Source organism: Streptomyces sp. NBC_01077, assembly GCF_045162855.1.
Classification (GTDB): Bacteria; Actinomycetota; Actinomycetes; order Streptomycetales; family Streptomycetaceae; genus Streptomyces.
On the sequence record NZ_CP108669.1, the window covers coordinates 2697501 to 2752732 of the forward strand.

A 55232-nucleotide genomic window follows, 5' to 3' on the forward strand; every position below is an offset into this window, starting at 1 on the left:
GGACGTCCTGAGTCAAGTGTGCTCCTCCGGGACGTGTGAGGACGATACGGACTCACCGTCGGGTCCTCGTCGATCCAGAAGCGCCAGGGGTGCGGGGCGCCGTCGCCGCCGACACCCGTGCGGGGGCCGCTGCGGATGTGGGCGGGGGCCGGCGGAGTACCGGTGAGGAGGGAGAGAGGGGCGTCCGGGCCGGCGCAGGTGTCGGTGCCGTTCAAGGAGAGGCCGATGTCGAGGGCCGTGGCCAGACGGGCTGGGCCCTTGGCCAGCTCGTGGTCGTTCCGGGCCGAGCGGCGGCGGGGGCGGGCCCGGTCGGCGCCCTTCAGGATCTCCCCCGCGCGCAGCAGCACCCCGCTCGCCTCGCCCTCGGGGCCGCACACCAGGTTGAGGCAGTGCCACATGCCGTAGGTGAAGTAGACGTACGCGTGTCCGGGCGGGCCGAACATGACGGCGTTGCGTGCGGTCCGGCCCCGGAAGGCGTGCGAGCCGGGGTCGATGGCGCCGGCGTACGCCTCCACCTCCGTGAGGCGCAGTTCCATCAGTCCTTCCGGTGAACGGCGGACGAGTGTGCGGCCGAGGAGGTCGGGGGCGACCTCGAGGACCGGGCGGTCGAAGAAGGTCCGTGGGAGCGGCGTACGGTCGGGGCTCTCGCTCATGGCGCCCGAGCGTAGTAGGGGTCCGGTGGGGAACCGACTACGGTCGTCGCGCGTATGTAGGGGTCAGGACTGAGAAGGAGTGAAGGTCATGGGATTCAAGAAGCTGCTCGCGAGCCTGGGTGCCGGTGGGGCCACCGTGGAGACGGTGCTCACCGAGGAGAACGTGGTCCCGGGCGGTGTCGTCCAGGGCGAGGTGCGTATCCAGGGCGGCAGTGTCGACCAGCAGATCGAGGGTCTCTCCGTCGGCCTGCAGGCACGGGTCGAGGTGGAGGGCGGCGACCAGGAGCAGAAGCAGGACATCGAGTTCGTCAGGGTTCGTCTGGGCGGTGCCTTCGAGGTGAAGGCCGGCGCGGTGCACGTGGTGCCGTTCGGTCTGGAGATTCCTTGGGAGACGCCGGTGACCTCCGTCTCCGGGCAGCAGCTGCGCGGGATGAACATCGGTGTGACCACCGAGCTGGAGATCGCCCGCGCGGTGGACTCCGGTGACCTGGACCCGGTCAACGTGCACCCGCTGCCGGCGCAGCAGGCGATCCTCGACGCGTTCCTCCAGCTGGGCTTCCGCTTCAAGAGCGCGGACATGGAGCGCGGGCACATCCGGGGGACGCGGCAGAAGCTGCCCTTCTACCAGGAGATCGAGTTCTTCGCGCCGCAGCAGTACCGGGGTCTGAACCAGGTCGAGGTCAGCTTCGTCGCGGACGACCGTGAGATGGACGTCGTCCTGGAGATGGACAAGAAGCCGGGTCTGTTCGGTGAGGGCAGCGACTCCTTCCGTGCCTTCAAGGTGGGTCTGAACGACTTCCACGCCACCGACTGGGCGGCTTACCTGAACCAGTGGCTCGCCGAGGTCGGCGGCCGTCGCAACTGGCTCTAGGCTCGGGCCCGTAAAGGCTGCTGAGGCAGTACGGGCGATACGGAGGTTTCGACGTGTCCGAGGGCAAGAGGGCGCCGCTCCCGCATGACTTCCATCCGCCGGTGGCGGCGTTCACCGTGGTGAGCGACGACATCGCGCCGGGCGGGGTCCTGAAGGACGCGCAGGTGTACGCGGCGGGGAACACCTCGCCGCAGCTGCGCTGGGAGGGGTTCCCGGCGGAGACGAAGAGCTTCGCCGTCACCTGCTTCGACCCGGACGCCCCGACGGGCAGCGGGTTCTGGCACTGGGTGCTGTTCGACATCCCTGTGTCGGTGACCGAGCTGCCCGCCGGTGCCGGGTCGGGCTCGTTCGAGGGGCTGCCGGCCGGGGCCGTGCACGTCCGGAACGACTACGGCTCGAAGGACTTCGGTGGTGCCGCTCCCCCGGCGGGAGAAGAGCACCGCTATGTGTTCACGGTGTACGCGGTGGACAGCGAGAAGCTCGGTCCGGACGGCGATGTGTCGCCGGCGGCGGTCGGGTTCAACCTGCGCTTCCACACGCTGGGGCGTGCCCAGTTGATCGGTGAGTACGCGGCTCCCGCGGCGGTCTGATCGTTCGTTTGTTGTTTGCCCGCTTCTGGTCTTGGAGAGATCAGAAGCGGGCATCTTTTGTTGCGCGGGAAATATTGCGTTGTCCGACCCCGGCCGGCCCGGCCATCGTTGATCCAGGCCCCACCGCCCCGCTCCGGGGCCGGGCCTGCACACGGGAGGTGGGCACAATGCGGGACACGCTGGTACTCAACGCGAGCTTCGAGCCGCTGTCGACGGTCTCTCTCAACCGTGCGGTGGTGCTTGTCCTGACGGACAAGGCCGTCGTCGAGCACGCCCATCCCGATCTGCGAGTGCGAGGTGCGGCCGTCGATCTTCCGGTACCGCGGGTGATCAGGCTCTGCCGGTACGTCCGGGTGCCGTTCCGAAGACAGGCACCGTGGTCGAGGAGGGGGGTGCTGGTGCGGGACCAGCACCGGTGCGCGTACTGCGGGCGGCGGGCGACGACCGTCGACCACGTGGTGCCGCGTGCCCAGGGCGGTGGGGACAGCTGGCTGAACACGGTCGCTTCCTGCGCCGAGGACAACCACCGCAAGGCGGCCAGGACGCCGGAGCAGGCGGGGATGCCGCTGCTGTTCCAGCCGTTCGAGCCGACGCCCGCGGACGCGATGCTGCTGGCGATGCGGGCGAGCGAGCGGTCGGAGCTGCCGGAGTGGCTGGCGAAGGCTGCCGCGTAACCCTGTCTCGTACGGAAGGGCCCGCCTCCCCCGGTGTGGGGAGGCGGGCCCTTCCGCCGTCCTGGCTAACGGAGCGTCAGCTGGATGATGGCGATGACGCCGACGGCGATGATCACTCCGCGCAGGACAGTGGGCGGCAGCTTGCGGCCGACCTTGGCGCCGATCTGGCCGCCGATGGTGGAGCCGACGGCGATGAGCAGGACGGCCGTCCAGTCGAACTCGGCGACGAAGAGGAAGAAGACGGCGGCGACGCCGTTGACGAGGGCGCCGAGGATGTTCTTGACGGCGTTGATCCGCTGCAGGGTGTCGTGGAGCAGCAGGCCCATCAGCGAGAGGTAGAGCACGCCCTGGGCGGCACCGAAGTATCCGCCGTACATGCTGGCGAGGAAGAGGCCGAGCAGGAGGACGGGGCCGCCGTCGGGGTGGGCCTCGGTGCCGGTCTGTTCGCGGCGGCGCTTGACGGCGGCGGCGATGCGGGGCTGGAGGATCACCAGGACGAGCGCGAGGCCGATGAGGACCGGGACGATCGCGTCGAAGGCGTCGGACGGCAGCGCAAGGAGCAGGATGGCGCCGATCAGACCGCCGAGGAGGGCGGCGCCTCCGAGGCGGAGGATGCGGCGCTTCTGGCCCTTGAGTTCGGCCCGGTAGCCGATGGCTCCGCTGATGGAGCCGGGGACGAGGCCGAGGGCGTTGGAGACGTTCGCGGTGATCGGAGGGAGTCCGGTCGCGAGCAGGACCGGGAACGTGATCAGCGTTCCCGATCCGACGATGGTGTTGATGGTGCCGGCGCCGATGCCGGCGGCGAAGACTGCCAGGGCTTCCCAGATGGACAACGCCATCTCCTTACATGGTCAGTTGAGTCGCCTCCCCGCCCCGAGTTCGTCGGGGTCGAGGGGCTCGCACCGATCATGCACGAGAATTACGTGTACGTGTCAGTCAACCGGCGGTTCGTCTCGCCTTTCGGTCCCGCCGCCCTTGGTGTTGAAGCCGGGGACGCTGCCGTCCTTGTTGCCGAAGGCGCCCGAGAGGCCCTTGAGGGCGTCGCCGATCTCGCTGGGCACGATCCAGAGCTTGTTGGCATCGCCCTCGGCGATCTTCGGCAGCATCTGGAGGTACTGGTACGAGAGCAGCTTCTGGTCCGGGTCGCCGGCGTGGATGGCCTCGAAGACCGTGCGGACGGCCTGGGCCTCGCCCTCGGCGCGCAGCGCGGCGGCCTTGGACTCACCCTCGGCGCGCAGGATCGCGGACTGCTTCTCGCCCTCCGCGGTGAGGATCGCGGACTGGCGGGTGCCCTCCGCGGTGAGGATCGCGGCGCGCTTGTCACGCTCGGCGCGCATCTGCTTCTCCATCGAGTCCTGGATGGAGGTCGGCGGCTCGATCGCCTTGAGCTCGACGCGGTTGACGCGGATGCCCCACTTGCCGGTGGCCTCGTCCAGGACACCGCGCAGGGCCGCGTTGATCTCCTCGCGGGAGGTCAGGGTCCGCTCCAGGTCCATGCCACCGATGATGTTGCGCAGGGTGGTGACGGTGAGCTGCTCGATCGCCTGGATGTAGCTGGCGACCTCGTAGGTCGCGGCCCTCGCGTCGGTCACCTGGTAGTAGATGACCGTGTCGATGTTGACGACGAGGTTGTCCTGAGTGATCACCGGCTGCGGCGGGAAGGGGACGACCTGCTCGCGCAGGTCGATCCGGTTGCGGATCGAGTCGATGAACGGGACGACGATGTTCAGGCCGGCGTTGAGCGTGCGGGTGTAGCGGCCGAAGCGCTCCACGATCGCCGCGCTCGCCTGCGGAATGACCTGGATCGTCTTGATCAGGGCGATGAAGACGAGCACCACCAGAATGATCAGGACGATGATGACTGCTGACATCGTGTTCCCCGTGCCCTTCGCTACCGGTTGACTGCCGGGTTGCTTTCGATGATCGAGTTTCCCAGATGGCGGAGCGTCATGGGCGAGGTTCGGTCACATGACCACGGCGGTCGCCCCGTCGATGTCCACCACGTCGACCTGTTCGCCCGGTTCGAAGCTCTGTCCGATGTCGAGCGTGCGGGCGGACCAGACCTCCCCGGCGAGCTTGATGCGGCCTCCGTTGCTGTCGACCCGTTCCAGGACGACGGCCTGACGGCCCTTCAGGGCGTCGATGCCGGAGGCGTGTTGGGGCCTGCCGTCGCGCTGCCGGGCCGCGATCGGGCGTACCACCGCCACCAGCGCGACCGAGACGACGACGAAGACGAGCACCTGGGGGACGACGCCGAAACCGAGAGCGGCGGTCACCGCCCCCGCGACCGCCCCGACGGAGAACATGCCGAATTCGGGCATCGCGGTCAGGACCAGCGGAATGCCGAGCCCCACCGCGCCGATCAGCCACCAGACCCATGCGTCGATGTCCACATGGTCATGGTAGGGGCGGTGGGGTCCTCCGGGACAGGGCGCGGGCGGCTGTGCGGGACGCCGGCGCTTCGTCCGCTACTTCAGGGGCAGACCGTGGGCGGTCCAGCGGTCGCCGACGCGCTCGACGACGAGCGGCAGGCCGAAGCAGTGGGAGAGGTTGCGGGAGGTCAGCTCGGTCTCCACGGGGCCGGCGGCGAGCACCTTGCCCTGACGGATCATCAGGACGTGGGTGAAGCCGGGCGCGATCTCCTCGACATGGTGGGTGACCATGATCATGGAGGGGGCGTACGGGTCGCGGGCGAGGCGGCCGAGACGGCGGACGAGGTCCTCGCGGCCGCCGAGGTCGAGGCCGGCGGCGGGCTCGTCGAGGAGGAGGAGCTCGGGGTCGGTCATCATCGCGCGGGCGATCAGGGTGCGCTTGCGCTCGCCCTCGGAGAGGGTGCCGAACTTCCGGTCCAGGTACTCGTTCATGCCCAGGCGGTCGAGGAAGGCCTTGGCGCGCTGCTCGTCGACCGGGTCGTAGTCCTCGTGCCAGGTGGCGGTCATGCCGTACGCGGCGGTGAGGACGGTCTCCAGAACGGTCTGGCGCTTGGGGAGCTTCTCCGCCATGGCGATGCCGGCCATGCCGATGCGGGGACGGAGCTCGAAGACGTCGGTGCCGACGCCGCCGAGCTGCTCGCCCAGGATGTGGGCGCTGCCCTTGGTGGGGAAGAGGTAGCTGGAGGCGATGTTCAGAAGGGTGGTCTTGCCGGCGCCGTTGGGTCCGAGGATCACCCAGCGCTCGCCCTCCTTGACCGACCAGGAGACCTCGTCCACCAGAGCCCGTCCGTCGCGGACCACGGATACGTCCACCAGCTCCAGTACATCGCTCATGAGCGCGTTGTCTCCCCTTGCGGTCGAGTCGTGTCGTCGCCTTGCGCCGATGGGCGCGGCGTCCAGGGGAAAACCTACGTTATCGACGGAGCGGGCCGGTCCCTAGGGCTTCCTTTGAGTCCCCCGGTGCGCCCAGGACTCCCCCTAGTCTTGGGGGATGCTTTCGGAACCACGCTCAGGACGCCTGGCGGCATGGGGCAATGCCCTGCTGGCCGGGGCGGTGTCGCCGGACGAGGCGGCGCTGGCCATTGTCGGGGAGGACGCGGTGCACCGCGTGGAGGGGCTGCCGGGTGAGGCACGGCCGGTGGGGCTGACGCTGGCGCTGGGCCGGCTGCGGCGGCTCGGGGTGACCGGGTGGCGGGTGGCGCTGCCCGCGCCGGGGCATCCGCTGGGGCTGAGCGGACCGCCGGACTTCAACGCGCGCGCGTTGGAGGCGGAGGAGGCGGTGGTGGGCTACGGCGCGCCGTACGGCCTCGTGCCGGAGGTCTCGGAGGCGGGGCCGGTGGGTGACGTCCATGTGGAGGTGGTCTGGCGCTGTCTCTCGGTGCGGGAGGCGCCGCCGGCGGACGTGCCGTCGCTCGGCGAGGCGGAGCGGGAGCTGGCGGAGGCCCTCCGGGACGCGACGGCGGTACTGACCCGGCTGGACGTGGCGGGCTCGGGCCCGACGGCGGACGCGGCCCGGGAGGCGTACCGGGCGCGGGCGGAGGTGGGGCGGGAGGTCCTCGCTCCGGGGTACCCGCCGCGGGCGGTGCGGGTCCTGGAGCTGGCGCAGCGGGTGGGCCTGCTGGTGGACCTGGCGTACGACCACGGGCACGGGGGCGCGGTGAGCGCCTCGGAAATGGCGGCGCGGGGTGCTGCGCTGCGGCCGGTGGAGCGGGTGGCGCGACGGGCCCAGGTGGCGGCGTACAACGCGTACGTGGAGGAACGGGAGCGGGACCGGGGGTTCTGACCGCTGGTACGACGGGTCTGACCGATCTCCTTCGACGGGGGTCTGCCCTCTCCTACAACAGTGGGTACATGCGAAACCGGCCCCCGGGGGATCGTCCGGGGGCCGGTCGTTCTCGGGTGGTCAGCCGTTGAGGGCGTGGTTGCCGAAGGCCGGGTTGAGCAGGCCGATCACGTTGACCGTGTTGCCGGAGACGTTCACGGGGACGTGGACCGGGACCTGCACCAGGTTGCCGGAGGCGACGCCCGGCGACTCGACGGCCTTGCCCGTGGCCTCGGCACCGTGGGCGGAGGCGACACCCGCACCGGCGGCGACGATGCCACCGGCGACCATGGTGAGGGCAGCGGCCTTCTTGAGGTTCTTCACTTGGTACATCCTCCTGGTCATCGCTGCGGCCGATCAGCCGCAGCACGCCATGGAGAACGCCGCACCCCCCGGCAGGTTGCGCCGAACGGGGGACATACACACGACGGTATGAAGGACTGAACGGTCGTGCGCCCCGGCGTGCGAGGGGGCGCCCAGGGGGTGTCAGTTGGTGAGGCCGTGCCGGACCGCCCAGAGCGCCGCCTGGGTGCGGTCCGCGAGGTCGAGCTTCATGAGGATGTTCGAGACGTGCGTCTTGACCGTCTTCTCGGAGAGGACGAGCGCGCGGGCGATCTCGCGGTTGGACCGGCCGTCCGCGATCAGGCCGAGGACCTCGCGCTCCCGCTCCGTGAGGGTCGAGCCGCGTCCCGTGCCCCCGTGGGAGTCGTCCTGGGCGAGGAGCGCGCCCGCGACCTCGGGCTGGAGCAGGATGTGCCCCGCGTGGACGGAGCGGATCGCGCCGGCCAGCGCGTCGGGGTCGATGTCCTTGTAGACGTATCCGGAGGCGCCGGCGCGGAGCGCGGGGACCACCGTCCGCTGCTCGGTGAAGCTCGTGACGATGAGGACCCTCGCGGGGTTGTCGAGCTCGCGGAGCTGCTTCAGCGCCTCGATGCCGTCGGTCCCGGGCATCTTCACGTCCATGAGGACCACGTCGGGGCGGAGCTCCTCGGCGCTGGCGACGCCCTCGGCGCCGTCGGAGGCCTCCCCCACCACCTCTATGTCGTCCTGCACCTCCAGAAAGGTGCGCAGGCCTCTGCGGACGACCTGGTGGTCGTCGACCAGCAGGACACGGATCTGCTTGTCAGCCACCGGGAACCTCCATCTCGATCGTGGTGCCCTCGCCCGGGGCCGAGGTCACGGTGAGCGATCCGCCGACGCCGCTCGCCCGGTCCCGCATGGAGACCAGACCGAGGTGGCGCCCCGCACTGCGGACCGTACGCGGGTCGAAGCCCGTGCCGTCGTCGGTGACGGTGAGCCGCGCGCCCTGGCCCGCGCGGGTGAGGGAGACGGCGACGAGCTCCGCGTCAGCGTGCCGCAGGGCGTTGTGCAGGGCCTCCTGGGCGACCCGGAGCACGGCCTCCTCCTGTGCGGCGGGCAGCGCGCGCGTCCCGGGGCTCTCGAAGGTGACCCGGGCGGTGTGGGCGCGGTCCAGGACCTGGATGTGGGTACGGAGGGTGTGGACGAGTCCGTCCTCGTCCAGTGCGGCGGGGCGGAGCTCGACGACGGCGGCGCGCAGCTCGTCGGCTGCCTCGGCGGCCAGCGCGGCGACCTGCTGGAGTTCGCCCTTGGCGCGGGCGGGGTCACGGTCGACGAGCGCGGCGGCGGCCTGGGCGGTCAGCCGGAGCGAGAAGAGCTTCTGGCTGACGGCGTCGTGCAGCTCGTGGGCGAGGCGGGAGCGCTCCTCGGCGATGGTGAGCTCGCGGCTGCGCTCGTACAGACGTGCGTTGGTGAGGGCGATGGCCGCGTGCTGGGCCAGGATCGACAGCAGTTCCTCGTCCTCCGCGGTGAAGCCGCAGCCGCCGTTCTCCTTCGGGCAGCGCTTGTTGGCGAGGAAGAGCGCGCCGAGGGTCTCGTCGCCGTCCCTGACGGGGAGGCCGAGGAAGTCGGACATCTCGGGGTGGGCGGCCGGCCAGCCCTCGAAGCGGGGGTCCTCGCGGACGTCGGCGAGCCGCTCGGGCTCGGCCTTGTGGAGCATCGCGGCGAGGATGCCGTGCTGCCGGGGCAGCGGGCCGATCGCCTTCCACTGCTCGTCGCTGACGCCGTCGACCACGAACTGGGCGAAGCCGCCGTGGTCGTCGGGGACGCCCAGGGCCGCGTACTCGGCGTCGAGCAGCTCGCGGGCGGAGGCGACGATCGTCTTGAGGACGTCGCGGACCTCCAGATGGCGGCTCATCGCCAGGAGGGCGGTGCTCACGGCGGCCAGGCCGGAGCTCGGTCGATGGCTCATGTGTTCACCGTACCGGCGGGTGGTGACGGTCCGTATCCGTCCGAAGACCGCGAAGGAGGGGGACCGGGGACCTAGGTCGTAGTGCCCGGACGCCCTTGTCCTCCCCCAGGAGGAGGGGACTCACTGTGCGCATTGCTCACGCAACGCCTGGTGAGTTCGTTACGTGGCCGATGTGAGCCCGCGCATAGGACCCACGTCACTTACGAAGTCCCCTAGTGGACATCTGGAGGGCGGGGCAGGGTGGGGTGAGCCCGACATAAGGGCGCTTCTGTGGTCCGTGCACGGGCCCCTGATCCACTACCCGGGATCGTACGTCACACCTTTGCCACGGGATTTTGCTGCCGCTAAGAATTGCCCTCGTCGCCGCCGAAGAAGGCGCAGCGCCGCCCCGGCCGAGCGACCCCCAGCGATTCGAAGAGGTAGTCCGTTATGTCTGCGAACACCCCTGGCCACATTCGTGGTCTGAAGAAGACCCACAAGGCCACGATCGCCGGCGTCGCCGCTCTGGGCGCCGCCGCGCTCACCCTCTCCCTCGTACCCGGCAACGGCAGCACCGAGACCGAGCCGCAGGCTCTCTCCGGTACGCAGCAGGTGGCCTGGTCGTACAACGCGAACAGCCCGCAGGCGAAGGCCCTGGCCGCCAGCGTGACCGAGCAGCACACCACCATCGGCCTCAAGGCCAAGCAGGAGGCCGACGCGAAGGCCAAGGCCGACGCGAAGGCCAAGGCCGCTGCCGCCGCCAAGGCGAAGGCGGAAGCCAAGGCCAAGGCGGAAGCCGAGGCGAAGGCCAAGGCGAAGGCGAAGGCTCAGGCCCAGGCGAAGAAGCGCGCCGCGGAGAAGGCGGCCGCGAGCCGTTCCGTCGCCCGTACCCCCGTCTTCGCGAACAACCTCGACGGCTGGATCCGCGAGGCCCTGTTCATCATGGACAAGCACAACATCCCGGGCAGCTACAACGGTCTGCACAAGAACATCATGCGCGAGTCCAGCGGCAACCCGCGTGCCATCAACAACTGGGACATCAACGCCATCAACGGCGTCCCGTCCAAGGGTCTGCTCCAGGTCATCTACCCGACCTTCAAGACCTACCACGTGGCCGGCACGCCGTTCGACCAGTACGACCCGGTCGCCAACATCGTCGCCGCCGCCAACTACGCGGCCGACCGCTACGGCTCGATCGACAACGTCAACAGCGCGTACTGATCGCACTCGGTCCGCTGTCGTACGCCGAAGGGCGGCACCCCCTGCGCGGGGGTGCCGCCCTTCGGCGTACCGGTACCTCAGCCGATCACTTGCGCATGACCTCGGGCTCGTGGCGGCGCAGCAGCCGCGCCACGGCGACGCAGCAGACGGCCGCCATGAACAGCTGGATGCCGAGGTCGAGGCTCCACTGGCCGACCGTGTGCTCCCAGAGCGGGTCGGTGTTGGTGGGGTTCTTGTGGTCCCACGGCGGCATGAGGCGGGCCAGGTCGAGGGTGGTGCCGGCGCCGGCGATGCCCCAGCGGGAGGGCATGAGCCAGGCGAACTGCTCCAGGCCGGGCGAGCCGTACACCTGGAAGAGGATGCCGGTGAACACGACCTGGATGATCGCGAACATGACCAGGAGCGGCATGGTCTTCTCGGCGGTCTTCACCAGCGCGGAGATGACCAGGCCGAACATCATCGAGGTGAGGCCCAGGGCGATGACCTGGATGCACAGCTCGACGGCCGGCGGCATGAACAGGCCCTCTTCGGGCAGCGCCCGGGTGGAGAAGCCGATGCCGCAGATGATGACGCCCTGGAAGGCCGTGATCACGCCGAGCACGATGACCTTGGACATCAGGTACGCCGAGCGGGACAGGCCGGTGGCCCGCTCCCGCTCGTAGATGACCCGCTCCTTGATCAGCTCTCGTACGGAGTTGGCCGCGCCGCTGAAGCACATGCCGACCGCGAGGATCAGCATGATCGTGCCGGCGTCGCCGTTGAAGCGGGACGGCGGCTTCGGCGAACCGAGGCCGAAGTCGGCCGGGATGACGACCGAGACCGCGCCGAGGACGGCGGGCAGGATCACCATCAGGCCCAGGAAGCCCTTGTCGGACGCGATCACGGAGACGTAGCGCCGGATCAGGGTCCACAGCTGGGAGCCCCAGCCCTGCGGCTTCGGCGGCCTGGACATCGCCTGCTGCGGCACCTGGACGGGCTGCGCGGCGACGGCGTCGATGTCCGCGGCGTACATCTGGTAGTGCTGCGAGCCCTTCCAGCGGCCCGCCCAGTCGTAGTCGCGGTAGTTCTCGAAGGCGGAGAAGACATCCGCCCAGGTGGAGTAGCCGAAGAAGTTCAGCGCCTCCTCCGGCGGGCCGAAGTACGCCACCGAGCCGCCGGGGGCCATGACGAGGAGCTTGTCGCAGAGGCCCAGCTCGGCCACCGAGTGGGTGACGACGAGGACCGTGCGGCCGTCGTCGGCGAGGCCGCGGAGCAGCTGCATGACATCGCGGTCCATGCCCGGGTCGAGGCCGGAGGTCGGCTCGTCCAGGAAGATCAGCGAGGGCTTGGTGAGGAGCTCCAGGGCGACCGAGACGCGCTTGCGCTGACCACCGGAGAGGGAGGTGACCTTCTTCTCCTTGTGGATGTCGAGCTTGAGCTCGCGCAGCACCTCGCCGATGCGGGCCTCGCGCTCGGACTCGGCGGTGTCGCCGGGGAAGCGGAGCTTGGCGGCGTAGCGCAGCGCCTTCTGGACGGTCAGCTCCTTGTGGAGGATGTCGTCCTGCGGGACCAGACCGATGCGCTGGCGCAGCTCGGCGAACTGCTTGTAGAGGCTTCGGTTGTCGTAGAGGACGTCGCCCTCGTTGGCCGGGCGGTAGCCGGTCAGCGCCTTGAGCAGCGTCGACTTTCCGGAGCCGGAGGGGCCGATGACGCCGATCAGCGACTTCTCCGGGACGCCGAAGGAGACGTCCTTGAGGATCTGCTTGCCGCCGTCGACCGTGACCGTGAGGTGGCGGGCCGAGAAGGAGACCGAGCCGGTGTCGACGAACTCCTCGAGCTGGCCGCCGACGAGCCGGAAGGTCGAGTGACCGACGCCGACGATGTCCTGGGGGCCGAGGAGGGCGGTGCCGCCCTTGGGGATCGGCTGACCGTTGACGTACGTGCCGTTGTGCGAGCCGAGGTCGCGGATCTCGAAGCGGCCGTCGGGCGTCGCGTGGAACTCGGCGTGGTTCCGCGAGACCTGGAGGTCGGAGACGACCAGTTCGTTCTCGAGGGCACGGCCGATACGCATGACGTGGCCGAGCGCCAGCTGGTGGAACGTGGTGGGGCTGCGGTCGGCGTAGGCCGACGACGCCCCTCCGGCGGCGCCGGGCCCGCCGTGTCCCTGCTGGTGCGGGGCCTGCTGCTGCGGAACGTGCGGCTGCACGGGCGGCGGGCCCTGCTGCTGCCAGTTCTGCTGCGGTGCCTGCTGCTGCGGCGGGGCCTGGTGCGTGACCCACTCGGCCTGGGCGGCCTGCTCCGCGGCCTGGTGGGCGGGGACCTGGTGGGCCGGAGCCTGCTGGTGGGCAGGGGCCTGCTGGTGGGCCGGGGCGCCGGCGGCGGCGAGATTCAGCCGCGGGCCGTCGGTGGCGTTGCCGAGGTGGACCGCCGAGCCGGGGCCGATCTCCACCTGGTGGATCCGCTGCCCCTGCAAGAACGTTCCATTGGTCGAGCCGTGGTCCTCGATGACCCAACTCCGGCCGCCCCAGCTGATGGTGGCGTGCCGCCACGAGACCCTGGCGTCGTCGATCACCAGGTCGCCCTGCGGGTCGCGGCCCAGGGTGTACGACCTGGACGGATCGAGCGTCCAGGTCCTGCCGTTCAATTCCAGTACGAGTTCTGGCACTCCATGCCCCACTACTTGTCCCCCGATGTACCCCCGTCGCTGGGAGTCCAGGGATGGCGAATCATCCTGAGGAACTATTTCAGGCCCAGTCCCGTATCGGAAAGTCGGGCCGTGTGAAGACCCGGCATGCAAGCCCGGGGATCCGCTTCCGGGCCGCTTCCGGGCGGCTTCGGGGCCGCTTCCGGGTCACTGGGGGCCGCTGCGGCGCAAGGGTGCGACCACTCGGGTGTCCGCTGGGCGGGACGGGGGGTCGGGTGGCACGCGGTGCCCGATACGGTGGAAGCACCATGAGCGCATCGCAGACCTCAGACGTTCCCACCCTTCTCGTCAAGATCTTCGGGAAGGACCGTCCCGGGATCACCGCGGGACTCTTCGACACCCTCGCCGCCTACTCCGTCGACGTCGTGGACATCGAGCAGGTCGTCTCCCGCGGCCGACTCGTCCTGTGCGCGCTCGTCACCCAGCCGACCGTCGCCTCGCAGGGCGAGCTCCGCGCGACCGTGCACAGCTGGGCCGAGTCGCTGAAGCTCCAGGCCGAGATCATCTCCGGTACGGGCGACAACCGTCCCCGTGGTGAGGGGCGCTCGCACGTCACCGTGCTGGGCAACCCGCTGACCGCGGAGCAGACAGCGGCCATAGCGGCCAGGATCGCGGAGGCCGGCGGCAATATCGACCGTATCTTCCGGCTGGCGAAGTACCCGGTCACCGCCGTCGAGTTCGCCGTCTCCGGCTGCGCGACCGAGCCGCTGCGGACCGCCCTCGCCACCGAGGCGCACACCATCGGGGTCGACGTGGCCGTGGTCTCCGCAGGACTGCACCGGCGGGCCCAACGACTCGTCGTCATGGACGTCGACTCGACCCTGATCCAGGACGAGGTGATCGAGCTCTTCGCGGCGCACGCCGGCTGCGAGGACAAGGTCGCCGAGGTGACGGCCGCCGCGATGCGCGGAGAGCTGGACTTCGAGCAGTCCCTGCACGCGCGCGTGGCGCTGCTCGCCGGGCTCGACGCCTCGGTGGTCGACAAGGTCCGTTCCGAGGTGCGGATGACGCCCGGGGCCCGGACCCTGATCCGTACGCTCAAGCGGCTCGGCTATCAGGTGGGCGTGGTCTCCGGCGGGTTCACGCAGGTCACGGACGATCTCAAGGACCGCCTCGGGCTGGACTTCGCCTCCGCCAACACCCTGGAGATCGTGGACGGCAAGCTGACCGGGCGGGTGACCGGCGAGATCGTGGACCGGGCGGGCAAGGCGCGGCTGCTGCGCCGGTTCGCGGCGGAGGCGGGTGTGCCGCTGGCGCAGACCGTGGCGATCGGCGACGGGGCGAACGATCTGGACATGCTGAACGCGGCCGGTCTCGGCGTGGCGTTCAACGCGAAGCCGGTGGTGCGCGAGGCCGCGCACACGGCGGTGAACGTGCCGTTCCTGGACACCGTGCTGTACCTGCTGGGGATCACCCGCGAAGAGGTCGAGGCCGCGGACGGCGGCGCGGAGGACCTGCTGCACTGAGCCCGGTACGAAAGGGCCCGGCCGTCGTTCGACGGCCGGGCCCTTTCCCGTACATCTGAGGCGTACGGCTGAGGCGACGGCTGAGAGGTACGGCTGAGGCGTACGCATCAGCCGTACGGGTCAGGCGATCACGCGTACGGGTCAGGCGTGCGGGGTCCAGAACTCGACGAGGTGTCCGACGCCGTGCTCCAGGGACTTCCACGAGCCGTTGAAGGTGAGGACGGCGAAGGCGGAGGTCGGGAAGCCGCTGCGGTTCATCCGGGCCAGGAGGTCGCCGTCGGCCTCGCTCGCGAGGGCGTCGGCGAGGGCGTGCATTCCGGGGTTGTGGCCGATGACCAGGATGTCGGAGACCTCGTCCGAGGTCTCGTTGAGCAGGGCGATGAGCTCGCCGAGCGAGGCCTCGTACAGCCGGTCCTCGTACACGGTCTTGGGGCGCTGCGGCAGTTCCTGTACGGCCAGCTTCCAGGTCTCGCGGGTCCTGGTGGCGGTGGAGCAGAGGGCCAGGTCGAAGGTGAGGCCGCTCGCGGCGAGCCTGCGGCCGGCGACGGGGGCGTCCGCGCGTCCTCGCTCGGCGAGGGGGCGCTCGTGGTCGGACTCCTCGTTCCAGTCCGCCTTCGCGTGTCGAAGCAGCACGATCCTGCGGGGTGTGTCGACGCTCATGGTCCTCAGCTTCGCACGAAACGGCTCGCGCCGACTCAGAGAGAGAGCGTTTGCTGGATCCGCTCCAGAACCCCGCCGACCCCTGGGTCACCCAGTGCCGCGTGGGCCTCACCGGGCCCGCTCATCAGCAGCAGAAGGGCGACGAACGCGGCCGCCGGAAGGGCGAGGGCCCACCAGGGCAGCCGGGTGTCGACGCCGGTCGTGTCCGGTCGGACGCGGGTGTACGTACGGGCCGTCATGACCGCCTCCGTGGGTGGGTGCTCCGCTTTCCCTGTTGTCTCCAACGTAGGGTTCGCGGGCCCCTCGGCCCATCCGGTGATCCACCCACTTCACCCTGACACCCGCCCCCTAGGGGATGCGGGGGTTATCCCTACCGAGGGCCGTGGTGACCGCGCCTCACGGGGAGGCGATCGAGGCGATGACGGCGATGACGACCGTGATCCCGATCATCGCGCCGAACACGAGGAGCAGCTTCTTCTGGCCGTTCGGGGGACTGGGTTCGAGGACTGGCATGGCAACAGTCTCGCATCTCAGGATTCGTCCTCGACCGTCCGGTCCCGGCCCGCCAGGGTTCCGACGATCATCTGCGGCACCATGAGCCCGCCCATCAGGACGACCGGCAGTCCCCAGCCACCGCTGTGCTGGTAGAGCACGCCGACGAGGAGGGGGCCGGGGATGGAGATGAGGTACCCGACGCTCTGCGCGAAGGCGGAGAGCCGGACGACTCCGGCGCCGGTGCGCGAGCGCATGCCGATCATCGTGAGGGCGAGCGGGAAGGAGCAGTTGGAGACGCCGAGCAGCAGGGCCCAGACCCAGGCGCCGGCGGCCGGGGCGAGGAAGAGGCCGGTGTAGCCGGCGAGGCCGCAGAGGCCGAGGGCGACGACGATCGGGCCCTGGTTCTTCATCCGGGTGGCGAGCCGGGGGATCACGAAGGCGAGCGGGACGCCCATGACCATGGTGACGGCGAGGAGCACGCCCGCGGTGGAGGCGGGGACGCCCGCGTCGCGGAAGATCTGCGGCATCCAGCCCATGGTGATGTAGGCGCCGGTGGCCTGGAGGCCGAAGTAGCAGCCGAGGGCCCAGGCGGTGCGGCTGCGGGTGATGCGCGGGGCGGCGGTCTCCGTGGCGGCGGCGGTGGCACGGCTCTTCGCGGCGGCGCGGTCCCGGTCGCGTACGAGCGGGATCCAGGGCAGGACGGCCAGCGCGGCGATGGCCGCCCAGACACCGAGGCCGATGCGCCAGTCGCCGCCGAGGGCGGCGGTCATCGGGACGGTCGCGGCCGCTGCCATGGAGGTGCCGAGGGCTAGGGCCATGGAGTAGAGGCCGGTCATGCTGCCGATGCGGTCGGGGAAGTACCGCTTGACGATGACCGGCATCAGGACGTTGCTGACGGCGATGCCCATGAGGGCGAGCGCGCTGGCGGCGAGGAAGCCGACGGTGCCGCCGGCGAAGGGGCGCAGGACGAGGCCCGTGAAGATCGCGGCCATGCCCGCGCAGACGACGGCGGCGGGCCCGAAGCGCCGGGCGAGGCGCGGGGCCGTGATGCCGAAGATCGCGAAGCAGAGCGGGGGTACTGAGGTGAGGACGCCGGCGACGGTGCCGCTCATGTGGAGGTCGGCGGTGACCTCTTCGAGGAGGGCGCCGAGGCTGGTGATGGCGGGGCGCAGGTTCAGTGCGGCCAGGACGAGTCCGACGGTGACGAGGCCGAGGGTCCAGCGCTGTGCCCGTCCCGGTGCGGGAGAATCTCCGGCGACGGCGGCTCCGGGCGGGGCCGTGGTGGCCGCCGGAACGGTGGTCATGGCCGGTCGTGCGGCGGGGTCGAGGGTCTTCGGCTCGTCAGGCATGGAGCCATCATAGAATCATGGGATGATTGGTTGTCCAATCTCGAACGACTTGGGCGACTCGAACGAATGGGAAGGTGCTCCATGGCCCTCGGCCACCCCCGGCGCGCAGGCCTCTCCGATCAGGTGATCGCCGAGCTCCGGAACCAGATCACCTCCGGCGAGTGGCCGGTCGGTTCACGCATCCCGACCGAACCCGAGCTCGTCGAGCAGCTGGGAGTGGCCCGTAACACCGTGCGCGAAGCGGTACGGGCGCTCGCGCACAACGGACTGCTCGACATCCGCCAGGGCTCCGGCACCTACGTCATCGCCACCAGCGAGCTGGCGGGCGTCATGCACCGGCGCTTCGCGGGATCCGACCCCCGGCACGTCGCCGAGCTGCGCTCGACCCTGGAGTCCGCCGCGGCGCGGCTCGCGGCCGGGCGGCGCACCGAGCGGGACCTGAAGCAGCTCGACACCCTGCTCGTACGGCGGGAGGAGGCGTGGGAGTCCGGCGACGCGGAGCGGTTCGTGACCGCCGACGCGACCTTCCACCACGCGGTCGTCGCCGCCTCGGGCAACGAGGTGCTCACCGAGCTCTACGCGGACCTGGGCGATCTGCTGCGGGAGTGGCTGCGCGACGACGTCGGGCAGGTGCTGCGGCCGGAGAACTGGATGGACCACGCGCGCCTGGTGGACGCGATCCGGGACGGTGACGCCGAGCGGGCCGGCGCGGAAGCGGCCGGCTACCCCTACATGTGCCTCAGGAGCCCCGTACCGGAGCCGGGTCGGGAGCCTGGTCCGCCGGCTGGTGAGTGACCCAGGCGGCCCCGACCTCCTTCCAGCAGCGGCCGGTGATCTTGCCGTAGTCGGCGGGCCCCACGTCCACGGGGGCGCTGTCGGAGTCGATGTCCCACCAGCGCTCGCACTCGACGTGGAGGCGGACCCGGTCGGTACGCGGGTACGGGTTCTGGCAGTGGGCGGTGACGCGGGAGCCCTGGACGACGGTGCGGCAGGAGGCCCCGAAGTTCTCCGGCTCCTCGGCCGCCGGGGCGGTGGCGGGGACCTCCTCGGCCGGAGCGGGGGCGGCCCGCACCTCGGCGGCGACGGCGATCCCGGTGAGCAGTACGGCGACGGAGACGAACGCGCCGAACCCGTGACGTATCGCGCGCATGCCCGTACCTCCTCCCCGTCAGCAGCAGGAACCTCACGCTCTGCCCCAGTCTGGGGTGGTTCGCTCGACTTTTCGAGTCGGGCAGGAGTTGCGGAACGGCGAGGGCCGTGTGTCCGCCCCTGGGGGCGGGCACACGGCCCTGATGCTCCGACGAGAAGCGGTTACGCGCCGATGGCGTGCAGGCCGCCGTCCACGTGGATGATCTCGCCCGTGGTCTTCGGGAACCAGTCCGAGAGCAGCGCGACGATGCCGCGGCCGGCCGGCTCCGGGTCCGAGAGCTCCCACGCCAGCGGGGAGCGGCTGTCCCACACGGACGCCAGCTCTCCGAAGCCCGGGATGGACTTGGCGGCCATCGAGCCGAGCGGGCCCGCCGAGATCAGGTTGCACCGGATGTTCTGCTTACCCAGGTCACGCGCCATGTAGCGGCTGGTGGCCTCCAGGGCGGCCTTGGCAGGGCCCATCCAGTCGTACTGCGGCCACGCGAACTTCGCGTCGAAGGTGAGGCCGACGACCGAGCCGCCCTCGCTCATCAGCGGCAGCAGCGCCATCGTCAGCGACTTCAGGGAGAAGGCGGAGACGTGCATGGCGGTGGCCACGGACTCGAACGGCGTGTTGAGGAAGTTGCCGCCGAGCGCGTCCTGTGGGGCGAAGCCGATGGAGTGGACGATGCCGTCGAGGCGGTCGCCCAGGTGCTCACGGACCTGACCCTCCAGGCGGGCGAGGTGCTCGTCGTTCGAGACGTCGAGCTCCAGGACCTTGACCTTGTCGGGGTGGGGCAGCTTCTTGGCGATGCGCTCGGTCAGCGTCGGCCGCGGCCAGGCGGTGAGGATGATCTCCGCGCCCTGCTCCTGGGCCAGCTTCGCGGCGTGGAAGGCGATGGAGGACTCCATCAGCACACCGGTGATGAGGATGCGCTTGCCCTCGAGAATTCCGCTCATGGTGATCAGTGACCCATGCCCAATCCGCCGTCAACCGGGATGACGGCTCCAGTGATGTACGAGGCGTCGTCGGAGGCGAGGAACTTCACCGCGGCGGCGATCTCCTCCGGCTGGGCGTAGCGGCCCAGCGGCACCTGGGACACGATGCCCGCGCGCTGCTCGTCGGTGAGCACGGCGGTCATGGCGGTGTCGACGAAACCAGGGGCGACGACGTTGAAGGTGATGTTGCGGGAGCCGAGCTCACGCGCGAGGGAGCGGGCGAAGCCCACCAGGCCCGCCTTGGAGGCGGCGTAGTTGGCCTGGCCCGCGGAGCCCAGCAGACCGACGACCGAGGAGATCAGGACGACGCGGCCCTTCTTGGCGCGCAGCATCGCGCGGTTGGAGCGCTTGACGACCCGGAAGGTGCCCGTGAGGTTGGTGTCGACGACGGAGGTGAAGTCCTCCTCGGACATGCGCATGAGGAGCTGGTCCTTCGTCACGCCGGCGTTGGCCACGAGGACCTCCACCGGACCGTGCTTCTCCTCGATCTCCTTGTACGCCTGCTCCACCTGCTCGCCGTCGGTGATGTCGCACTTGACGGCCAGGCAGCCCAGTTCGATGAGTTCCGCCGGCGGCTCGCCGGAGCGGTACGTGATCGCGACCTTGTCGCCGGACTCGGCGAACGCGCGGGCGATGGCGAGGCCGATGCCCCGGTTTCCTCCGGTGACGAGAACCGAGCGGCTCAACGGATCACCCTTTCGATAGCGGTCTGGTAGCCGAAAACCTATCGGTTTCGCCCCCGACATGAGGAATCGACCTCCGACAGTGGCGCCCGGGTGTCACTGTCGGGTCTCTACAGCTCGGAGGCTCCGCGTCGGTAATGCGCCGACTCGACGGTCCGTCCCGTGATTGACTTCCGGGGCAGATCAACCGTCGCCTTCCGATCACCGAGAGCGAGGCCGCTCGTGGTCCATCAGATCGACCCTTCGTTCGTCGCGCTGCCCCTGCGGGCGCTCGCCGACGCGGCGCTCGCCCGAGCGCGTGCGCTCGGCGCCGAGCACGCGGACTTCCGCCTGGAGCGGGTGCGCAGCGCCTCGTGGCGCCTGCGCGACGCCAAACCGTCCGGTTCCTCGGACACCACGGACCTCGGCTACGCGGTGCGGGTGGTGCACGGCGGGGCCTGGGGCTTCGCGTCCGGGGTCGACCTGACCATGGACGGGGCCGCGCGGGTCGCCTCACAGGCGGTCGCGATGGCGAAGCTGTCGGCCAAGGTGATCGCGGCGGCGGGTTCGGACGAGCGGGTGGAGCTCGCGGCGGAGCCGGTGCACGAGGAGCGCACCTGGGTCTCCTCGTACGAGATCGACCCCTTCTCCGTCCCCGGCGAGGAGAAGAGCGCGCTGCTCGCCGACTGGAGCTCCCGGCTGCTCGGGGCGGAGGGCGTGGCGCATGTGGACGCCTCGCTGCTCACCGTTCACGAGAACAAGTTCTACGCGGACACGGCCGGCACCGTGACCACCCAGCAGCGTGTCCGGCTGCACCCGCAGCTCACGGCGGTCGCCGTCGACGAGACGACCGGTGAGTTCGACTCGATGCGGACGATCGCGCCGCCGGTCGGGCGGGGCTGGGAGTACCTGACGGGCACCGGCTGGGACTGGGACAAGGAGCTGGACGAGATTCCGGCGCTGCTCGCGGAGAAGATGCGGGCGCCGAGCGTCGAGGCGGGCCGGTACGACCTGGTCGTCGACCCGTCGAACCTCTGGCTGACCATCCACGAGTCGATCGGGCACGCCACCGAGCTGGACCGGGCCCTCGGCTACGAGGCGGCCTACGCGGGCACCTCATTCGCCACCTTCGACCAGCTGGGCAAGCTGGCGTACGGCTCCTCGATCATGAACGTGACGGGTGACCGGACCGCCGAGCACGGGCTCGCGACCGTCGGGTTCGACGACGAGGGCGTCGAGGCGCAGAGCTGGGACCTGGTGAAGGACGGCACGCTCGTCGGCTACCAGCTGGACCGGCGGATCGCGAAGCTCACGGGCCTCGGCCGGTCGAACGGCTGCGCCTTCGCCGACTCCCCCGCGCACGTGCCGGTGCAGCGGATGGCGAACGTCTCGCTCCAGCCGGACCCGGGCGGTCTGTCGACCGAGGACCTCATCGGGGGCGTGGAGCGCGGCATCTACGTGGTCGGTGACCGGTCCTGGTCGATCGACATGCAGCGCTACAACTTCCAGTTCACCGGGCAGCGTTTCTTCCGCATCGAGAACGGTCGGCTCGCCGGCCAGCTGCGGGACGTGGCCTACCAGGCGACGACCACCGACTTCTGGGGCTCGATGGAGCAGGTCGGCGGCCCGCAGACGTACGTGCTCGGCGGCGCCTTCAACTGCGGCAAGGCCCAGCCGGGCCAGGTCGCCGCGGTCTCCCACGGCTGCCCCTCCGCCCTCTTCCGGGGCGTCAACATCCTGAACACGACGCAGGAGGCCGGTCGATGAGCGCGAGCCACGGAATCTGCCGGGGGTCCGGGGGGCGTCCCCCGGGCAAGCACAGTCTGAACACGACGCAGGAGGCCGGTCGATGAGCCGCGTCAGCAAGCCGTACGAGATCGTCGAGCGGGCCCTTGAGCTGTCCCGTGCCGACGGGTGTGTCGTCATCGCCGACGAGGAGTCCTCGGCCAATCTGCGCTGGGCGGGCAACGCGCTCACGACGAACGGCGTGACCCGCGGCCGTACGCTCACCGTGATCGCGACCGTCGACGGCGCGCAGGGCACCGCCTCCGGTGTCGTCTCGCGGTCCGCCGTGACCGTCGACGACCTGGAGCCCCTGGTGCGGGCCGCCGAGGCCGCCGCCCGCGCCGCCGGGCCCGCCGAGGACGCCCAGCCGCTGGTGACGGACGTGCCCTCGTCGCCCGACTTCACGGACGCCCCGGCGGAGACCTCCTCCGCCGTGTTCGCCGACTTCGCCCCGGCGCTCGGCGAGGCCTTCGCCCGCGCCCGGGCCGGCGGCCGGGAGCTGTACGGCTTCGCCAACCACGAGCTGACCTCCACCTACCTGGGTACGTCCACGGGCCTGCGGCTCCGCCACGACCAGCCCAAGGGGACCCTGGAGCTCAACGCCAAGTCCCCCGACCGCTCGCGCTCCGCCTGGGCCGGCCGCTCGACCCGGGACTTCAAGGACGTCGACCCGGCCGCGCTCGACGCCGAGCTCGCGACCCGCCTCGGCTGGGCGGAGCGCCGGATCGAGCTGCCCGCCGGACGGTACGAGACCCTGCTGCCGCCGACGGCCGTGGCCGACCTGCTGATCTACCAGCTGTGGTCCTCCACGGCCCGGGACGCGGTCGAGGGCCGTACGGTCTTCTCCAAGCCCGGCGGCGGCACCCGGCTCGGCGAGACCCTCTCCCCGCTGCCGCTGACCCTGCGCAGCGACCCGAACGAACCGGGCCTGGAGTCCGCGCCGTTCGTGATCGCGCACTCCTCGGGCGACGACTCCTCCGTCTTCGACAACGGTCTGCCGATCGCGCCGACGAACTGGGTACGGGACGGGAAGCTGGACCGCCTGATCACCACCCGGCACACGGCGGAACTTACTCGGTTGCCCGTGGCTCCCGGAGCGGGGAACCTGATCCTGGACGGCGGTGGCGAGCGCTCCCTGGAGGACATGGTCGCCGCGACGGAGCGCGGCCTGCTCCTCACCTGCCTCTGGTACATCCGCGAGGTCGACCCGGCGACACTGCTGCTCACCGGTCTGACCCGGGACGGTGTCTACCTCGTCGAGAACGGCGAGGTGGTCGGCGAGGTGAACAACTTCCGGTTCAACGAGTCGCCGGTGGACCTGCTGTCGCGGGCCTCCGAGGCGGGCCGTACGGAGAAGACGCTGCCGCGCGAGTGGAGCGACTGGTTCACCCGGGCCGCGATGCCCGCCCTGCGGATCCCCGACTTCAACATGAGCTCGGTCAGCAAGGGAGTCTGACCCACCTAGACTGAGACAACTATTTCCCACCAGCATCACAAGGAGACGGACGACGTGACCGACATCGTCGACGAGCTGAAGTGGCGTGGGCTCTTCGCCCAGTCCACCGATGAGGACGCACTGCGCAAGGCTCTCGCGGACGGTCCCGTCACCTTCTATTGCGGTTTCGACCCGACCGCGGCCAGTCTCCACGTCGGCCACCTGGTCCAGGTCCTCACCGTCCGCCGGCTCCAGCAGGCCGGGCACCGGCCGCTGGCGCTGGTCGGCGGGGCCACCGGCCAGATCGGTGACCCGCGGCCGACGGCCGAGCGCACCCTGAACGACCCCGAGACGGTCGCGAACTGGGTGAACCGGCTGCGGACGCAGATCGAGCCGTTCCTCTCCTTCGAGGGGGAGAACGCGGCGGTCATGGTGAACAACCTGGACTGGACCGCCGGCATGTCGGCGATCGAGTTCCTGCGGGACATCGGCAAGCACTTCCGGGTCAACAAGATGCTGACCAAGGACTCCGTCGCCCGGCGCCTGGAGTCCGAGCAGGGCATCAGCTACACCGAGTTCAGCTACCAGCTGCTGCAGGCCATGGACTTCCTGGAGCTGTACCGCCGCTACGGCTGCACGCTCCAGCAGGGCGGCTCGGACCAGTGGGGCAACCTGGTGGCCGGCCTCGACCTGATCCACCGTCTGGAGCCGGGTGTCGAGGCGCACGCGCTCGCGACCCCGCTGATGGTCAAGGCGGACGGCACCAAGTTCGGCAAGACCGAGGGCGGCGCCGTCTGGCTCGACCCGGAGATGACGACGCCGTACGCGTTCTACCAGTTCTGGCTGAACGTGGACGACCGGGACATCTCGACGTACATGCGGATCCTGTCCTTCAAGTCCCGCGAGGAGCTGGAGGAGCTGGAGCAGCAGACCGCCGAGCGTCCGCAGGCCCGCGCCGCCCAGCGTGCGCTGGCCGAGGAGCTCACCGCTCTGGTGCACGGCGCGGACCAGTGCGCGGCCGTCATCAACGCCTCCAAGGCGCTGTTCGGCCAGGGCGACCTGGCGGAGCTGGACGAGGCGACGCTGGCCGCCGCCCTGTCCGAGCTGCCGCACGCGCGCGTGACGGAGCTGGGTCAGGTCGTCGACCTGTTCACCGAGGTCGGTCTCGCCCCGAGCAGGTCGGGAGCGCGCCGCACGGTGAAGGAGGGCGGGGCGTACGTGAACAACGTGAAGGTCACCGCCGAGGACGCCGAGGTGGCGGCGGACGAACTGCTGCACGGCCGCTGGCTGGTGCTGCGGCGCGGCAAGAAGAACCTGGCGGCGATCGAGTTCGCCGGCGCGTGACGCGGGGCTCGTACCCCGCGGAACCGAGCATGCCGGGAGGCCCGGTACGGCACGTGATGTGCCGTACCGGGCCTCCCGGTTTTCGGTTCTCAGGGTGCTCGGTGCGCCGCTAGGCCCGCTGTTTGTTGCCCCTGATCGAGGCCCACAGCATGTCGCCCACACCGACCACGGCGATGGCGCCGATCAGCTGGAGCAGGTGGCGGGTCCAGTCGATGCCCTTGGTGTCGTTGACCCCGATCCAGGTCGCGACCGCGTTGCCGAGCACGCTGCCGAGAATGCCGAACACGGTCGTCAGCCAGAGCGGGATCTGTTGTTTTCCGGGCAGGATCGCCTTCGCGATCAGACCGAGGACGAATCCCACGATGATCGCCCACAACCAACTCATCGTCGCCTCCTTGTACGCAACTGCGCCCAGTCTCGGCCCACCCGCCATACGGCGCATGTCGGACAGCGCCATCCGTGCCCCGGCCTCGTCGGCGCGGGAGGGCGGGCGTACGGTGGAACGAGGTCCGGACCGGGGAGGGTCCGGCGCGACCGGTGGGTGGTGGACGGCGATGCCGAAGAGTGGCGGAGGCGAGGTCTTCCGGATCACGGGAGCCCGACAGGGGCTCGCGGACGACGTCCGGGGACGGCAGCGGCGCTACATCATCTCGATGACCGTCAGGACGCTGTCCGTGATCGCGGCCGCGGTGCTGTGGAACGTCGAGCGACACGTGGCGATCGTGGCGCTCGCCCTGGGCATCCTGCTCCCCTACATCGCGGTGGTCATCGCGAACGCGGGACGTGAGACGGCTCCGTCCCTTCCCTCCACCTTCGTACCGGCTCCCGTGCGGCCCGCTCTCGGTGCCGCGGAGGCCTCGGTGGATGCGGACACGGAGCGACCGTACGGCCGGAATTGATCACGGACAGTGGCCGGAAAGCTCAAGAAAAGCTCAGATCAATCGTGAAGTTCCAGTGCACCGCACCCCATGTGCCGTGACATACTGCCTACGCGCTCCGCATCCCCCGTCGGAGCGACGGACCGATGCCGGGCAGCTCCCCCCGTGGCTGCTCGGCATCGCCCTTGCTGGACAATGATCAGGTGAGCGAAGAGAAGCCGATCTGTTCCGCCAAGGGCTGCCGCGCCGACGCCGTCTGGGTGCTCGCGTGGAACAACCCCAAGCTGCACACGCCCGAGCGTCGCAAGACCTGGCTCGCGTGCGAGGAGCACCGCGAGCATCTGTCCCAGTTCCTGGGTGTACGGGGCTTCCTCAAGGACGTCGTGCCGCTGGCCGACTGGGAGTCCGACGAGGCCTGAGGCGTACGGCCGTCGAGGTCGGTCCCGCCCCTTCCCCGGTCAGCCGCCGATCGCCGACATCGGGCGGTCGGGCTGGAGGAATTCCGGGTCGTCCAGGCCGGAGCCCGCCTTCTTGCCCCACATGGCCTGCTTCCAGATCCGGGCGACCTCGTCGTCCGGCGCGTCCGAGCGGAGCGTGGCCCGCAGGTCCGTCTCCTCGGTTGCGAACAGGCAGGTCCGCACCTGGCCGTCGGCGGTGAGCCGAGTCCGGTCGCAGGCCCGGCAGAACGGGCGGGTGACGGAGGCGATGACGCCGACCGTGTGCGGTCCGCCGTCGACGACCCAGCGCTCGGCGGGGGCCGAGCCGCGCTCGTCGGCGCCTTCCGGTGTCAGGGTGAAGCGGGTGCGCAGGGACTCCAGGATGTCCCCGGCGGTGATCATGCCGTCGCGCTTCCAGCCGTGCTGGGCGTCCAGGGGCATCTGCTCGATGAAGCGGAGCTCGTAACCCTCCGCGACCGCCCAGGCGAGCAGGTCCGGGGCCTCGTCGGCGTTGAGCCCGGGCATCAGGACGGCGTTGACCTTGACCGGGGTGAGGCCTGCCTCACGGGCGGCGGCCATGCCGTCGAGGACGTCCTGGTGGCGGTCACGCCGGGTGAGGGTCTTGAAGACCTCGGGGCGCAGGGTGTCCAGGGAGACGTTGACCCGGTCGAGACCGGCGGCCTTCAGTGCGGCGGCGGTGCGCTTGAGCCCGATGCCATTGGTGGTGAGGGACATCCGGGGGCGGGGCTCCAGGGCCGCGCAGCGCTCGACGATGCCGACGAGGCCGGGGCGGAGCAGGGGTTCGCCGCCGGTGAAGCGGACCTCGGTGACGCCGAGGTCGGTGACCGCGATGCGGATCAGCCGGACGATCTCGTCGTCGGTGAGGAGATCCGGCTTCGCGAGCCACTGGAGGCCCTCTTCCGGCATGCAGTACGTACAGCGGAGATTGCAGCGGTCGGTGAGCGAGACGCGCAGGTCGGTGGCCACGCGGCCATAGGTGTCGATGAGCACTGTGGGCCCCCTCCCCGTCTTGTGGTTGCGTGTGGTTCGAGCCTACGTGAGCACACGGACAACGAGCAGGGCAGATTGTCACGAGGACCGGCGCAGCCGCGTCGTAGAACTCTACGACGCGGCCGCCCGAAGATCGCGGAACGTATACGGCCGACTGCGCTCCGGTCAGTGCTTGACCGCGGCGGCGACCCCGACACCGGTGAGGGACTTGACCTCCAGCTCCGCGTACTTGCCCGCATCCGGCTCCTCCTTGGAGAGGAGCGAGGCGAGCCAGCCGAGGAGGAAGCCGAGCGGGATCGAGACGAGGCCGGGGTTCTCCAGCGGGAACCAGTGGAAGTCCACGCCCTTGAACATCGAGGCCGGCCCGCCGGAGACGACCGGCGAGAAGAGGACGAGGACGACGGAGGAGATGAGTCCGCCGTAGATCGACCAGAGTGCGCCCTGGGTGGTGAACCTCTTCCAGAAGAGTGAGTAGAGGATCGTCGGCAGGTTGGCCGAGGCCGCGACCGCGAAGGCGAGGGCGACGAGGCCGGCGACGTTGAGGTCGCGGGCGAGGGCGCCGAGCGCGATCGACACGATGCCGATGAGGACGGTGGACCAGCGGGCCGCCCGCATCTCCTCCTTCTCGGTGGCCTTCCCGCGCTTGATCACGTTCGCGTAGATGTCGTGCGCGAAGGACGAGGACGAGGCCAGGGTCAGACCGGCGACCACGGCGAGGATGGTGGCGAAGGCGACGGCGGAGATGACGGCGAGGAGGATCGCGCCACCGGTGGAGTCGGCGCCACCGCCGACCTCCAGGGCGGTGAGCGGGGCCGCCGTGTTGCCCGCCTTGTTGGACGCCTTGATGGTGTCGCCGCTGAGCAGGGCGGCGGCGCCGAAGCCGAGGACGATCGTCATCAGGTAGAAGCCGCCGATGATGCCGATGGCCCAGTTGACCGACTTACGGGCGGCCTTGGCGGTCGGCACCGTGTAGAAGCGGATCAGGATGTGGGGCAGGCCGGCGGTGCCGAGGACGAGGGCGATGCCGAGGGAGAGGAAGTCGAGCTTCGAGAGGGCGCTGGCGCCGTACTTGAGGCCGGGCTCCAGGAAGGCGTCGCCCTTGCCGCTGTTGGTGGCGGCGGCGCCGAGCAGCTGCGAGAGGTTGAAGTCGAACTTCAGCAGGATGAGGAAGGTGATGAGGAGCGTGCCCGCGATGAGCAGGACGGCCTTCACCATCTGCACCCAGGTGGTGCCCTTCATGCCGCCGATCGTCACGTAGACGATCATCAGGACGCCGACGAGGGCGACGATCGCGATCTTGCCGCCGTCGGTGGTGATGCCGAGCAGCAGCGAGACGAGGACACCCGCGCCCGCCATCTGCGCGAGCAGGTAGAAGATCGAGACGACGATGGTGGAGGTGCCGGCGGCGGTACGGACGGGCCGCTGGCGCATCCGGTAGGCGAGGACGTCGCCCATCGTGAACCGGCCGGAGTTGCGCAGCGGTTCGGCGACCAGGAGCAGCGCCACGAGCCAGGCGACGAGGAAGCCGATCGAGTACAGGAAGCCGTCGTAGCCGTAGAGGGCGATGGCGCCGCTGATGCCGAGGAAGGACGCGGCGGACATGTAGTCGCCGGAGATCGCAAGGCCGTTCTGGAAGCCGGTGAACTGGCCTCCGCCGGCGTAGAAGTCGGCGGCGCTGCGGGTCTGCCGGCCGGCCCAGATCGTGATGACCAGGGTCGCGATGACGAAGGCGCCGAAGAGGGCGATGATCAGCGGTCGGTGCTCGCTGGTGGCGTTGCCCGCCGCGAGCAGGACGGGGGTGCTCATGCGTCGCCCTCCATGCGCTTTCTGATGGCGTCGGACTTGGGGTCGAGCCGGTTCGCCGCGTGCCGCGAGTAGAGCCAGGCGATGAGGAAGGTGGTGGCGAACTGGCCGAGCCCCAGGACGAGGGCCACGTTGATGTTGCCGAAGACCTTGGTCCCCATGAAGCCGCCCGCGTAGTTGGAGAGCAGCACGTACAGCAGGTACCAGGCGATGAAGGCCAGGGTGAGCGGGAAGGCGAAGGAGCGGTACGTACGGCGCAGTTCGCCGAACTCCGCACCTTCCTGCACCTCGACGAATTGTTCCGTCGTGGGCGCTACGGGACCTGGTGCGGTCTCCGTCCCGTCTCTGGGCGGCGGCGGTGCTTCGGTAGCCACGGAATCTCCTCGTGACGCGGGGGCGGACGGCATGGTCAAGGGGGCCTCACCAGGGGTGCGGAAACGGGGGCTCCGGGTGGAGCCCCTCCCCTGACCAACGGCACGGAGCCGGAAGCGAAGTGGTTCACACAGGGGATTTTCTTGAACAGATCTTCATGAAGTCTTCTCAACTCATTGAAGGACCAGGAAGATCAGCGATAGCTTCACTCGTCATGCACCTGTTCACGCGTAAACCCGCGCGCGGACAGTACATACGGATGATGTGGAGAACCCATGGCTCATCTGGGATCGAGGCGCGGCCGAGCTCTTGCTCTGCCTGCTGGTCTCGCGCTCACGGCCTCGCTCGGCTTCCTTCCCTCCGGCGCCGCCTCCGCCGCGGAGCTGAGTGACGCACCGGCGGCCGCCGTAGCCGCGACGAACGGGCCGAAGCTCTCGTACGTCGTCAACGTCGAGGGTGGCCGCTGGACCGCCGCCTCGGTGAAGAAGGCGATCGCCGCCGCGGGCGGCGAGGTGGTCATCTCGTACGACCAGATAGGCGTGATAGTCGTCCACTCGCAGAACCCCGAGTTCGCGAAGACGGTTCGTCAGGCTCGTGGCGTGGCATCGGTCGGTTCGACCCGTACCGCCCCGCTCTCCGTCCAGTCCGACGACGCCGTCGACGAGGGCGCGCAGTCGCTCTCCGCGGCCGAGGCGAAGGCCGCCGCCGCCAAGGCGACGGACGAGCAGGACCCGCTGGAGCCCCTGCAGTGGGACCTCCCGGCGATCAAGGCCGACAAGGCCCACCAGAAGACGCTCGGCAGCAAGCGCGTCACCGTCGGCGTCATCGACACGGGTGTCGACGACACCCACCCGGACCTGGCGCCGAACTTCGACGCCAAGGCCTCCGCGAACTGCGTGTCCGGCAAGCCGGACACCACCGCCGGCTCGTGGCGCCCGAACCCGGGCGAGAGCGACCACGGCACCCACGTCGCCGGTACGATCGCCGCCGCCAAGAACGGCGTCGGCATCACCGGTGTCGCCCCGGGCGTGAAGGTCTCCGGCATCAAGGTGTCCACCCCGGACGGCTTCTTCTACACCGAGGCCGTCGTCTGCGGCTTCGTGTGGGCGGCCGAGCACGGTGTCGACATCACGAACAACAGCTACTACACCGACCCGTGGATGTTCGCCTGCAAGAACGACGAGGACCAGAAGGCCCTCATCGAAGCGGTCACCCGTGCGACCCGCTACGCGGAGCGCAAGGGCACGGTCAACGTCGCCGCGGCCGGCAACTCGAAGTTCGACCTGGCCGCCGACTCGATCGTCGACAACAGCAGCCCGAACGACACCACGCCGGGCGACCGGGTCATCGACCCGAAGGAGTGCCTGGACTACCCGGCCATGCTGCCGGGTGTCGTCACGGTCTCCGCGACCGGAGCCAAGGACCTCAAGGCGTCCTACTCCAACTACGGTCTCGGCGTGATCGACATCGCCGCCCCCGGCGGTGACCGCACCGAGTACCAGACGCCGGACGCCCCGGCGGTCAACGGCCGCATCCTGTCGACCACGGTCAACGGCGGCTACAACTACAAGGCCGGAACGTCGATGGCCTCGCCGCACGCGGCGGGCGTCCTCGCGCTCATCAAGTCGACGCACCCCTACGCGAGCCCGGCGGCCCTCAAGGCGCTGCTGTACGCGCAGGCCGACGACCGCGCCTGCACCAACCCGTACGACATCGAGGGCGACGGCAAGATCGACGCCGTCTGCGAGGGTGGCAAGAACAAGAACGGCTTCTACGGAGCCGGTCTGATCGACGCGCTGGACGCTGTCCGCTGGTAGTCACCGCGTGTGCTTGACGGAGGGCCCTGGTGTGGTGTGCCACACCAGGGCCCTTCGCGTGGCACCGAGTGCCATAGTGCGGTCATGGACAACGGCATGAACAACACGGTGCGTACCGGTACGGAGTTGTTGTGGTCGGCCCTCGGCGGTGATCCCGCCCTGGTGGACCGGGTGGAGTACGGCGGGCCCGCCGGGCTGCTCGCCGCGCGGCTTCCGGTGATGGAGCTGTCCCGGGCCGCGGTCGCGGTCGCCGGGCTCGCCGCCGTCGAGCGGGCCGGACTTCCCGGTCCCGTACGGGTGGACGACGGGGCCGTCGCCACCGCCGTCGTGAGCGAGCGTCATCTGCGGGTCGACGGACGGGCTCCGGTGGCCTTCGCACCGCTGTCCCGGTTCTGGCGGGCGGCCGACGGCTGGGTCCGTACACACGCCAACTACCCGCACCACCGGGCCGCGTTGCTCACCGGCCTCGGTGTGTCCGAGGAGTCGGTGGAGGCCGTCGAGGCGGCGATCGGCGAGCGGAAGGCCGTCGAGGTCGAGACGGCGGTGTACGCGGCCGGGGGGCTGGCCGTGGCCCTGCGCACGCCCTCGGAGTGGGCGGCGCACGAGCAGGGCCGGGAGGTGGCGGCGCGGCCGCTGCTGACCCGGGAGCGGCTCGACGAGGCCCCGCCCCGGCGCCGTACCGGCCCGCTGCGGGTCCTGGACCTGACCCGGGTGATCGCCGGACCGGTCGCGACCCGGACGCTCGCGCTGCTCGGCGCGGACGTGCTGCGGATCGACCCGCCGGGCCGTCCCGAACTGCCGGACCAGCACGCGGACGCCGACGTCGGCAAGCGGACCGCCGCGCTCGACCTGGACCGCGCGTCGGACCGGCGTACCTTCGACGAACTCCTCGGCTCCGCCGATGTGCTGGTCACCGGATACCGGCCGGGGGCCCTCGACCGCTTCGACCTCCACCGCCCGGGGCTCGTCACCGCCCGGCTCTCCGCCTGGGGCGACTACGGGCCCTGGGGCGGGCGGCGCGGCTTCGACAGCCTCGTCCAGGTGGCGACCGGGATCGCCACCGTCGAGGGCTCGCCGGAGCAGCCGGGCGCGCTCCCCGCGCAGGCCCTGGACCACGGGACGGGCTATCTGCTCGCGGCGGCGGTCCTGCGGTCCCTGACCGAGCAGGACCGGGACGGCGGCAGCCGGCTCGTCCGGCTCGCCCTCGCCCAGACGGGTCACTGGCTGACGCACACGCTGCCGCGGTACGAGCCCGAGCGGTACGTCACGGAGTCGGAGGGGCCCCTCGGGCGGCTGCGGCACGCGCTGTCGCCCGTCGCGTACGAGGGCGGCCCGACGGGCTGGTCACGCCCGCCGGGCCTGCAGGGCGCGGACGCGCCGGTGTGGGTCACGGAGTGACGGCCGGCGTCTCCGGACTCCCTACGGAGTGACGGCCGGCGCCTCCGGACTCCCTACGGCTTGACGAGGACCTTGAGCGCGGTGCGCTCGTCCATCGCCTTGTAGCCGCCCGGGACGCCGTCGAGGCCGACGGTCAGGTCGAAGACCGGCGACGGGTCGATGGTGCCGTCGAGGACGTCCGGGAGCAGTTCCGGGATGTACGCGCGCACGGGGGCGACGCCGCCGCGCAGCGCGATGTTCCGGTCGAACATGACGGACAGGTCGAGTCCGGTGCCGCTGCCGTGCGGGACGCCGACGTAGCCGATCGAGCCTCCGTCGCGGGCGATGGCGACGGCGGTCCGCATGGACTGCTCGGTGCCGACCGCCTCGATGACCGCGTGGGCGCCCTGGCCGCCGGTGAGCTCGCGGACGGCGGCCTCGGCGGCCTCGCCGCGCTCGGCGACGACGTCGGTGGCGCCGAAGAGGCGGGCGATGTCGGTGCGGGTGGTGTGCCGGCCGAGCGCGATGATCCGCTCGGCGCCGAGCCGCTTGGCCGCGAGGACACCACAGAGGCCGACCGCGCCGTCGCCGACCACGGCGACCGTCGAGCCCTTGCGGACCCCGGCGCCGAGGGCGGCGTGGTGGCCGGTGCCCATGACGTCGGAGAGCGCGAGGAGCGCGGTCAGCAGGTGGTCGTCGGAGGCGGCGTCGGCCGGGAGCTTGACGAGGGTGCCGTCGGCGAAGGGGACGCGGACGGCCTCGCCCTGGCCGCCGTCGGAGCCGACCGAGCCCCAGAAGCCGCCGCTCGGGCAGGAGGTCTGGAGGCCCTCGGCGCAGTAGTCGCAGGTGCCGTCGGACCAGACGAAGGGGGCGACGACGAGGTCTCCGGCGGTGAAGCCGGTGACCTCGGAGCCCACCGCCTCGACGATGCCGAGGAACTCGTGGCCGATGCGCTGACCGGGCTGCCGGGCGGACTCGCCGCGGTAGGCCCAGAGGTCGCTGCCGCAGACGCAGGCGCGCAGGACGCGGACGACGACGTCGGTGGGGTCCTGCACCACCGGATCGGGCACGTCCTCCACGCGCATGTCGAACGGGGCGTGGATGGTGGTGGCGCGCATGGCGGACGGTCCTTGCTGTCAGACGGTTGTACGACGTTCACCGTACATCGCGTGGAGCGCTCCCGCCGTCAGCAGGTACTGCGCCGCGATGTACGTCAGCATGACCCAGAAGTCGGGCACCGGCAGCTGGGGCCACTCGGCGACCCCGGTGGCGATGAGGGTGTCGGACAGCAGGAACAGCGCGCCGCCCAGTCCCGCCAGGAGCCCGAGGGCGCTCGCGCGGTACGCCATGGCCGTCAGGAGCAGCGAGTATCCGGCGACCGGGATCCGCAGGTCGGCGGGGAGATCGGGCCAGAGGAGCACGACGGTGCCGACGAGCGCGACCGCGTACAGGGCGCCGAGCGGCGGGGACGTACGCCCTCGTCCGAACAGGACCAGGTAGCAGACGTGGCCGGCGGCGAAGGAGCCCATGCCGACGAGGAAGGCCCAGTCGGCGTCGGAGAGCAGGAAGACGTCGCCGCCCCAGCCGAAGAGGAGCGCGACGGTCAGCAGCTTCGGGGCGCCCCGGGTGACGGCGTACGCGGCGAGCAGCGGCATCAGGAACGGCTTGGCGATCTGGTGGCCGAGCTCGGCGCCGGCGAGCAGGGAGATCAGGTCGACGGCGGTCGCGAGCCCGAAGGCGGCGAGCAGCACGCGCGCGAGCCCGCGGGGGGAGGTCTTCACGCGGCGCGCTCCGGGGTGGCCGGGATGGGAGCGGTGGCCGAGGTGGGAGCGGGGGCGGTGGTTGAGGTGGGGGCGGCGGCTGCGGCCTGCTCGGTACCGGCTTCGGTACGAGCCTCTGCGCCGGCTTCCGTACGAGCCTCTGCGCCGGCTTCCGTACCGGCGGATGCGGGCTGCCAGCCGGGGCCGCCGAAGACCCGTCCCGCCCGCTCGCGCCAGTCGTGGGCGGCCCGGAGGTCGCGGGCGATGGCGGCGTACTCGTGGGTGGCGACGCGCAGCGGGTTGTACGTCTCGATGTTCTTGGTGAGGCCGTAGACGGGCCGGTCGGTCTCGCCGACCCAGGAGCCGAACATCCGGTCCCAGACGATGAGGATCCCGCCGAAGTTCCGGTCCAGGTAGCCGCCTTGGGAGGCGTGGTGGACGCGGTGGTGCGAGGGCGTGTTCAGGACGTACTCGAACGGCCGGGGCAGCTTGCCGACCCGCTCGGTGTGGATCCAGAACTGGTAGACGAGGTTCACCGAGTAGCAGAAGGCGACGGCCGCCGGGTGCACGCCGAGCGCGATCATCGGCAGGTAGAACGGCCAGGAGGTGACGCTGGTCCACGGCTGGCGCAGGGCGGTGGTGAGGTTGAACTTGCGGCTGCTGTGGTGGACGACGTGGCAGGCCCAGAGGATGCGGATGACATGGTGTCCGCGGTGCTGCCAGTAGTAGAAGAAGTCCTGTGCGAGCAGCATGAGCGGGATCGTCCACCAGAGGACGGGGACGCGGAGCGGCGTCAGCTCGTACACGGCGGTGTAGATCGCGACGACGGGGATCTTCCACAGCGCGTCGAAGGCCAGGCTCCCGAGCCCCATGCCGATGCTGGTGGCGGCGTCCTTTGTCTCGTACCCGGCGGCGTCCTCGTCGGGGTGGATCCGGTGGCTGACCATCTCCAGGACGGTGAGCAGGACGAACGCCGGTATGGACCAGAGCACGACATCGGGCAGGTTCGGCATGCCGTTGACGGTAGAGGCGCGGGTCGGGGTGCGGCTAGACGTTGTTACCAACAAGTATGCGAGACGACTTGTCAGCAAGCTTTGGCACCTTCTGACAAGGGGCCTCCGAAAGGGCTAGGAGGTGTCCGGCCCGATCGGCAAGACACCCCTTAGATTCCCGTCGCGCCCAGCAGTGAGCCGGCCCCGTAGGTGACCGCCATCGCCAGGGCTCCGCCCGCCACGTTGCGGAGGATCGCGCGGCCCGCGGGGGCCGCGCCCAGGCGGGCGCTCCACCAGCCGGTGAAGGTCAGGGCCGCGAGGACGGAGACGACCGTGACCCAGAGGCGGGCGGAGGCCGGGGGAAGGACGATCGCGAAGAGCGGGAGCAGGGCGCCGACGGTGAAGGCGAGGAAGCTGGCGGCGGCCGCGTGCCAGGGGATCGTGAGCTGGTCCGGGTCGATGCCCAGCTCCACGCGCGCGTGGGCGCGCAGGGCGTCGCGCGCGGTGAGCTGCTCGGCGGCCTCGCGGGCCACATCGGCGGAGAGGCCGCGGGCGGCGAGGAGACCGGTCAGTTCGGCGAGCTCGGCCTCCGGTTCCTCGCGCAGTTCGCGCTTCTCCTGGGCGAGGGCGGCCTCCTCGGAGTCGCGCTGGGTGGAGACCGAGACGTACTCCCCCGCCGCCATCGACATCGAGCCGGCCAGCAGCCCCGCGAGACCGGCGGTGAGCAGCGCCGCCTGGGACTCGGTGGCCCCGGCGACACCGACGACGAGGCCCGCGGTGGAGACGACTCCGTCGTTGGCTCCGAGCACGGCGGCCCGGAGCCAGTTGAGACGGGAGCCGAGGCCGCCGCCGTGGGCCTCGTCGTGGGTGGGCACGTCAGTCACCCCGGGAGGGTCTCACCCGGGCCGTCACCAGACGCGGACCGACCCGCCCGGGGCGAACGCCGGGCTGGTGGCGCCCGCGGGGACCTCCTTCAAGGGCTCGGCGATCTCCTCGACGGTCGGGCCGTGGACGGCCGCCAGGGAGTCCAGGTACGGCAGGTCGAAGCCGTAGACGCGGGCCGCGTTGCCGCCCACCATCGCCGCGACCTCCTCCCTCGGCAGCCCCGCGTATGCGATCCGGAGGCCTTCGCGGGAGTACGGCGTGGTGCCCTCGTCGTGCGGGTAGTCGCTGCCCCACATGATCTTGTCGAGGCCGATCCGGTCGCGCAGCGGCACCTCGTGGGGGCGCATGAAGCTCGCGCCCACGAAGCAGTTGTCGCGCCAGACCGTGCTGGGCCCCTTGCCCATGGCCTCGGCGAGACCGGCGCCGAACTTCGACTCCGCGGTGCTCGCTCCGGCCGTGCTCGCTCCGGCGGTACCCGCTCCGGACGTGCTCGTTCTCGTCGAGGCCGCGACCAGGCGGCCGTGGTAGTAGTCCAGCATGTCGAGCACGCCCGGGATCCAGCCCGAGCCCTGCTCGGTCAGGACCAGCTTGAGCCCCGGGTGGCGCCGGAAGGCACCGCCGAAGACGAGGTGCCAGAGCGCCCGGTGCGAGAACCAGGTGGTCTCCACCATGAAGACCGCCCGGGCGGCCGGTTCGTCGCCCAGCGGCGGCGACGCCGAGCCGCCGTGGTGGTTGACCGGGACGTCGAGCTCGGCGCAGACCGCCCAGATCGGGTCGTACGCCTCCGAGTACAGCTCGGGCACGGGCGAGCCCGGCGGCACCCCCGGCAGCAGGATGCCCCCGGTGAGCCCGGCCTCGTGGACGCGGCGGATCTCGGCGACCGCCGCGTCCACGTCGTTGAGGAGGATCTGCGCCACGCCGGCCCTGCGCCCCGGCGCGGCCGCGCAGAAGTCGGCCAGCCAGCGGTTGTGCGCCTGGAGTCCGGCCCAGCGCTGCTCGTACTCGGCCGAGGTGGGCGGCTGGGCCATCAGGGAGGCCTTGGGGAAGAACGGCGGGACGGTGTTGGGGAAGACGACCTCGGCGACGATGCCGTCCGCCTCCAGCTCGCGCAGCCGGCGCTCGGAGTTCCAGTTGCGGTCGGCGGTGTCGGCGAGCAGGTCCTCGTACGGGTTGACGTAGGCGGCCGCCCAGGCGTCGAAGGCCTCGTGGTGTTTCTTCTCCAGGTACGGGCGGTAGTCGAGGAGGTCGGCGCCGGCGTGGCAGTCGGCCGAGACGACGGTGTAGCGGTCCGTCATGGCGTGACCCCCAGCGTGGGGAAGTCGTGGTCCGTCAGCCAGTGGCGGCCGACCTCGCGCGAGCGGGCCCAGGAGGCCTCCACGGCGGCCTGGTCGGCGGGCTGGCCGAGGTCGGCGGGGGTGGGGCCGATGCGACGGGCTATCGGATCCAATATTCGAATATCGAATCCGAAGACCTCGGCCGCGGCGAGACCCAGCATCCGGCGGGTCTCCGTCACCGGGATGTCGTGGAAGGTCTTCCGGAGCCACGCGCGCGTGTCCGGCCAGGTGCCCTCCGGATGCGGGAAGTCCGAGCCCCACAGGATGTTGTCGACGCCGATCTCGTACCGCTGGGCGAGTTCGCGCCGCTTGGTGTTGGTGGCGCAGATGAAGACCTGCCGGTCCAGGTACTCGCTCGGCGGCCGCTTCAGCTCCGCGAACGGGGACAGCTTCTTGCCGCCGTGCGCGCCGAGGTAGAGCCGGTCCATGAACCAGAGCAGGTTCGGCAGCCACCAGCAGCCGGACTCGGCGACCCCGAACCGCAGTCCGGGGTGGCGCTCGAAGACGCCCGACCAGAGCAGGAACCAGAGCGGCCTGGCCGGCCACCACGTGACCTCGGAGACGTAGATGCCGAGGTGGTCGCCGTACTCCTCGCGCGGCGCCGCGCCCGAGTGGGTGACCAGCGGCATCCCGGCCTCGGCGGCGGCCGCCCAGACGGGGTCGTAACGCCGGTCGTGGTACGGCTCCTTGTCCACCCACATGGAGGGGATCATCAGCGCCCCGAGCCCGGACTCCTTGGCCCGGTGGATCTCGGCGACGACCTTCGACGGCTCGGCCGTGATCGGCAGCAGCGCGACCCCGCAGTGCCGTTCGGGATTCTGTCCCACGAACTCGGCGAGCCAGCGGTTGTGCGCCTGCGCGCCCGCCATGCCGAGCTCCGGGTCCTGGTCGCCGGAGAGGCCGAGGCCGACGCCGAAGGGGGCGGCGGTGCGGCTGTCGACGGCGTCCGCGTCGGGGAAGACGACCTCGGCGGCCACGCCGTCGCCGTCGAGCTCCTTGAGCCGCTGCCCGGCGTCCCAGCCGCCGCGCAGGCCTTCCTCGTTGTCGTGGAACCACTTGTCCGCGAAGGCCTCGTTGCGTACTCCGAGCCGGGTCATGGCCTCCCGGCGCGCCTCGCGTCCGGCGAGGAACTCGTCGAACGCGCGGTGGAAGCGGGAGTCGAGGTAGGGCCGGTACTCCTCGGTGGGCAGCCCGGCGTGGCAGTCGGAGGAGATGATCAGATACGGGTCGTTCGGATCGGCCATCACAGCCCCCTCAGTCGAGAATGAAGCTCTCCAGGTACGACGGGTTGGCGCGGTCGAGCATCGACCGCGAGCGCGCCATGATCTGCCGGTCGCTGTGCTCGCTCTCGGGCAGCATCCAGAAGCGGTCGGCGCGGATGCCGTCGACGACGTGCTCGGCGACCTCCTCCACCGGGGTGAAGGCCACCTCGTGACCGGCCTCCTTCATCGCGGCCTCCCACTGGCCGAGGCTGCGGTACGGGGTCCTGCGCGGACGCTGTTTGGCGTACCGATCGGGCCGGTTGCGGTGCGACTCCCAGAGGCCGGTGCGGAGCATGTGCGGTCCGGGGAAGAGCACGGAGGCGCTCACGCGCGCGTGCTCGGCCCTGAGGTGGGCGTAGAGCGACTCGGTCATGGTGACGACGGCCGCCTTGGTGACCGCGTACACGGAGGCGGTGGGCAGCGGGGCGATGCCGCCGTCGCCGGAGGAGGTGTTGACGACATGGCCGGGTTCGCCGCTCGCGAGCATGCGGGGGACGAAGGCCTGGATGCCGTGGAAGACGCCCCAGACGTTGACGGAGAAGGCCCATTTCCAGTCGTTGGGCTCGTGTTCCCACATGCGGCCCTCGGCGCCGGAGCCGACGCCCGCGTTGTTGCAGAGGACGTGGACGGCGCCGAAGGTGTCGTACGCGGCGTCCGCGAACGCCCGCACGTCGTCGGGGTCCGAGACGTCGACCGTCCGGGCGAGGACCTGCGCCCCGTTCTCCATCAGCTCGTCGGCGGCCTCGGCGAGCGCGCCCTCCTCGACGTCGCCGAGGACGACGGCCAGGCCCTCGGCGGCGAAGCGGCGGGCCATGGCGAGCCCGATGCCGCTCGCCGCGCCGGTGACGACGGCGACCTGCCCTTCGCGCAGCTCCATCAGGCGCTCCCCTCGGGCGGGCCGTCGAGGATCTGCTGCGGGTCGTCGTACCGCTGGTGGATGTACGGCAGGAGGGCCTGCGCGGAGACGCGTTCGGCGACGGTGCCCTTCTGGTCGGTGGTCTTCTCGCCGATCGTGATCTCGACGATCCGGCGTACGGGGAGGTCGGCGACCGGGTCGTACATCGACTCGCGCAGGACCACGTCGCCGGTGATCCGCTCCAGCTTCCGCACCTTCTCGTTGCGGACGCAGTGGACGAGCACGGGGTCGGCGTCGAAGCCGGAGCCGTCGACGCCGGGCAGGAACTTGAAGTAGAAGTCGGTCTTCTCGACGGGCTCGGGCAGCGGCAGCGGTCCGGAGACCGCTCCACGGACCTCGACGAAGTCGATGCCGTGCCGTCCGAGCGAGGCGCGGACGACGAGCCCGTCGCGCTCGACGAGGACCTCGCCGAGCTTCTTCGGCTCGCCGAAGACCTCGCGTCCGCCGACGAGGGCCCGCTCGTGGGTCATCGGCATGACCAGCGGGTACCAGCCCTCACGGTCGCCGTGGGCGGCGGCGACCGCCACCGAGCCGGCGCCGAGGGGATAACCGGGCAGGTCGACCTTGCTGATGTTGGCCCGTACGAGGGGCCGCTCGGTGGGTTTCAGCGGGGGCGGCAGGACGGCCGCCACCACGTCCGGGTCGGTCTCCCAGACGGCGACCACTCCGGTGGACCAGATGTCGGGGAGCTTCGCGCTCTTCGTCCGGGCCGCCGCGATCTCGGCGTCGGTGCGCGCCCCGTACCGTACTCGTGCCATGACGTACCACCCTTCATGGGTCGGGTCTGTAACAGAGTTACACCGACGGCGATGAAGGGTAAAGACCCGTGCACGCGACAGAGTTGGGGGAACGGATGGCGCGCGCCGCACTCACCCGCGAGGAGGTCCTGGAGGCCGCCGCCGCCCTGGTGAGACAGCACGGCCCGGACGCCCTCACCATGCGCAGGCTCGCGGCCGAGCTCGGCACCGCGGTCACCTCGATCTACTGGCACGTCGGCAACCGGGAGTCCCTGCTCGACGCACTGGTCGAGCGGACAGTCGCCGATCTCGACACGATCCGCCCGCGCGGCACGACCCCCGCCGAGCGCCTGGTCTCGGTCGCCCGGTCCCTGCGCCGCGCCCTCCGCGAGCGCCCGCACCTGGTCGCCATGGTCCACGAGCGGGGCCTGACGGAGCGGATGTTCCTGCCGGCCCAGCGCGCCCTGGTCCACGAGGCGCACGCGGCGGGACTGCGCGGGGCGTACGCGGCGCGGGCCGTCCGCGCGGTGCAGTTCCAGGTCGTCGGCTACGTCCTGGTGGAGCGCAACCGTGAGCGCGCCCCCGCGCAGTCGCCCGCCGAGGAGGAGTTGTGGCGCGGTGAGGACGCCGAGTCCGACGACCCCCTCGCCCGTGCCCTGGCCGCCCCGATCGACACCGAGCGCCTGTTCGTCGACTCGGTGCGCGCCTTGGTGGACGGGCTCCTCGCCGGGGCTCCCGGGGACACCGGGGACGGAGTTGTCGGTCGCGGGCCGTATTCTCAGTGACCGTGCTTGACGACCGTACGACAGCAGCGACGTGGCCGGCCGCCTACCCACAGGGGTACGCGGTCGTCGATGTGGAGACCACCGGACTCGCCCGCGACGACCGGATAGTGTCGGCTGCCGTCTATCGGCTGGACGCCCAGGGGAACGTCGAGGACCACTGGTACACGCTGGTCAACCCCGAGCGCGATCCGGGACCCGTCTGGATCCACGGGCTGACCACTGACGTCCTGGAGGGCGCGCCGCTCTTCCCGGAGATCGCGGCGGAGTTCGCGGCCCGGCTCGACGGGCGGGTCCTCGTCGCGCACAACGCGATGTTCGACTGGCAGATGATCGCCCGGGAGTACGCGCGCGCCGAGTCCGCCGCTCCGGTGCGGCAGCGGCTGTGCACGATCGCGCTCGCCAAGGAGCTGTCGCTGCCGCTGCCCAACCACAAGCTGGAGTCGCTCGCCGCGCACTTCGGCGTGGTGCAGCAGCGCGCGCACAACGCGCTCGACGACGCGCGCGTGCTGGCCGAGGCGTTCCGGCCGAGCCTGCACGCGGCGGCCGAGCGCAACGTACGGCTGCCGCTGCTGGAATGCCGGCCGCTGACCGAGTGGGCCGCTTCGCCGGTTCAGCCCCGGATCGGCCAGCAGGCCTCGTCCGCGTACCGGGCGGGCAGCTGGCGTCCCTCGCGGAAGCGGCCGCCGTGCCCGCACCCCAACCCCGGCCGGTACGAGACGGACAAACCACTCAAGCAGGGCATGCGGGTGGCCTTCTCCGGGGACACCTCCGTCGACCGCGAGCTCCTCGAGGACCGTACGGTCGACGCCGGACTCCATGTGGCGGGGAGCGTCTCCCGGCTGACGAGCCTGCTCGTCACCAACGACCCGGACTCCGCCACCTCCAAGACCGTCAAGGCCAAGTCCTTCGGCACGCCGGTGGTCGACGAGGCCGCGTACACCCAGTTGCTGCGGGACGTGGCCCCGGCAGACGGGTGACACCCCCGGCCCTGCGGGCGTGCCGAGCTGCGCGCGCCCGCCGGGAGCCCCACCCTGTGGCGCATGGCACGTTGTGAGGTCTGCGGAAACGATTACGGCATGTCCTTCGAGATTCATGCCCAGGGCGCGATCCATGTCTTCGATTGCTTCGCCTGCGCCATCCATCGCATGGCGCCCATCTGCGAGCACTGCCGGGTCCAGATCATCGGACAGGGCGTCGAGGTCGACGGCAGCTGGTACTGCGGCGGCCACTGCGCCCGCGCGGAGGGAAAGGTGGGCATCGTCGACAGGGTGTGAGGACGACAGGGTCCGAGGAAACGATCCTGGGCTCGCCCCGGCGAGCCGAACCCCCCTGCGTGCACCCCATGGACCGAGTTGTACGGTCATGGGGTGTACCGCTTCCTGTTGTCCCGGCAGTGGGTGATCCTCACCCTCATCGCCCTCGTCCTCGTCCCGACGATGATCGAGCTGGGTTTCTGGCAGTTCCACCGGCACGAGCGCCGGGTCGCCCAGAACGCCCTGATCGCGGACAGCATCGCGGCGAAGCCGCTCCCGGTCGAGGAACTCACCTCCCCCGGCCACACGGTCCCGCGCTCCGACTACTGGCGGCCCGTCACCGCCACCGGCACCTTCGACACCGCCCACGAGGTGGTCGTCCGCCGCCGCACCTCCTCCGACGACCGGGTCGGCGTACACGTCCTGACCCCGCTGGTCCTCCGGGACGGCCGCATCGTCCTGGTCAACCGCGGCTGGATCCCGGCCGCCGCGGACCAGCACTCCTTCCCGCCGGTGCCGCCCGCCCCCAAGGGCGAGGTCACGATCAGCGGCCGGCTCAAGGCCGACGAGACGACCGGCGCCAGCGGCATCAAGGACCTGAAGGGTCTGCCGGACCGCCAGGTCATGCTCATCAACAGCCGGCAGCAGGCGGAGCTCATCGGCCGCGAGGTGCTCGGCGGCTATCTCGAACAGACCGCGCCCCGGCCCGCCGGCGACACCCCCGAGCTGATCCCCGAGCCCGACCACGCATCGATCGGCTCCCACATGGCGTACGCCGTGCAGTGGTGGCTCTTCGCGGCCGGGGTACCCGTCGGCTGGGTGATCCTGGTCCGCCGGGAGAAGCGCGACCGGGAGACCGGGGCCTCCTCCGGCACCGCGGGGGACGACGCCCCCGGAACCCCGGAACGGGACCCGGACGCGATCCAGGCCACTCCGTCCCTCTGATTGACCGTCGCCGCTTCCGGGAACAGCCCAAAGCGTGACGCAACGTATCGACGACTACGCCCTCATCGGCGATCTCCAGACCGCCGCGCTCGTCGGCCGCGACGGGTCGGTCGACTGGCTGTGTCTGCCCCGCTTCGACTCCGCCGCCTGCTTCGCCGCGATCCTCGGCGACGAGAACAACGGCCACTGGCGGATCGCCCCCAAGGGCGCCACGACCTGCGCCACCCGCCGGTACGCCGAGGACTCCCTCGTCCTGGAGACGTACTGGGAGACCCGTACGGGCACGGTCAAGGTCGTCGACTTCATGCCGCAGCGGGACAGGTCCCCCGATCTGATGCGGATCGTCGAGGGCGTCAGCGGCAGCGTCGAGATGAGCGCCGTCCTGCGGCTCCGCTTCGACTACGGCTCGGTCGTGCCCTGGATGCGCCGCGCCGAAGGCCACCGGGTCGCGATCGCCGGGCCGGACTCGGTCTGGCTGCGCAGCGAGCCGCCCGTGAAGACCTGGGGCCAGCAGTTCTCCACCTGCTCCTCCTTCACCGTCGCCGCCGGCGAGAAGGTGGCCTTCGTGCTGACCTGGCACCCCTCGCACGAGCCGCGCCCCGACCTCGTCGACCCCTACGAGGCCCTGGAGCAGTCCCTCGCGGACTGGCGGGAGTGGTCGGCCCGCTGCACCTACCGGGGCCCGTACCGGGAGGCGGTGCTGCGCTCCCTGATCACCCTCAAGGCCCTCACATACGCCCCGACCGGCGGGATCATGGCCGCCCCCACGACCTCCCTGCCGGAGGAGCTCGGCGGCGTACGGAACTGGGACTACCGCGCCTGCTGGCTGCGCGACTCCTCCCTCACCCTCGGGGCGCTGCTCGCCGCCGGATACGTCGACGAGGCATGCGCCTGGCGGGACTGGCTGCTCCGCTCGGTCGCCGGCGACCCGGCCGATCTGCAGATCATGTACGGGCCCGCCGGGGAGCGCCGGCTCCCCGAGACCACCCTGCCGTGGCTGCGGGGCTACGCCGACTCGGCGCCGGTACGGACCGGGAACGCGGCCGTGGACCAGTTCCAGCTCGATGTGTACGGCGAGGTCATGGACTCGCTCCACCGCGCGCGTGAGGCCGGGATCCCGGCGGAGCGGCACGCCTGGAACCTCCAGCTGAGCCTGCTCGGCTTCCTGGAGTCGACCTGGCGCGAGCCCGACGAGGGGCTGTGGGAGGTGCGCGGGCCGCGCCGCCACTTCACCCACTCGAAGGTGATGGCCTGGGTGGCCGCCGACCGGGCGGTCCGCACCCTGGAGGCGGACCCCTCGCTGCCGGGTGACGCGGCACGGTGGCGGACGATGCGGGACGAGATCCACGCGCAGGTGTGCGCCCGGTCCTACGACCCCGTCCGGAACACCTTCACCCAGTCGTACGGGTCACTGGAACTGGACGCCGCGACCCTGCTGATCCCCCAGGTCGGCTTCCTGCCGCCGGACGACCCCCGGGTGGTGGGCACCGTGGACGCGGTACGGGCGGAGCTGATGCACGGCGGCTACCTGCGCCGCTACAGCACCGACTCGGGGGCGGTGGACGGCCTACCGGGCCAGGAGGGCACCTTCCTCGTATGCTCCTTCTGGTTCGCGGACGCGCTCCGGCTGACCGGCCGGCCCGAGGAGGCCCGCGAGCTCTTCGAGCGCCTCGTGGCGCTCCGCAACGACGTGGGCCTCCTGGCGGAGGAGTACGACCCGGTGACGGACCGCCAGCTGGGCAACTTCCCCCAGGCCTTCAGTCACATCGGACTGGTGGGCACGGCGCTCGCACTGGCAGGCGAGGATCAGGACCCGGCAGGATAGGCCCATGGATCTTGGACTGAAGGACCGTGTGTACGTGGTGACCGGGGCGACACGGGGGCTCGGGCGGGCCTCCGCCGAGGCGCTGCTCGCCGAGGGGGCGAAGGTGCTCGTCACCGGCCGCGAGGAGAAGACCGTCGCCGAGGCCGTGGCCGAGCTGGGGCCGGGCGCGGCGGGCATCGCCGCCGACAACACCGACCCGGAGACCCCGGCGCGGCTCATCGCCGAGGCGCGGGCGCGGTTCGGCGGCTTCGACGGCATCCTCATCAGCGTCGGCGGACCGGCGCCCGGTTTCGCGGCGGACAACACCGACGAGGAGTGGGCCACCGCCTTCGACACCGTCTTCCTCGGGGCGGTTCGGCTGGCCCGCGCGGCGGCGCAGACACTCGTCGAGGGCGGCGTCATCGGGTTCGTCCTGTCCGGCTCGGTCCACGAGCCGATCCCCGGCCTGACCATCTCCAACGGGCTGCGCCCGGGTCTCGCCGGCTTCGCGAAGTCCCTCTCCAACGACCTGGGCCCGCGCGGGGTGCGCGTCGTCGGGCTGCTGCCCAGCCGGATCGACACGGACCGGGTGCGGTTCCTGGACTCCCTCTCCGGCGACGCGGACGCGGCCCGCGCGGCCAACGAGGGCACCATCCCGCTGCGCCGCTACGGCACCCCGGAGGAGTTCGGGCGGACGGCGGCCTTCCTGCTGTCGCCGGCCGCCTCGTATCTGACGGGCCTGATGATCCCGGTGGACGGCGGGGCCCGCGGCGGCTTCTGAGGGTCCGTCCCGGGCCCGCCGTCAGGCCACCCGCCTGGCCCGGTGCTTCACCGCCCGCAGGCGCGCCTCGGTGGGCAGGGCGGGCAGGCCCGTGGACGTACGCGCGTGGGCCAGGGCCTGGGTGCTGAGCGTGGTCAGGGCGGCCCCCGGGGAGGCGTACGGCTCCAGCTGGAGCCGTACGCGGGCACGGGGGGCGCCGCGGCGGCCCGTGAGGGAGACGCGGGCCCTGGACACGCCCTCCTGTGCCGTCGCGTCCGCCTCCAGGGCGCTCTCCAGGGCCCGGCCGCGCAGCACCGCAACCTCGCCGTCGCCGCTGTCGACGACGACCTCGGCGAGCCGGGCGCGCCGGAACTGGACGAGCAGCCACCACAGAGCGAGCAGGACGACGAGCCCGAGGGCCGCGATGACCACCGGCCACCACCAGCCCTCCTCGCGCCAGCGCTGCCGGTCGGCGGTGGAGAGCAGCACGTCGGAGGGGCCCGACCAGGGCCACCAGGACGGTACGGAGAGATCGAGGGCGGCGGCGAGGACTCCCCCGCCGCCGAGGACGAGCAGCAGCCCGGCGAGGCCGAGCAGGACGCGGTTGACGCGCCGCAGGACGACCGTCATCGGGGCACCCCTTCCTGGAGCATGACCGTCACCGGCTCGTCCCTTCGTCGAGGAGGACCGTCACCGGCTCATCCCTTCTTGGGCGGTCGGGCCACCCGTACCGTCAGCGCGGGCGCGTGGGCGAGGCCCAGCTCGTCGACGCCGGCCGCGAGGGCCGACTCCACGTCGGCGCGGACCTCGTCGAGCGCCCGGAAGTGCGAGACGGCCCTGACCGCCACTTTGGCGCGGCCCACCCGGACCCGGACGGACTGCACCCCGGAGACCTCCATGGCGCGGTCGCGCAGGGCCAGGGCGGCGGCCTCCCGGTCGAGTCCGGCCCGTACGTCGGCGTGTTCGCGGCGCATCGGGAGGACGGCGCGCAGGCCGGGGGTCGCGGCCAGGACCAGGAGCCAGAGGCCGAGGACGACCGCGACGGCCGCGCCGACGACGACCCAGGTGTCGTCGAGCGGTCGGGTGGCGAGGCCGTCGGCGAGTTCCCGACGCCAGGCCATGGCGGTGCGGTCGGCCCGTACGGCCGCCACGTCGTAGAGCAGGAGCCCGGCCCCGCCGAGGACCAGCGCCGCGAGCACCGCGGCGGGGATGCGGCGGACCGCCCAGAAGCGCCGGACCGAGGGTGCCGGGGCGGCATCGGGCAGGACGGGGACGTCGTGGCCGGGATCGGGGTCCGGGGTGGGCTCGGCGCCGGGGGCCGGGGTGGTCGTCATGAGAGGCGGCCCCTCGGTCCGGCCTGGCGGGTGAGCGGGGAGTGGAGTCGCTCCACGTGGACGGTGACCTCGTGGACCTCCATGCCGACCAGCTCCTCCACGCGTGTGCGTACCCGACCCCGGACGGCCCCGCACCGACCCCCGATGTCGGTGGGGTAGTCGAGGTCGAGGCTCACCGAGACCCGGGCGACGTCCCGGTGGACGACGACCGAGGCGTGGGGCTTTGAGCCGCCCTCGGGGACGGTGCCCACGGCCTCCCTGGCCGCCTGGGCGGCGATCTTCGCGACGACCCGGTCGGCGATCGAGGTCGCGCCCCGGTCACGCACCGGGTCCGGGGAGGCCGGGTCGGCTGCCACCCCGTGTCACTTCCGCCGGTCGCCGCGTTCGCGGCCCCGGAACAGGTCGCCGGGTTCGAGGTCGCCGTCGAGGAAGCGGCCCGCGACGAAGCCGATCGCACCCAAGGCCGCCACCAGTACAAACGCCCCGAAGCCGCCGAAGTATCCGGCGAAGCCGAGGGCCATGCCGGCCACCAGGCCGACCACCGCCATGCTCATTCCTGACCCCTTTCCGATCGTTCCTGAGCCCCCTGTACGCCTGTGCAGCCGTCAGCGGCTACTGGAGCCGTGGTTCCGGCTCCTCCTCCTCTTCCTCGGGCAGCTTCACGTCGCTGACCGCGATGTTGACCTCGACGACTTCGAGGCCCGTCATCCGCTCCACGGCCGCGATGACGTTCTCCCGGACGTCGCCGGCGACGTCGGCGATGGAGACGCCGTAGTCGACGACGATCTCCAGGTCGAGCGCGGTCTGCACCTCGCCGACCTCGGCCTTCACCCCGCGGGTGACGTTCGACTTGGCGCCGCCCCCGCCGGGCACCCGGTCGCGTACGGCGCCGAAGGTGCGGGAGATGCCGCTGCCCATCGCGTGCACGCCGACGACGTCTCGGGCGGCGAGACCGGCGATCTTCTCGACGACTCCGTCGGCGATCGTGGTCCGGCCCCGGGAGGCCGGGTCTCCACCGCCCCGCTTGGTGACCGAGGTGCGGCGCGGTTCGCGCGGCTCGTCGGTCGTCGGGTCGCCGGAGTGAGTGGTGTCCGCCATTTGATTTCGCCCCTTCTGGGATATTTCGGGGTTCTTCGCCCACACTAAGGGCGGTTACCCGGTCCCGCCCCGGGGATACGGCAGGCTGGGGCAATGACGACGGCTGAGGGTTGGACGGCGGCGGTACGGGACCGCCTCGCCCCGGGCAGGCTGCTGCCGCTCGGAGCGGCGGCGGAGGGGGCGTGGATCACCGAGCGGGCGGTGCGCGAGGTGGTCGGCCGGGCCGCCGCGGCGGTACGGGGCGTGGTGCCGGGCACGCTGCGGATCGGCCCGGCGGACGCACCCGAAGAGCCGGAGTCAGGTGCCCTGCGGATCACGGCCTCGTTCGGCGCGGTCGCCGGACGGGCGCTTCCGGAGCTCGCCGGGGAACTGCGGTCGGCGCTGCTCACCACGGCCGAGGACGGGCTCGGGCTCGTGGTCGCGGCGGTGGACCTGCGGGTGACGGATCTGCTGGACGCGGCGCCGCCGGAGCCGGATGAGGGCGCGGCTCCCCCGCCGGGCCTGACCTCGCCGGCGACGGACGACCCCGTGGCGCTCGCGGCGCTCGGAGTGGCGGGGGTCGCGGGGGTGACGGACGCGCTGGGCCCACCGGTGCGCCGGGGATCCGACGGAGTGCGGGTGGAACTGGCCGTGACGGCCGGGGCCCGCCCCCTGGACGTGGCCCGCGCGGTGCGCACGGCCGTGACCGCGGTCGCCCCGGAGGCGGCCGCGGTCACGGTCGTGGTGTCGGAACTGCGCTAGGGGGTGCCTTGATCAGGCCGGGCCGGCGACGCCCGATCGGCAAGGCGCCTCTAGGGCCCGTCGGATTTCCGGCGGTACGCGCGCGTGCCGCCGATTTTCCTCAGCAGGCACCTGCGCGCGTGCGGGCAGGCGTCAGTCGCCGAGGCCCGCGAGGTCGCGCAGGCGGCGGGCCTGGGCGGCACGCTCGGCGGTGCGCTGCTCCTCGTAGGAGCGGCCGGCGACACCCTGGAGGAGCGCCTTGGTCTCGGTGACCGCGTCGCGCGGCGCGGCGAGCAGGGCGGCGCCGAGGTCCCGTACCGCCGCGTAGAGCTCGTCGGCGGGCACGGACAGGTTGGCGAGACCGATGCGCTCGGCCTCTTCCGCGTGGACGAAGCGCCCGGTGGCGCAGATTTCCAGCGCGCGGGCGTAGCCGACGAGCGAGACGAGCGGGTGCGTCCCGGTCAGGTCCGGGACGAGGCCCAGGCTGGTCTCGCGCATGGCGAACTGCACGTCCTCGGCGACGACCCGCAGGTCGCAGGCGAGAGCGAGCTGGAAGCCCGCGCCGATGGCGTGGCCCTGGACGGCCGCGATCGACACGAGGTCGCTACGGCGCCACCAGGTGAACGCCTCCTGGTACTCGGCGATGACCGCGTCGAGGTCCGCGTCGGAACCGCGCGCGAGATCGAGGAAGGACGGCTCTCCGTCGAAGCCCTCGGGCGTGAACGCCTGCCGGTCGAGTCCGGCGGAGAAGGACTGGCCTTCGCCGCGCAGTACGACGACCCGCACGCTGCCGGGCAACGACCGGCCGGCTTCTGTCAACGCCCGCCACAGAGCGGGAGACTGAGCGTTGCGCTTCGCCGGATTGGTCAGGGTCACCGTGGCAACGGCGTCCTCGACGGTGAGCCGTACACCGTCCTTGTCGAATACGAGCTCAGAGTCGTCGAGCGTAGTCATGGGGGCGCCTCCGGTTACGGTGCAGCACTGCATACAAAATGCTAAGTGACTGCACAGTAACCACCTGGCCGGCGCGAAGACCGACCGGGTGGCCACCGGGAGATCCGGTGGCCCGGTCGAGGCGTCCCTATGTCAGGCCGAGGCGGCTTTCTTGCCCCGTGTCGCTCCGCCGCGTCCACGCAGCGTGACTCCGGACTCGCTGAGCATCCGGTGGACGAATCCGTAGGAGCGGCCCGTTTCCTCGGCCAGCGCCCGGATACTCGCACCGGAGTCGTACTTCTTCTTCAGGTCTGCCGCGAGCTTGTCGCGCGCGGCGCCGGTAACCCGGCTGCCCTTCTTCAGAGTCTCGGCCACCCGTGCCTCCTCATGGGAAGTGCGCTCTGGACTTCTCATGATCACCCCTCCCGTGCGTCCTGGCCACCCATTCGACAAGGTCCATGCCGCCGGGTTTGTGGACGAGCGGGCCTTCATCACGACCGGAATCTCTGATTCCGCTGGGCCGGAAACAGGCCTTCGCGGCGCGCGGCACGGGAAGTAGCAGGTCAGCGATACAGGGGGAACACACGTACGGCGCGGGTCTGCCGGAAGGATTCGGCAGAGCTCCGCGCCGGGGGGTACGAGACACCCTCACTCAGATGAAGGATCACCCATGAGCCGAATGATCCAGCCCAGCATGATCACCCGGTCGTCTCCGGATCAGGCGAGAGCGACCAGGTCCGCGTAGTCCGGGCCCCACAGGTCCTCGACGCCGTCCGGGAGCAGGATGATCCGCTCCGGCTCCAGCGCGTCGACCGCACCCTCGTCGTGGGTGACGAGGACGACGGCGCCCTTGTACGTCCGCAGGGCCCCGAGGATCTCCTCGCGGCTGGCCGGGTCCAGGTTGTTCGTCGGCTCGTCGAGGAGCAGCACGTTCGCCGAGGAGACGACCAGGGTGGCCAGGGCCAGACGGGTCTTCTCGCCGCCGGACAGGACCCCGGCCGGCTTGTCGACGTCGTCGCCGGAGAAGAGGAAGGAGCCGAGCGTCTTGCGGACCTGGACGAGGTCGAGGTCGGGCGCGGCCGAGCGCATGTTCTCCAGGACGCTGCGCTCGGGGTCGAGCGTCTCGTGCTCCTGGGCGTAGTAGCCGAGCTTGAGGCCGTGGCCCGGGGTCACCTCGCCGGTGTCGGCCTTCTCGGCGCCGGCGAGCAGCCGGAGCAGCGTGGTCTTGCCCGCGCCGTTGAGGCCGAGGATGACGACGCGCGAGCCCTTGTCGATCGCGAGGTCCACATCGGTGAAGATTTCGAGTGAGCCGTAGGACTTGGAGAGTCCCTCTGCCGTCAGCGGGGTCTTGCCGCAGGGCGCGGGGTCGGGGAAGCGGAGCTTGGCGACCTTGTCGGAGGCGCGCACCGCCTCCAGGCCGGAGAGCAGTCGCTCGGCGCGCTTGGCCATGTTCTGCGCGGCCACGGTCTTGGTGGCCTTGGCGCGCATCTTGTCGGCCTGCGAGTTGAGGGCGGCGGCCTTCTTCTCGGCGTTCTGGCGCTCGCGCTTGCGGCGCTTCTCGTCGGCCTCGCGCTGCTGCTGGTAGAGCTTCCAGCCCATGTTGTAGACGTCGATCGTGGAGCGGTTGGCGTCCAGGTAGAAGACCTTGTTGACCACGGTCTCGACGAGGTCGACGTCGTGGGAGATCACGATGAAGCCGCCGCGGTAGCTCTTCAGGTAGTCGCGCAGCCAGACGATGGAGTCGGCGTCGAGGTGGTTGGTCGGCTCGTCGAGGAGGAGCGTGTCGGCGTCCGAGAAGAGGATCCGGGCGAGCTCGACACGGCGGCGCTGACCACCGGAGAGGGTGTGCAGCGGCTGGCCGAGGACCCGGTCGGGCAGGCCGAGGGCGGCGGCGATGGTGGAGGCCTCGGCCTCGGCCGCGTACCCGCCCTTGGTCAGGAACTCGGTCTCCTGGCGCTCGTACTGCCGCATCGCCTTGTCGCGGGTGGCGCCGGCGCCGGTGGCGATGCGCTCCTCGTTCATCCGCATCTTCTTGAGGAGGACGTCGAGGCCGCGGGCGGAGAGGATGCGGTCGCGGGCCAGGACGTCGAGGTCGCCGGTGCGCGGGTCCTGCGGGAGGTAGCCGACCTCGCCGGAGCGGGCGATCTGGCCGGCGGCGGGGACGCCCTCGCCCGCGAGGCACTTGGTGAGGGTGGTCTTGCCCGCTCCGTTGCGACCGACGAGGCCGATGCGGTCGCCCTTGGCGACTCGGAAGGAAGCGGACTCGATGAGGACTCGGGCGCCGGCGCGCAGCTCGATGCCGGAAGCGGTGATCACGGACAGACTCCAGGGCGATGGGAAACGGCGGAAGGACAGCTGGTGAAGGGCTTCGACGCCGCTAATGCACGGGGAGAATGGCCATACGGCCAGTCTAACGGGCCCCTGCAACTGCTTTTCGGCCACGAGGGGGATCAGGGGCACGATCGGATGTTTCTCACATAACCGACGATGGTCATCAAAAGGGGCGATCCCTGGGAGATGGGCCGATACTCGGCGCAGGGCGGCGGCCTCTGCCGCGGCAGTGACGCGGAGGGTGGTGGGCCGTGCAGTTCGACGACGACGCCGATCTGGACACCTCGGAGGTCAAGGACGTCCGGAGCAGTCGCATCCCGGGCGGGAAGGCGACCGTCGGCGGCGGCATCATCGGCTTCATCGCCCTGATCCTGGGTCTGTTCCTCGGGGTGGGTCCGGACCAGCTCGGGCTCTCCTCGGGCGGCGACGAGCCGGTGGCCAGCTCCTCCGGGGCGGCCCAGGTGGCGCAGACCTGCAAGAAGGGTTCGGACGCCAACACCCGCGAGGACTGCCGGATCGTCGCCGTCGTCAACAGTGTCCAGGACTTCTGGCGGAGCGAGTACGCGCGCCGGGGCGGCACCTACGGGAGCGCCGCCACCGTGATGTTCAGCCAGCGGGTCCCGACCGCCTGCGGCTCCGCGACCTCGGCGGTGGGGCCCTTCTACTGCCCCGGCGACCGACAGGTCTATCTGGACCTGGGCTTCTTCGACGAGCTGCGCACCAAGTTCGGGTCCAGCGGCGGGCCCTTCGCCCAGGCGTACGTGGTGGCGCACGAGTACGGCCACCACATCCAGAACCTGATGGGGACCCTGAGCCGCGCGCAGGACGGGCGGACCGGCGCGAACTCCAACGCCGTCCGGGTCGAGCTCCAGGCCGACTGCTACGCGGGCGTGTGGGCCCGGCACGCCACGACCACGCCCGACGACCGGACCGGCCGGCCGGTGCTCACCCGGCTGACGGACGAGGACATCCGGGACGGCCTGGACGCGGCGGCCGCGGTGGGCGACGACCGGATCCAGGAGAAGTTCCAGGGCCGGGTGACCCCGGAGAACTGGACCCACGGCTCCGCGGCCCAGCGCCAGCAGTGGTTCTACGAGGGCTACAGGACGGGCGACATGGCCCGGTGCAACACCTTCCGCTGATTGCCGGTGCGGACTGCCAGACTGAGACCTGGGTCACATTCGACTGAATCGAGAGGAAGTGATCGGGATGGCTGAGGCACCCCACGTCTGTCCGACGCTGACGTACGAGGACGCGAAGGCGGCGATCACCCTGCTCACGGAGGGGTTCGGCTTCCGTGCGAACGCGGTGTACGAGGGTGAGGACGGGCGCGTGGCGCACGCCGAGCTGTCCTACGGGAACGGCATGGTGATGCTGGGCAGCAAGGGCACCGGCAGCGAGTTCGACAAGCTGATGGCCGACGCCGGCCCGGTCGGCGTGTTCGTGCACGTGGACGACGTCGACGAGCACCACGCGCGGGCGGTGGCCCATGGCATCGAGATCGTGATGCCGCCCAAGGACCAGGACTACGGCGCGCGGGACTACATGGCCCGGGACGCCGAGGGCAACATCTGGAGCTTCGGGACGTACACCCCCGGCGCCGCGGAGTAGTCCGGCGCCGGGCGGGGTGCACGCCTCTCGTCACTCTCCCCGGGCGGGGATCCCGTCCCGCTCCCCCGGGCGGGGATCCCCGTCACGCTCCCCCGGTGTGGACCTGGAAGGCCGCCCGGCGGACCGCCTTGGCCAGGGCCGGGTCCGGGTGGGCGGCCGCGAGGGCGACCAGGACCTGGACGGTACGGGGGTGGCCGACGGCCCTGATCTCGTCGAGGAGCGCCGGGACGGTGCCCTGCACGGCGGAGTCGAGGTGCCGGACGAGCAGTTCGCTCTCGCCGTGGTCGGCGACGGCCGCGGCCGTGTCCACCCAGAGCCAGGTGGACTCCTCACGGGTGAGGACCTCCTGGGCGTCGTCGGGGTCGGCACCCTCGTACTCGGCGAGCCAGAGCAGTGCGTACGGCCGCAGGGACGGTTCGGCGACCGTGGCCCGCACCTCGGCCTCGGCGGGGGCGCCGACGACGCGGAGCGCCTCGAAGGCGAGCCCGCGCAGCAGCGCGTCCTCACCGCGGGCGACGGCGAGCAGTTCGGTCACCGCGCTGGAGAGGGTGCGGGCCGCGAGCCAGGCGCGGTACTCGGCGCGGGCCGGGCCGGGGGTCAGTCGGGCGCAGCCGCGGAGCATGTCCTCGGCGGACTGCTCGATGTTCCCGGCGGGGCTCTGCGCGGCGACGCAGATCTGCTCCAGCTTGACCCAGACCGCCCAGTTGCCGAGCGGGGTCAGGGTGGCGTGACGCCCCTCCGCACCGGGGTCCAGGGTGAGCGCGCCGACGGCCGCCAGGCCTTCGAGGGCCCAGTCGAGCAGGGCGGGGAGACCGTCGGTGCCGTCCACGGCGGGCGCGTCGGCGGCCTCGGGGGCCGGCTCCGCCACCGGGACCTCGCAGCGCTCCTCGCGCAGTTCCTCGACGCGCTGGCCGAGCAGGTCGAGGAGGGCGGGGACGAGGACCGGGCCCTGGGAGAGCTGGAGCAGCGACAGGACCTGCGGGAGGGCCTCGACGACCTCCGCGACGGCGCTCGGCTCGACACCCTCGGGGGCCGGGTGCACCAGGGACCAGGCGTCGAAGAGGGCGACCCAGCCGCGCAGCACGGCGGAGTCGTCACGGTCCCAGGCGTGCAGCCGCCAGCCGGGGCGGGCGGTGTCGCCGTGGAGCTCGACGAGTCCGGCGAGGCGGGCGCGGTCCCAGCCGGCCCGGATCTGGCCGGGCGTCAGGTTCAGTGCGGCGGCGGCCCGTTCCTGGGCGGGGACGGCTCCGGGGCCGGTGCGGGGTGCCGCTACGGCGCCGCGCTCGACGGCGGCCCAGCGGGCGATCCGTACGGCGTCGGCGAGGACGTGCCGGGCCTGGCGGGCGAGCTCCGCGCGGGGCGGAGTGCCCTCGGGCGGCCGCGGCGCCGGCCGGGTGCGCCGGGTCGTCACGGCCCGTCGGGCGGTGGCCAGCGCCCGCGGGCGGACGAGTCGGAGTCTGGAGTTGCGCGCCAATGGTTCATCGGGCTTTCGAGACGTCACGGGGGCAGTCTTCCCGCTGACGGCCCGAAAGCCCAATCGGAATCGGCCGCGCCGTCCCC

General features: G+C 71.3%; 60 protein-coding genes (1 of these 60 only partly in view). 23 read left to right on the forward strand and 37 right to left on the reverse strand.

What is annotated here, in order from left to right:
- Nucleotides 1–653 carry the 5' portion of a DNA-3-methyladenine glycosylase gene (locus tag OG462_RS11990; protein WP_406057171.1) on the reverse strand. The gene continues 10 nt to the left of window position 1, outside the view, so 653 of the gene's 663 nt are visible here — the first part of the coding sequence; the start codon lies at nt 651–653; the stop codon falls past the left edge of the window.
- A gap of 88 nt (nt 654–741) precedes the next feature.
- On the opposite strand from OG462_RS11990, the gene OG462_RS11995 reads away from it, so the two are divergent.
- The 3 genes from OG462_RS11995 (at nt 742) to OG462_RS12005 (ending at nt 2788) form a co-directional block, all read left to right on the forward strand.
- Nucleotides 742–1524 carry a sporulation protein gene (locus OG462_RS11995; protein WP_406057173.1) on the forward strand — a complete coding sequence of 261 codons (783 nt, stop codon included), beginning with the start codon at nt 742–744 and terminating at the stop codon, nt 1522–1524.
- A gap of 53 nt (nt 1525–1577) precedes the next feature.
- A complete protein-coding gene (locus OG462_RS12000; RefSeq protein ID WP_406057175.1) occupies nt 1578–2114 on the forward strand; it encodes a YbhB/YbcL family Raf kinase inhibitor-like protein in 537 nt (178 codons plus the stop codon).
- A 167-nt stretch (nt 2115–2281) separates the two neighbouring features.
- Nucleotides 2282–2788, forward strand: coding sequence for an HNH endonuclease (locus OG462_RS12005; RefSeq protein WP_030322763.1), 507 nt, complete (start codon nt 2282–2284; stop codon nt 2786–2788).
- A 65-nt stretch (nt 2789–2853) separates the two neighbouring features.
- Here OG462_RS12005 and OG462_RS12010 read toward each other — a convergent pair whose 3' ends face one another.
- The 4 genes from OG462_RS12010 to OG462_RS12025 form a co-directional block, all read right to left on the reverse strand.
- Nucleotides 2854–3627 carry a sulfite exporter TauE/SafE family protein gene (locus OG462_RS12010; protein ID WP_406057177.1) on the reverse strand — a complete coding sequence of 258 codons (774 nt, stop codon included), beginning with the start codon at nt 3625–3627 and terminating at the stop codon, nt 2854–2856.
- 93 nt (nt 3628–3720) lie between these two features.
- On the reverse strand, nt 3721–4659 hold the full coding sequence (locus OG462_RS12015; RefSeq protein WP_406057179.1) for an SPFH domain-containing protein: 939 nt from the start codon (nt 4657–4659) through the stop codon (nt 3721–3723).
- Between the two features lie 93 nt (nt 4660–4752).
- Complete coding sequence (locus OG462_RS12020; RefSeq protein WP_406057181.1) at nt 4753–5181, reverse strand: NfeD family protein; 429 nt, start codon at nt 5179–5181, stop codon at nt 4753–4755.
- 75 nt (nt 5182–5256) lie between these two features.
- On the reverse strand, nt 5257–6054 hold the full coding sequence (locus OG462_RS12025) for an ABC transporter ATP-binding protein (protein WP_406057183.1): 798 nt from the start codon (nt 6052–6054) through the stop codon (nt 5257–5259).
- Nucleotides 6055–6211: 157 nt separating this feature from the next.
- Between OG462_RS12025 and OG462_RS12030 the strand changes: the two genes are divergently transcribed.
- On the forward strand, nt 6212–7003 hold the full coding sequence (locus OG462_RS12030) for a hypothetical protein (protein WP_406057185.1): 792 nt from the start codon (nt 6212–6214) through the stop codon (nt 7001–7003).
- 120 nt (nt 7004–7123) lie between these two features.
- On the opposite strand, the gene OG462_RS12035 is transcribed toward OG462_RS12030, so the two are convergent.
- The 3 genes from OG462_RS12035 to OG462_RS12045 all read right to left on the reverse strand — a co-directional run bounded on the left by OG462_RS12035 (nt 7124) and on the right by OG462_RS12045 (nt 9311).
- The gene (locus OG462_RS12035) at nt 7124–7366 is read right to left on the reverse strand and encodes a chaplin (protein ID WP_187624121.1); all 243 of its coding nucleotides are present in this window, start codon (nt 7364–7366) and stop codon (nt 7124–7126) included.
- 162 nt (nt 7367–7528) lie between these two features.
- Nucleotides 7529–8173 (reverse strand): response regulator, encoded by a 645-nt coding sequence (locus tag OG462_RS12040; RefSeq protein ID WP_406057188.1) that lies wholly within the window; start codon nt 8171–8173, stop codon nt 7529–7531.
- Nucleotides 8166–9311 (reverse strand): GAF domain-containing sensor histidine kinase, encoded by a 1146-nt coding sequence (locus tag OG462_RS12045; protein ID WP_406057190.1) that lies wholly within the window; start codon nt 9309–9311, stop codon nt 8166–8168. Before OG462_RS12045 ends, OG462_RS12040 begins: the two co-directional genes overlap by 8 nt.
- Before the next feature lie 429 nt (nt 9312–9740).
- On the opposite strand from OG462_RS12045, the gene OG462_RS12050 reads away from it, so the two are divergent.
- Nucleotides 9741–10511, forward strand: a complete 771-nt coding sequence (locus OG462_RS12050) for a transglycosylase SLT domain-containing protein (protein WP_406057192.1) — start codon at nt 9741–9743, stop codon at nt 10509–10511.
- An 85-nt stretch (nt 10512–10596) separates the two neighbouring features.
- On the opposite strand, the gene OG462_RS12055 is transcribed toward OG462_RS12050, so the two are convergent.
- Nucleotides 10597–13167, reverse strand: coding sequence for an FHA domain-containing protein (locus OG462_RS12055; protein ID WP_406057194.1), 2571 nt, complete (start codon nt 13165–13167; stop codon nt 10597–10599).
- Between the two features lie 275 nt (nt 13168–13442).
- On the opposite strand from OG462_RS12055, the gene serB reads away from it, so the two are divergent.
- Nucleotides 13443–14660 (forward strand): phosphoserine phosphatase SerB, encoded by a 1218-nt coding sequence (gene serB, locus OG462_RS12060; protein ID WP_406057196.1) that lies wholly within the window; start codon nt 13443–13445, stop codon nt 14658–14660.
- Nucleotides 14661–14801: 141 nt separating this feature from the next.
- On the opposite strand, the gene OG462_RS12065 is transcribed toward serB, so the two are convergent.
- The 4 genes from OG462_RS12065 to OG462_RS12080 form a co-directional block, all read right to left on the reverse strand.
- Entirely contained in the window at nt 14802–15320 is a 519-nt protein-coding gene (locus OG462_RS12065) for a SixA phosphatase family protein (RefSeq protein WP_406057197.1), read from the reverse strand.
- 35 nt (nt 15321–15355) lie between these two features.
- On the reverse strand, nt 15356–15559 hold the full coding sequence (locus OG462_RS12070; protein WP_406057199.1) for a hypothetical protein: 204 nt from the start codon (nt 15557–15559) through the stop codon (nt 15356–15358).
- Between the two features lie 157 nt (nt 15560–15716).
- Nucleotides 15717–15833, reverse strand: coding sequence for an SGM_5486 family transporter-associated protein (locus OG462_RS12075; RefSeq protein WP_406057201.1), 117 nt, complete (start codon nt 15831–15833; stop codon nt 15717–15719).
- A 17-nt stretch (nt 15834–15850) separates the two neighbouring features.
- Nucleotides 15851–17164 (reverse strand): CynX/NimT family MFS transporter, encoded by a 1314-nt coding sequence (locus OG462_RS12080; RefSeq protein ID WP_406057203.1) that lies wholly within the window; start codon nt 17162–17164, stop codon nt 15851–15853.
- 81 nt (nt 17165–17245) lie between these two features.
- Between OG462_RS12080 and OG462_RS12085 the strand changes: the two genes are divergently transcribed.
- Entirely contained in the window at nt 17246–17959 is a 714-nt protein-coding gene (locus tag OG462_RS12085; RefSeq protein WP_406057205.1) for a FadR/GntR family transcriptional regulator, read from the forward strand.
- Here OG462_RS12085 and OG462_RS12090 read toward each other — a convergent pair.
- From OG462_RS12090 to fabG, 3 genes are all read right to left on the reverse strand, one after another.
- Nucleotides 17904–18314 (reverse strand): hypothetical protein, encoded by a 411-nt coding sequence (locus OG462_RS12090; protein WP_406057207.1) that lies wholly within the window; start codon nt 18312–18314, stop codon nt 17904–17906. The genes OG462_RS12085 and OG462_RS12090 overlap by 56 nt on opposite strands.
- A gap of 161 nt (nt 18315–18475) precedes the next feature.
- Complete coding sequence (fabI, locus tag OG462_RS12095; protein ID WP_406057209.1) at nt 18476–19252, reverse strand: enoyl-ACP reductase FabI; 777 nt, start codon at nt 19250–19252, stop codon at nt 18476–18478.
- Between the two features lie 5 nt (nt 19253–19257).
- Entirely contained in the window at nt 19258–19977 is a 720-nt protein-coding gene (gene fabG, locus OG462_RS12100) for a 3-oxoacyl-[acyl-carrier-protein] reductase (protein ID WP_406057210.1), read from the reverse strand.
- 219 nt (nt 19978–20196) lie between these two features.
- Here fabG and OG462_RS12105 point away from each other — a divergent pair, with 219 nt between their 5' ends.
- From OG462_RS12105 to tyrS, 3 genes are all read left to right on the forward strand, one after another.
- Nucleotides 20197–21720 (forward strand): TldD/PmbA family protein, encoded by a 1524-nt coding sequence (locus OG462_RS12105; RefSeq protein ID WP_406057212.1) that lies wholly within the window; start codon nt 20197–20199, stop codon nt 21718–21720.
- Between the two features lie 82 nt (nt 21721–21802).
- A complete protein-coding gene (locus OG462_RS12110) occupies nt 21803–23194 on the forward strand; it encodes a metallopeptidase TldD-related protein (protein ID WP_406057214.1) in 1392 nt (463 codons plus the stop codon).
- 54 nt (nt 23195–23248) lie between these two features.
- A complete protein-coding gene (tyrS, locus tag OG462_RS12115; protein WP_406057216.1) occupies nt 23249–24517 on the forward strand; it encodes a tyrosine--tRNA ligase in 1269 nt (422 codons plus the stop codon).
- A gap of 109 nt (nt 24518–24626) precedes the next feature.
- On the opposite strand, the gene OG462_RS12120 is transcribed toward tyrS, so the two are convergent.
- Nucleotides 24627–24902 (reverse strand): GlsB/YeaQ/YmgE family stress response membrane protein, encoded by a 276-nt coding sequence (locus OG462_RS12120; RefSeq protein ID WP_406057218.1) that lies wholly within the window; start codon nt 24900–24902, stop codon nt 24627–24629.
- A gap of 169 nt (nt 24903–25071) precedes the next feature.
- On the opposite strand from OG462_RS12120, the gene OG462_RS12125 reads away from it, so the two are divergent.
- Entirely contained in the window at nt 25072–25416 is a 345-nt protein-coding gene (locus OG462_RS12125) for a DUF3099 domain-containing protein (protein WP_406057220.1), read from the forward strand.
- 182 nt (nt 25417–25598) lie between these two features.
- Nucleotides 25599–25814, forward strand: a complete 216-nt coding sequence (locus tag OG462_RS12130) for a hypothetical protein (protein ID WP_150507022.1) — start codon at nt 25599–25601, stop codon at nt 25812–25814.
- A gap of 39 nt (nt 25815–25853) precedes the next feature.
- On the opposite strand, the gene moaA is transcribed toward OG462_RS12130, so the two are convergent.
- The 3 genes from moaA to OG462_RS12145 all read right to left on the reverse strand — a co-directional run bounded on the left by moaA (nt 25854) and on the right by OG462_RS12145 (nt 29020).
- Entirely contained in the window at nt 25854–26843 is a 990-nt protein-coding gene (gene moaA / locus OG462_RS12135; protein ID WP_406057222.1) for a GTP 3',8-cyclase MoaA, read from the reverse strand.
- Between the two features lie 165 nt (nt 26844–27008).
- Nucleotides 27009–28649 carry a cation acetate symporter gene (locus OG462_RS12140; RefSeq protein ID WP_406057224.1) on the reverse strand — a complete coding sequence of 547 codons (1641 nt, stop codon included), beginning with the start codon at nt 28647–28649 and terminating at the stop codon, nt 27009–27011.
- On the reverse strand, nt 28646–29020 hold the full coding sequence (locus tag OG462_RS12145) for a DUF485 domain-containing protein (protein ID WP_406057225.1): 375 nt from the start codon (nt 29018–29020) through the stop codon (nt 28646–28648). The genes OG462_RS12140 and OG462_RS12145 overlap by 4 nt, the downstream gene beginning before the upstream one ends.
- Nucleotides 29021–29293: 273 nt before the next feature.
- On the opposite strand from OG462_RS12145, the gene OG462_RS12150 reads away from it, so the two are divergent.
- Complete coding sequence (locus OG462_RS12150; RefSeq protein WP_406057227.1) at nt 29294–30835, forward strand: S8 family peptidase; 1542 nt, start codon at nt 29294–29296, stop codon at nt 30833–30835.
- An 84-nt stretch (nt 30836–30919) separates the two neighbouring features.
- On the forward strand, nt 30920–32233 hold the full coding sequence (locus OG462_RS12155) for a CoA transferase (RefSeq protein WP_406057229.1): 1314 nt from the start codon (nt 30920–30922) through the stop codon (nt 32231–32233).
- A gap of 53 nt (nt 32234–32286) precedes the next feature.
- On the opposite strand, the gene OG462_RS12160 is transcribed toward OG462_RS12155, so the two are convergent.
- The 8 genes from OG462_RS12160 to OG462_RS12195 form a co-directional block, all read right to left on the reverse strand.
- Complete coding sequence (locus OG462_RS12160) at nt 32287–33330, reverse strand: zinc-dependent alcohol dehydrogenase family protein (protein ID WP_406057231.1); 1044 nt, start codon at nt 33328–33330, stop codon at nt 32287–32289.
- A gap of 18 nt (nt 33331–33348) precedes the next feature.
- Nucleotides 33349–33993, reverse strand: a complete 645-nt coding sequence (locus tag OG462_RS12165; RefSeq protein ID WP_406057233.1) for a lysoplasmalogenase — start codon at nt 33991–33993, stop codon at nt 33349–33351.
- Nucleotides 33990–34985, reverse strand: coding sequence for a sterol desaturase family protein (locus tag OG462_RS12170; RefSeq protein ID WP_406057235.1), 996 nt, complete (start codon nt 34983–34985; stop codon nt 33990–33992). Before OG462_RS12170 ends, OG462_RS12165 begins: the two co-directional genes overlap by 4 nt.
- A gap of 149 nt (nt 34986–35134) precedes the next feature.
- A complete protein-coding gene (locus OG462_RS12175; RefSeq protein ID WP_406057237.1) occupies nt 35135–35848 on the reverse strand; it encodes a VIT family protein in 714 nt (237 codons plus the stop codon).
- 24 nt (nt 35849–35872) lie between these two features.
- Complete coding sequence (locus OG462_RS12180) at nt 35873–37144, reverse strand: amidohydrolase family protein (RefSeq protein ID WP_406057239.1); 1272 nt, start codon at nt 37142–37144, stop codon at nt 35873–35875.
- Entirely contained in the window at nt 37141–38427 is a 1287-nt protein-coding gene (locus OG462_RS12185; protein WP_406057241.1) for an amidohydrolase family protein, read from the reverse strand. The genes OG462_RS12180 and OG462_RS12185 overlap by 4 nt, the downstream gene beginning before the upstream one ends.
- Before the next feature lie 10 nt (nt 38428–38437).
- Nucleotides 38438–39322, reverse strand: coding sequence for an SDR family NAD(P)-dependent oxidoreductase (locus OG462_RS12190; RefSeq protein WP_406057243.1), 885 nt, complete (start codon nt 39320–39322; stop codon nt 38438–38440).
- Nucleotides 39322–40119, reverse strand: coding sequence for an acetoacetate decarboxylase family protein (locus tag OG462_RS12195; protein ID WP_406057245.1), 798 nt, complete (start codon nt 40117–40119; stop codon nt 39322–39324). Before OG462_RS12195 ends, OG462_RS12190 begins: the two co-directional genes overlap by 1 nt.
- Before the next feature lie 95 nt (nt 40120–40214).
- Between OG462_RS12195 and OG462_RS12200 the strand changes: the two genes are divergently transcribed.
- The 6 genes from OG462_RS12200 to OG462_RS12225 all read left to right on the forward strand — a co-directional run bounded on the left by OG462_RS12200 (nt 40215) and on the right by OG462_RS12225 (nt 45666).
- Nucleotides 40215–40883, forward strand: coding sequence for a TetR/AcrR family transcriptional regulator (locus OG462_RS12200; RefSeq protein WP_406066487.1), 669 nt, complete (start codon nt 40215–40217; stop codon nt 40881–40883).
- A complete protein-coding gene (locus OG462_RS12205) occupies nt 40880–41860 on the forward strand; it encodes a DEDDh family exonuclease (RefSeq protein ID WP_406057247.1) in 981 nt (326 codons plus the stop codon). The genes OG462_RS12200 and OG462_RS12205 overlap by 4 nt, the downstream gene beginning before the upstream one ends.
- 63 nt (nt 41861–41923) lie before the next feature.
- A complete protein-coding gene (locus OG462_RS12210; protein WP_189830397.1) occupies nt 41924–42157 on the forward strand; it encodes a hypothetical protein in 234 nt (77 codons plus the stop codon).
- A gap of 93 nt (nt 42158–42250) precedes the next feature.
- Complete coding sequence (locus OG462_RS12215) at nt 42251–43081, forward strand: SURF1 family protein (protein ID WP_406057249.1); 831 nt, start codon at nt 42251–42253, stop codon at nt 43079–43081.
- A 34-nt stretch (nt 43082–43115) separates the two neighbouring features.
- Nucleotides 43116–44906: a glycoside hydrolase family 15 protein gene (locus tag OG462_RS12220; protein WP_406057251.1), complete on the forward strand. Its 1791-nt coding sequence runs from the start codon at nt 43116–43118 to the stop codon at nt 44904–44906.
- 4 nt (nt 44907–44910) lie between these two features.
- Nucleotides 44911–45666, forward strand: coding sequence for an SDR family oxidoreductase (locus tag OG462_RS12225; RefSeq protein WP_406057253.1), 756 nt, complete (start codon nt 44911–44913; stop codon nt 45664–45666).
- 21 nt (nt 45667–45687) lie between these two features.
- Here the strand turns inward: OG462_RS12225 and amaP are convergent, their stop codons facing one another.
- The 5 genes from amaP to OG462_RS12250 all read right to left on the reverse strand — a co-directional run bounded on the left by amaP (nt 45688) and on the right by OG462_RS12250 (nt 48077).
- Entirely contained in the window at nt 45688–46275 is a 588-nt protein-coding gene (gene amaP, locus OG462_RS12230; RefSeq protein ID WP_406057255.1) for an alkaline shock response membrane anchor protein AmaP, read from the reverse strand.
- Nucleotides 46276–46343: 68 nt separating this feature from the next.
- On the reverse strand, nt 46344–46979 hold the full coding sequence (locus OG462_RS12235) for a DUF6286 domain-containing protein (RefSeq protein WP_406057257.1): 636 nt from the start codon (nt 46977–46979) through the stop codon (nt 46344–46346).
- On the reverse strand, nt 46976–47335 hold the full coding sequence (locus tag OG462_RS12240) for an Asp23/Gls24 family envelope stress response protein (RefSeq protein ID WP_406057259.1): 360 nt from the start codon (nt 47333–47335) through the stop codon (nt 46976–46978). The genes OG462_RS12235 and OG462_RS12240 overlap by 4 nt, the downstream gene beginning before the upstream one ends.
- A 6-nt stretch (nt 47336–47341) precedes the next feature.
- The gene (locus OG462_RS12245; protein WP_406057260.1) at nt 47342–47533 is read right to left on the reverse strand and encodes a hypothetical protein; all 192 of its coding nucleotides are present in this window, start codon (nt 47531–47533) and stop codon (nt 47342–47344) included.
- Nucleotides 47534–47591: 58 nt separating this feature from the next.
- Entirely contained in the window at nt 47592–48077 is a 486-nt protein-coding gene (locus OG462_RS12250) for an Asp23/Gls24 family envelope stress response protein (protein WP_406057262.1), read from the reverse strand.
- 93 nt (nt 48078–48170) lie between these two features.
- Here OG462_RS12250 and OG462_RS12255 point away from each other — a divergent pair, with 93 nt between their 5' ends.
- Nucleotides 48171–48818, forward strand: coding sequence for a hypothetical protein (locus tag OG462_RS12255; protein ID WP_406057264.1), 648 nt, complete (start codon nt 48171–48173; stop codon nt 48816–48818).
- A gap of 132 nt (nt 48819–48950) precedes the next feature.
- Here OG462_RS12255 and OG462_RS12260 read toward each other — a convergent pair whose 3' ends face one another.
- The 3 genes from OG462_RS12260 to OG462_RS12270 form a co-directional block, all read right to left on the reverse strand.
- Nucleotides 48951–49751 (reverse strand): enoyl-CoA hydratase/isomerase family protein, encoded by an 801-nt coding sequence (locus tag OG462_RS12260; protein WP_406057266.1) that lies wholly within the window; start codon nt 49749–49751, stop codon nt 48951–48953.
- A gap of 132 nt (nt 49752–49883) precedes the next feature.
- Nucleotides 49884–50105 carry a helix-turn-helix domain-containing protein gene (locus OG462_RS12265; protein ID WP_006123601.1) on the reverse strand — a complete coding sequence of 74 codons (222 nt, stop codon included), beginning with the start codon at nt 50103–50105 and terminating at the stop codon, nt 49884–49886.
- Nucleotides 50106–50447: 342 nt separating this feature from the next.
- Nucleotides 50448–52046, reverse strand: coding sequence for an ABC-F family ATP-binding cassette domain-containing protein (locus tag OG462_RS12270; RefSeq protein ID WP_384232739.1), 1599 nt, complete (start codon nt 52044–52046; stop codon nt 50448–50450).
- 266 nt (nt 52047–52312) lie between these two features.
- Here OG462_RS12270 and OG462_RS12275 point away from each other — a divergent pair, with 266 nt between their 5' ends.
- Nucleotides 52313–53203, forward strand: a complete 891-nt coding sequence (locus tag OG462_RS12275) for a neutral zinc metallopeptidase (protein ID WP_406057269.1) — start codon at nt 52313–52315, stop codon at nt 53201–53203.
- A 67-nt stretch (nt 53204–53270) separates the two neighbouring features.
- Nucleotides 53271–53672, forward strand: a complete 402-nt coding sequence (locus OG462_RS12280; RefSeq protein WP_406057271.1) for a VOC family protein — start codon at nt 53271–53273, stop codon at nt 53670–53672.
- 82 nt (nt 53673–53754) lie between these two features.
- Here the strand turns inward: OG462_RS12280 and OG462_RS12285 are convergent, their stop codons facing one another.
- Nucleotides 53755–55173, reverse strand: a complete 1419-nt coding sequence (locus OG462_RS12285) for a hypothetical protein (protein ID WP_406057273.1) — start codon at nt 55171–55173, stop codon at nt 53755–53757.
- Between the last annotated feature and the right edge of the window lie 59 nt (nt 55174–55232).

Coding starts and splice junctions, on each gene's coding strand:
- OG462_RS12005 (WP_030322763.1), top strand. CDS start 2,282: ATGCGGGACACGCTGGTACTCAACGCGAGCTTCGAGCCGCTGTCGACG.
- OG462_RS12150 (WP_406057227.1), top strand. CDS start 29,294: ATGGCTCATCTGGGATCGAGGCGCGGCCGAGCTCTTGCTCTGCCTGCT.
- OG462_RS12015 (WP_406057179.1), bottom strand. CDS start 4,659: ATGTCAGCAGTCATCATCGTCCTGATCATTCTGGTGGTGCTCGTCTTC.
- serB (WP_406057196.1), top strand. CDS start 13,443: ATGAGCGCATCGCAGACCTCAGACGTTCCCACCCTTCTCGTCAAGATC.
- fabI (WP_406057209.1), bottom strand. CDS start 19,252: ATGAGCGGAATTCTCGAGGGCAAGCGCATCCTCATCACCGGTGTGCTG.
- OG462_RS11995 (WP_406057173.1), top strand. CDS start 742: ATGGGATTCAAGAAGCTGCTCGCGAGCCTGGGTGCCGGTGGGGCCACC.
- OG462_RS12080 (WP_406057203.1), bottom strand. CDS start 17,164: ATGCCTGACGAGCCGAAGACCCTCGACCCCGCCGCACGACCGGCCATG.
- OG462_RS12280 (WP_406057271.1), top strand. CDS start 53,271: ATGGCTGAGGCACCCCACGTCTGTCCGACGCTGACGTACGAGGACGCG.
- OG462_RS12195 (WP_406057245.1), bottom strand. CDS start 40,119: ATGGCACGAGTACGGTACGGGGCGCGCACCGACGCCGAGATCGCGGCG.
- OG462_RS12155 (WP_406057229.1), top strand. CDS start 30,920: ATGGACAACGGCATGAACAACACGGTGCGTACCGGTACGGAGTTGTTG.
- OG462_RS12255 (WP_406057264.1), top strand. CDS start 48,171: ATGACGACGGCTGAGGGTTGGACGGCGGCGGTACGGGACCGCCTCGCC.
- OG462_RS12050 (WP_406057192.1), top strand. CDS start 9,741: ATGTCTGCGAACACCCCTGGCCACATTCGTGGTCTGAAGAAGACCCAC.
- OG462_RS12190 (WP_406057243.1), bottom strand. CDS start 39,322: ATGGAGCTGCGCGAAGGGCAGGTCGCCGTCGTCACCGGCGCGGCGAGC.
- OG462_RS12075 (WP_406057201.1), bottom strand. CDS start 15,833: ATGCCAGTCCTCGAACCCAGTCCCCCGAACGGCCAGAAGAAGCTGCTC.
- OG462_RS12045 (WP_406057190.1), bottom strand. CDS start 9,311: ATGAGCCATCGACCGAGCTCCGGCCTGGCCGCCGTGAGCACCGCCCTC.
- OG462_RS12200 (WP_406066487.1), top strand. CDS start 40,215: ATGGCGCGCGCCGCACTCACCCGCGAGGAGGTCCTGGAGGCCGCCGCC.
- OG462_RS12160 (WP_406057231.1), bottom strand. CDS start 33,330: ATGCGCGCCACCACCATCCACGCCCCGTTCGACATGCGCGTGGAGGAC.
- OG462_RS12225 (WP_406057253.1), top strand. CDS start 44,911: ATGGATCTTGGACTGAAGGACCGTGTGTACGTGGTGACCGGGGCGACA.
- OG462_RS12140 (WP_406057224.1), bottom strand. CDS start 28,649: ATGAGCACCCCCGTCCTGCTCGCGGCGGGCAACGCCACCAGCGAGCAC.
- amaP (WP_406057255.1), bottom strand. CDS start 46,275: ATGACGGTCGTCCTGCGGCGCGTCAACCGCGTCCTGCTCGGCCTCGCC.
- OG462_RS12260 (WP_406057266.1), bottom strand. CDS start 49,751: ATGACTACGCTCGACGACTCTGAGCTCGTATTCGACAAGGACGGTGTA.
- OG462_RS12065 (WP_406057197.1), bottom strand. CDS start 15,320: ATGAGCGTCGACACACCCCGCAGGATCGTGCTGCTTCGACACGCGAAG.
- OG462_RS12180 (WP_406057239.1), bottom strand. CDS start 37,144: ATGACGGACCGCTACACCGTCGTCTCGGCCGACTGCCACGCCGGCGCC.
- OG462_RS12085 (WP_406057205.1), top strand. CDS start 17,246: ATGGCCCTCGGCCACCCCCGGCGCGCAGGCCTCTCCGATCAGGTGATC.
- OG462_RS12170 (WP_406057235.1), bottom strand. CDS start 34,985: ATGCCGAACCTGCCCGATGTCGTGCTCTGGTCCATACCGGCGTTCGTC.
- OG462_RS12090 (WP_406057207.1), bottom strand. CDS start 18,314: ATGCGCGCGATACGTCACGGGTTCGGCGCGTTCGTCTCCGTCGCCGTA.
- OG462_RS12120 (WP_406057218.1), bottom strand. CDS start 24,902: ATGAGTTGGTTGTGGGCGATCATCGTGGGATTCGTCCTCGGTCTGATC.
- OG462_RS12210 (WP_189830397.1), top strand. CDS start 41,924: ATGGCACGTTGTGAGGTCTGCGGAAACGATTACGGCATGTCCTTCGAG.
- OG462_RS12010 (WP_406057177.1), bottom strand. CDS start 3,627: ATGGCGTTGTCCATCTGGGAAGCCCTGGCAGTCTTCGCCGCCGGCATC.
- OG462_RS12110 (WP_406057214.1), top strand. CDS start 21,803: ATGAGCCGCGTCAGCAAGCCGTACGAGATCGTCGAGCGGGCCCTTGAG.
- OG462_RS12070 (WP_406057199.1), bottom strand. CDS start 15,559: ATGACGGCCCGTACGTACACCCGCGTCCGACCGGACACGACCGGCGTC.
- OG462_RS12125 (WP_406057220.1), top strand. CDS start 25,072: ATGCCGAAGAGTGGCGGAGGCGAGGTCTTCCGGATCACGGGAGCCCGA.
- OG462_RS12235 (WP_406057257.1), bottom strand. CDS start 46,979: ATGACGACCACCCCGGCCCCCGGCGCCGAGCCCACCCCGGACCCCGAT.
- OG462_RS12030 (WP_406057185.1), top strand. CDS start 6,212: ATGCTTTCGGAACCACGCTCAGGACGCCTGGCGGCATGGGGCAATGCC.
- OG462_RS12250 (WP_406057262.1), bottom strand. CDS start 48,077: ATGGCGGACACCACTCACTCCGGCGACCCGACGACCGACGAGCCGCGC.
- OG462_RS12185 (WP_406057241.1), bottom strand. CDS start 38,427: ATGGCCGATCCGAACGACCCGTATCTGATCATCTCCTCCGACTGCCAC.
- OG462_RS12025 (WP_406057183.1), bottom strand. CDS start 6,054: ATGAGCGATGTACTGGAGCTGGTGGACGTATCCGTGGTCCGCGACGGA.
- OG462_RS12245 (WP_406057260.1), bottom strand. CDS start 47,533: ATGAGCATGGCGGTGGTCGGCCTGGTGGCCGGCATGGCCCTCGGCTTC.